Below are 46,029 nucleotides of genomic sequence, written 5' to 3' on the forward strand. Positions count from 1 at the left end.
TTACCGGAACTTTACCGATGCGGGCGCCGCGGAGCGGGAAACGGGGCGCGCTGCGCCCCGCAGCGCGGGGACGCGCTCCGCGCCTCCCTCCCGCGTCTGATGCGTCGTCAACTCCGCTTGCCGCGAAGCGGGTTCGGAGTTCTCGTCGGCGCGTTGCGCCGACGGAGGGGGCACGGGGGCGGGCTCGTGCGCCGTGCCGCGATCGAGGGCGACTCCCTCCCCGCGTCGCTTCGCGCCGCGACGTGATGAGGTTTGCAAACTAGGAATGCCAAGATGGGCGCATGGACAAGTTGGGGAAGGCGCCGGTGACCGCGAAGGTCTCGCTCGGTACACGGGAGCGGCTGACGGCAGAGCTTGAGGCGCAGCGTGCGCACCGGGCGACACTCGCGAGCGATCAGCGGTGGAGTGTGAAGGGGCTGACGCGTCAGGATGCGGCGCAGGTGCGGGCCGCCTGGCGGCGCGAGCTGGACCGGCTGAGGAAGGCCGGCGAGCTGCTCGACACCATCGACGTGCTCGCCATACACGGTATCGAACTGGAGTTGAGGGCCCGCGGCTGGTGGGATCGGCGGTGGCCGGCGGTGCCGGAAGAGGCGATGGATCCGGGCCGCTGGCCCGGGTCGCGGGACGGCGGGTATCCCAAGGCGGTGCCGCTGCGGCTCCCCCAGCCCTTGGCTCGGAAGACGTACGCGGCCTGCTGGCACACCTCGGTGAAGTCGATCGAGCTGTTGAGGAACTGGCGGGACCGGCACCCGGGGATGGTCCCGGCGCGGTACTTCGCGGACCCGAAGAAGCTGAACGGGCCGTTGCAGGAGTATGCCCTCCTTGCTCAGCAGGTGACCACAGTCGGTGATGTGTGGCGAGGTGGCCTGGAGCGGGGGATCGAAGCCGCAGCGGCCTTGCGTGCTGGTTTGCAAACTACAAAATAGCTGGTCAGAGCCCTGTCGTGGTTGCGCGGCACTCCTTGGGCGGCTACCTTCCCTACAGGAGACGGCGATGCCGGAGTCGCCGCTCAACCCTCGTGGAGGCGACGCATCGTGACGGAGCAGCAGCTGACGGAGGAGCAGAAGCCGATGGCCGAACCGGTCTGGTACGGCAGCTGGAGCGAGGTGCCGTGGTTGATGGCGTCGAAGACTCAGATGGCGAAGGCGGACCTTCCCAGGGAGCCGGCGGGCCCGGTGCGCGGCTACGTGCCGGGCCGGGACTTCCGGGACAAGGAGATCAGCATCCCGCTGTACTCCGTGGCTGAGTCGGTGCCGACGAAGGCGTCCGGCGGGCAGCTGACGTCCGCCGACAGCCGTCGTACGGCAACGGTGAGGGTGTGCACGGACTGCGGGGCGAACTGCCAGCAGCCGCTCCAGCCGCGGGAAGGCCGGCACCTGTGCGCGATGTGCTGGCGCATCGCCAAGTTGGTCGACTTCCAGCTCCGGCTGGGCGAGCGCCGGGCGGTGCTGGCGAGCTGGGCACGGGAGCGCCTGGCGGACGAGGCGCTGGCCGTGGTGTGGGTGGAGGTGCAGAACGGCGGCCGTACTGACTCCGGCCGGGTACGGCCGCCGCTGGCTGCCCGGGTCCACGTGGTCGACGCGAAGGGGAAGCGGCTGGTCGACGTCGTCGTGAAGCTGGCGGGGCCGCGGACCGAGGGTGCGCGGCCGGACGCCGTGCCCGCCGAGGAAGGCGTCAGGAAGCTGCGGAAGATGCTGGGAGGGCGCCGGGTGCTGGTGTGGGCAGTGGACTCGCTGAGGCTCGTCACGGACCGGCTCAAGGCTCTGGGGCATCCGCTGGAGCTTCAGCAGGTGCCGATGCTGGTGACGGGCGCGCCGTGGGACGGGTGGCAGGGGCAGATGAAGGACCTGGTGGCGCAGTGGCGCGGCGAACTCGATCCGGCGACCGGTGAACTGCTCAGCGGATGGGAGCCGGCCACGGCGGACCGGCTCCACCTGCTGCTGACGAGGATGGCGTCGACTGAGCACCCCGGCCGGGATGGGAGCAGCGAGCAGAGCCGCCGGGATGCGGGCCAAGAGCGGCTCTGGGGGGCGTACGACGTGAGGGTGGCGGTGACGGGCCCGGCGGCGGCCGGAGAGCTCCTGGCGGACGTTCTCGCGGACGAGGGTGTGGTCGACCGGAACTCGGTGATCGGACCGGTTCCTTCCCGCGAGGTGCCGGGCGCGGCGGTGACGTACATGGCCGGACGGGCCGACGCTCTCGTGCAGCCGGCCGCACCCTGACCCCTTCCCCGCGTCTTGCTGCGACGGTGCCCGCCCCTCCCGAAGGGGCGGGCACCGTCGTGTGGGAGGGGGTGAGGCGCCCGTCCCCCGCGTCGCGGAACGCACTGATGCCCGGCAGCCTCAACGGCTGCCGGGCATCAGTGGGCGGGAGCTACTGGGAGGCCTGGGCGGGGACGGCCGCCTTCCTCTTCCGCCGCCGGGGCTGGGCCGGCGGTTCTTCCGCAGGCTCCACAGCACCGTTCATCCGGGCGCTGGCCCCCAGGACCTGATCGATGATGCGGCGCCGCATCTCGCTCTCGGGGTCGTCCTTCAGGTTGAGGGCCAGACGCTCAGCGGTCAGGTAGTACCCGGTCAGCACCGGCTGCTCGAAGTACCGGTTGAGCTGACCGAGGGTCTGCCCGTACATCTGCAAGTAGGTGCGGTTCAAGAAAGCGGAGAGCGCCGCGGCGACCCCCGCGATCGACGCCACGAAAATCTTGGTCTGCATGCTGTCGAAGTAGAGCCCGGCGACGAAACAGCCCACGATCACCATCAGGCCGATGCCCATGGCCCGCTGGGAGGACCGGAAGGACCGGTCCGCCTGATCCGTCGCGATCCGGTGGTACTCGTCGATCTGCGTCTGGTTCAGCTCCAACAGCGTCGCCAGCGGAGTGACCGTCTTCAGGTCGGTGAGCTTCTGGGCATCCAGCTCCCGCTGTCTCTCCGCGGCTTCCTCAGCCGCCTTGAGATCGGTGCTCTCCCGACGGGCACGAGTCCAGAGGTAGAAGCACCCGACCGCGCCGACGACCACCATGACCACACCAACAACGACCCACAGCCACCAGGGCACGACGGCATCCACCCCGCGGTCCCCCTTGCCGTCCTGGCTGCCGAAGACGAGGAAGCCGACAGCCAGAACGGCTAACACCCCCGCCGAAGCACCCGGTGACCCCGGCGGCCTCCTCCCCGGCACGTAGCGGCCGGAGCGGGATACGTAGTGGCCCAAGCTCAAGACAACCCCCTGGAACGAAGTCAACGAACCGTCACTACGGTCCTACGGATCACTCTGGCAGCCGTCCGGCCTCTCCCGCAGAGCTACATCGCCATCCCCCTCCTCCACCGGCACCCCGGCGTCTTCCACCCCGCTGTCCACAGGCCGGGTGTGCCACCGTCTGCTCATGACTCAGGGCACTACCGGCTCGCCCACCCGAGCCCGCAGCACCAACAAGCCGCTCAATCCGGCAGACCTCCCGATCCGCGTCCCGCTCATCCCGGGCGAGACCACGCTCTCCTTCCTCACCCGGACCGCGACGGCGAACGGCCAGGACCTGGCCCCGCTCCTCAAAACACTGCACCGCGGCCGCCTCACCCTCCCGAAGGACGAACCGCGCCCGCAGCGGCACGAGGCGTTTCTGAGCACGGAGGCCGCCGACCGCCTGGCCGTCCTCACCGGCCGCCCGGCCGAGCAGATCCAACGTGCGCTGCCGAATACCCGCGCCCCGCACCTCCTGGGCACGCAGGCCGCCGCCGTACGCCTGGAGCCATGGCCGGACGAACTCGGTGCCGGTCCGCTCGCAGCATGCCCGCTGTGCATGGAGGACGGGGCGCGGCTGGTGGCAGGTGGCCACCGGTGGCGACCCTGCCCGTGCGGACGGCGCTGGATGGGCGGCGACGACGGCGGATACCTCCTGGACACCGGGCCGGCTCCCGAACTCAGCCGTGCTCTGCTGCGTCACCGGGCCTTCGACCACCGTCTGGGCGCAGTCGGCGACGCCCTGGTCGCCGACGCCCACCAGGTCGCCCTGTGGTGGTGGGTCAACCGTCAGGTCGCCCACGAAAGATGGCGTGAGCGGGAGGAAGCCGTCGGCTTCACACGGCACCGGCGCCGCGCAGCACCGGCGATCGTCTACCCCGAGACGATGCTCGTCGCCGAAGCGATGGACCAATGGGAACAGCGCCGCCACGCCCGCTCCGCCGTGCCCGGCGAATGGCTGGAGGACCTCGCGGCCCGGCTGGACACTCCCGGTCTCGTCGACGGCCGGGAGAACGAACCGCTGCGCTACTGGCTCGAGCTCCACCCCGCAGCCCCCGGCCTCACCACCACCGGCCGCACACCGGCCGAACGCCGCTGGGCGCAGCTGCCCACCCTCCACCACCGGCCCGCCGAACGCGGGCCGTTCCAGGCCCGCTCCTGTCTGCGCTGGACCTTCGGCCGCCCGCTGACCTCCACCCTGGAGATCTGCTCCTACTGCCAGGGCCGCGCCCCGAGCTGCTACTGGACACCCGCCGACGACTGCCCCAGCCGTCCTCAGCCGAACGCCGGATAACGAGCCGCAGCCACCCCTCCCCCGCGTCGCCGTGCCCCCGGTTCCCAGCCGGGGGCACAAACGCGTCCGGGCCTCAGCGCCAGAGAGTGCCGCGGCAGTCTTCGACCTCTCGGGAGCCCTCGCTCCTCGCGCATGTACGCGTACTTGAGTTCAGATGAGTGGGAACACCGGGAACACCTGGAACACCCCATCTGACCTGCATGTTTCTAGCGGAAATAGCACGCGAAACGTTCCGGGGGAACCAGGAACAGCAAGAAACGCACCCCGAAACCCGCGACACGCCCGACCGCGTTGTCAAGACACGCCCGACCGCGTTACAGGGAGAAACAGGGAAAACAGGGTCACGAAGCCGCTGGACAGCCCCGAAACCGGCCCACGAAAAATGAACCCCACTAGGAACACTTGACACGTCGGATAGGATCGCCCCTAGGCGCAGAGCGGCGTACAGCGATACCCCACAGAATCCCTCCTGCACCGGCGCTCCCCTCCGGGAGGCGTTTCTGAGCAGGCAGTAGGAACACTTGACACACCCGCTACGATCGCCCCAGGCGCAGAGCGACACCAAGCGATCCCCCAAAACTCCCCCAGTGGGAACGACCTCACCACGAGCCCCGGAAACCGCCGCAGCGGACCGGGGCTCACCGCTGTTCCCACCACCTCCGCAAAAACGCGGGTCGGCCCCAGCGGCAGCACCCCGGGGAAAGACACGCGCCGGGCGGGCGGTCACCCGACGAAGTGCTGGAGCAGCCAGGCCAGCCCCGAGACAGCGCAGCCGCCTGCCGCCATCGCCCCTCCACGGACAAACGCGAACAGCGCCGTCCGGACCACCGCGCGGGAACGGGACTGCTGCTTGTCGGTCTGCGCCACGAGAGCTCCTCCACAACCACCGGCCGGTTCCCCGGCACAGGAACCCCTCGGCTCCCGCCCTTCCAGCCTCAAGTCCCTCCCGTACCGGAGAGCGCAAGTCGACCCGAACTGAGAGCAGTTGAGGGAAACGGCCGTCATGCTGTGGGCTGTCAACAACTGTCAACCAGGGGGCCGTATGCCGATCGACATGCCCGACACCAACCGGGTCCCCGAGGGACCGCACCGCCAGCTGCTCCTCGCCCTCCACGAGCTCTACCGCGACGCAGGCCGGCCGGGCATCAAACGGACCAGCGACACGATCCAGGGCCGCAACGACTTACCCGGCACCATCAGCCACGAAGGGATCAGCAAGATCCTGCACGGCACCGTGCTCCCGCAGCACTGGCAGAAACTCGAATCCCTGGTGCGCCAGTACCTCACCTGGAGCGTCGACCAGCCCCGCCCCGAGCACGCAGCCGACACGGTCCGCAAGATCCTGGGCCTGTGGCATGACGCCACCGAACAGAGGACCCGCCAGGTGCCCACACCCGAAGATGTCGTCCGGCGGGCGCTGGAACTTCCCGAAGACGAAGCCGCCGCGTTCATCACCGCCGCGGCCGACGACCCCGACACCGAACTCGTTCCGCTGGTCGTCGCACTCATGCCGAGCTTCCCCAAGGAAGGCCTCGGCTTGCTGACGATGGCTGGCGGCACCCACGACGCCACGGACGACCCGCACCTCGCCGACCTCATTGCCGACCTCCAGGCCTACCCCACCGCGGCATGGCACGGCCACGACCCGTTCTTCGCGCTCCTGCGCCGGGCGGTCGGTCGCGGCGAGTCCGGCACCAGCCTGGTCAAACTGCTGCTCCAACAGGGCAACACCGTCGGCGCCCAGGCGTACCTGAAGACGATCGCCCTGCGCACCGACCCGTTCCATGCCGCGCACTTCGTCGCCGCCCTCAACAAGACCCGCGGCCTCGCAACCGCCATCGACGAGTTCCTCAAGGCCATCGCGCAGCACATGCCGCGCCCCCTCGCGGAGCAGGTCCCTGCGCACCTCAAGAAGCTCGGCCGCCGCCGGGAAGAACGGACCCTGTCCGCCCTTCTCGCCGGATAACCCCAGGCCGCTCCCCTTACCGTCACCCGGCGTGCGACCTTCCCGGTAACGCACGAGGTGCCCGGAGCAGCGAACTGCCCCGGGCACCGATCCCCACCATCAAGCTGTGGTCCTCACCGCTCCCGATGCTCGTGCTCGAACGACTTCTCCCGCGCGGCCCGGTAGGCCGCCAGCAGCCGGGGGTGGTCGGCACTCGACTCCGGGCCGCCCTCCAGGCTGTGCCCGCAGCAGATCCGCTCCCACCGGCCGTCGAACTCCGCACCGACCCGGCCACAGGACAGGCAGATGCACCACTGGAAGAACGGGTCGCCCGTCGAAGCCAGCATCGCCTCGCTGGCCGCCGGCCACACCCCGCCGGGACGTGCGTCCCCGGGGCGCGGAATGTCGCCGTACGCGAGCAACGCCCGCCCCCGCCACGCAGCGGGCAGCACAGACAACGCCGGCGCGACGCCCCCCGCAACGTCCGCATCGGACGGGGGATCCGCAGCCTGTGCGAACCGCTCCCACAGCCCGATGCCGTCCGATGCGCCGTGCCCCTTGACCTCCAACCAGATACGCAGGTCGGGAAGCCAGAAGTCCGGCAGATACCAGTGCCCCGAGCCGAGATCGAAGCCCTCCGGCTCGTACTGCCAGACCACCCCCAGGTGATCGAAGAACACCGCCCACCGGGCTTCGAGGCGCGAGCGGAAGCGGCACCCCCCATACCGGGTGGGAATCGCCTGAACCGTACGGTCGTCACTATTCACCGAAGGACTCCCCCTCCCGTCCAGGTCCTGGCCCCGTGGGGCTGGCGTCGCGACCTGAGATTCACCAGGTGTGCGTCCTCCCGTGCTTTCGGGCCAGCCGCAAGGCAGCCGCCCAAGCCCGCTTCACTTCAGGCTCGGTCTTCCAGTAGAACCGCACCGATGCTGGTCCCGTCGGAACAGGATCGTCCTCCGGAAGGAGGGAGGCCATCTGCTCCCCCTTCTCGAACATCAAATTCTCCACAACGTTCCGATAGGAGAACGACGCCCGATGCGGGGGATCCTGATCAACGCCGATCTCCACGCGTTCAAAGCCCATCAGAGCAGCCCGCGCTCCACGAGCTGTTCCCTTCGCCACCTCCGGATGCCCACCCCCGCGGCGGGCCCCAGCGGAGATGAAGAACGGGCAGACCGCCGCGGAGAACAGCATGCAGTCACGATGCCCGGGTCCGTCGAAACGCTGACATGCCCCGACCGCAAGGGTCTTCTCCACCTCGTCTTCGGCGAACAACCTGTACAGCACCTCTCCGGCAGCGAATCGCAAGCCGCAGATAGCACAGCGGGCATCGGCGTAGAGAGAACCGCACCTTCTGAAATCCTGCACCGCCAACTGAGGCTTCCCTCTGACCCAGGCGTTCTCCGCCGGCACAGGGTAGCCACGCTCGTCTCGGGGCAGACCGACAACTCTGCCCGGCACAGGAGGAAGAACAATCATTTGGCCATCATCTCGGAGACAGCCACGCTTGGACACGCGTTTCCAACGGAACGTCACACCGGGCTGACATCGCCCGGTACCAGGCCAGCGCTTGAAGTCCTTCGACTCCACTAGCCGGAGATTGGTCAGACGCCTGGAGGCGGCTGCGGACTTGCCTGATCTGCTGGCTGATCGAGCTGCTGCTCACGCCGTCGTTGTTCGTTACGCAGCGCTTCGACCCGCTGAGTGAACTTGGCCAGGGCCTCGTCCTCCTGCTGCTGAGTGAACTCGAGGTACTCACCGACACCCAAGCTGAGCGCGTTGGCCTCCTCCTCGATGGCATCCGCAGTCTGCCGCAACGAGTAGCTGCGCTCTCGGTACTTGTAGTACCCGCTGAACGCGGTAGCCAGCGTCACGCTGAACCCGAGGCAGACCACCAAAATGGTCCGCCAGTTCCATTCTCGGGAGTCCAACGCGGCCAGCGTGGTCATGGTCGTCGACCCGACCATCACCAGCGACTGGACACCGTTGTGGATCCGCCGGTACTTCCGACTCTCCCGCTGATACTGCGCAATGACATCAGCCACTTCCTCGCGATACAGGCCCCTACGCTCCCGCAACGGAGCCTGAACAAGAGCATTCAGCAGTCGCAGAGACTCCTGATCCGTCTCCAGATGCTCTTGGAACTCCGCCATGCGTCGCTTGTACCGGGGCGGGACACTCGCAGGCCCAGCGTCCAAAAAGTTGTGCGCCTTCACCAAGTGATCAATGAACGCCACCAGCAGGAACAGCACCGACGCGATCAGCATCGAAGCCAGAACAGCGTTTCCGGCAACGAGAAGACTGCGGTGATCGGCTAGCGCCGCCTGCCACGCCACGAGAGCCGGAACGGACACAATCATCAGCGCCAGTGCTGTCCCGCACAGTCGTACACGCCGCCTCTTCCATGCGAGGTCTCGCTCGATCTCACGAACAGAGGCCCTGAGACTTCTGATCCGCTCCCGCACCACAGCTAAAGGAGTGTCCTGGCCGCTGATAGTCAACTCTGCTCCTGATCGCTACCGCCGTGACATGCCTCGGCCCCGGCACACAGCAACCGTGTGCCGGGGCCGAAGCCCTGCTACTTTCCCCCGGACTCCCAGACGGCCGCAGCAACATCGAGAAGTACCCGTGCATCCTCGCCACTCGAAACGCGGCTGCACTCTTCGAAGGCCCGGTGACGTCCACGTACAGCGGGTAGCGACCGCCCCCGAGGACGGCCGCCGCAGCGACGGCGGCCAGCGCCGCCAGGCCAGGCCGGACGACCGGCTCCCGCACGGCGCTCACCCCTCCCCCGCGTCGCTGATGTGGACCCCGCCGGTGAAGCCTGCCGGGCGCGGCACGACCAGGAGGCGCAGCTGCCCGCTGTCGAGCGGAGTGAGCTCCACGGCGTGCAGGTGCCCGTCCTGGGTGCCCAGGGCGTCGGGGGAGAAGGCGTCGGCGGGCAGATCGTAGGAGCCGCCCAGCTGCATGAGCAGGGCGACCAGCATCCCCAGCGTCATGTCGTCCGGGGACGGCTGCGGAACACCGCTCACAGCGCCTCCCCCTCGCTGTCCGTACCGCGCCGCGGCTCGACCTGGGCACGGTCGCCCGCCTCGCGGTTCACCTGCTGCCAGGCCCAGTACTCGGACCTGGCGTACGCCCTGGTGCCCCCGGCGATGTCCCACTCCGGCGACCCGGGCCCGATGGGCCCTTCGACGTACACCCGCCCGTGATCGAGGTCGAACTTCAGCAGCTCGAATCCCGCTACCGCAGCCTTGGTGCTCGCGTCGTCGACGACGCCGTCCAGGTTCCTGCTGAGGAGCCACTCGGGGTACTCGCCACGGAGCCGGTCGGGATACGTACCGCAGAACCAGCCGAGCTCGATCTCCCGCGCCGCCCGGTCCAGGTACGCGGCCTTACGCAGGAGCACCAGCCGGTGGCAGCCGCTCTCGACCTTGGGCCCCCGCCCGGTGAGCGCGGCCGTCGCGCGGTCCTTGATGCCCTCGGTGAGCAGCACCAGGGCGAGCTCCTCGTCCACCAGGCTGGGCGCACCGGCGTAGGCGAGGGCGTAGCTCGGGGCGCTGAACTGCGGCGCCTCCCACGCCTCCCAGCAGCACCCGCACCTGTTGCAGGTGAGAGAGGAGACGTCCCGGCCGCCGTGCGCGTACGTGACAAAGCTGGCCGTCAGCTCGAACCCCGAACACTCAGGGCAGCGGATCGACGGATTGGTCAACATCAGATTCCTCCCCGGCCGGGGCCGGCCTTCCGTCCCCGGCTCAGTCTCCCCACCGGCACGCCCGCCGATGGGTCGCATCGTGTGATCAGGACTCGGCTGCGACCTGCTGCCGCCGGGCGTCGGCCAGGATCTCGTTGTGGTCGAACGCGAGGTCGCCGTGCAGCGTGTCCAGCGGTACCCACCGCACGGCAACCGCGTCATCCCCGGCCTGGGCCGTGGTGTTCGCAGGAACCGTGACCGCGTACGCCGCGGTGACGTACCGGCCGCGCGGGTCGCGGTCGGGGGCGTCGTAGACACCGACCAAGGTCAGGTCCTCGGCAGCGACACGGACGCCGGTTTCCTCCAGCAACTCACGCGCCGCAGCGACACGGGAGGTCTCGAAGGGGTCGACATGGCCACCCGGCAACGCGAGCTGCCCCTTGTGGGGCGGCCAGCCCCGCTCGATCAGCAGGACGTCACCGCCTCGGATGCACACCACGTCGGCGGTGAAGCGGATGGTCTCGATGGTCTCGGTGCCGGTCATGAAGTTCCTCTCTGGATGAGGCCGCTCGGTGGCAGCCCCGGAAGGGGGGGTGCGGGTCAGCCGCCGTCGGTGCTGTTCCTCCACCGGTGACCGTCGCCGCACACGAAGGTGTGGTTGCTGAGGAGCTGGAACGGGCCGCGGTCCTCCCACGCGTGCGTCCCCTCCACCGCCGGCTGTTCGCACCACGGGCACAGCCAGGACGCCAGCTCGTACGACTTCAGCGGGCGAGGCTCTGTCGACCGCGAGGCCGCGGCCACCCGGGGCGTCGCGGGCGTGACTGCCAGAAGCACCGCCAGGTGGTCCACCGGAGCAGGCGGCCGGGACACGGTGTCCGGCGCGTTCCACCTCCTGATCCACCCAGTCCAGCGCGAGAGTGACCGCTTCATGGCGATCACCTGACGATCATGTCGGCGGGGTGGCCGTTGACCATGTGGTCAACGCACGGCTTGCAGTCCTCGCGAGGACCGAGCTTCCGGTGCACCGAGGGGTCGTAGGCGTGACGCCAGCACTGCCGGCACTCGTTCCTGGGGGGATTGGCCGCGCGGTCCTTCGCCATAACGGCTCCCTCCTTTCTCTTCAGGTCGAATCAGGGAGGTCGGTCACGCCGACGTGGACAGCACGCGCAGCAGCTGCCGGGCGAGCGCGTCCTCGAGCCCGTACGCCTCCACCTCGTGGCGCTCGATCATCTGCTCGCAGGACGCCGCCATGGACGGGGCGAGCGGCTCCACCTCGAACTCGTGCCGCGCGTGGGCGATCAGCAGCTCGCGCACACCACGGCGGCCCAACTGGTCGCAGTGCACGAGCTCGTGCCCCAACACCGTCGCGATGCCCTCCGTGCTCTTCATCGCAGGGGACCGCACGTTGAGGAACATCAGCGTTCCCCGCCGGCCCCGCGGGTTGAGGACGACGTGCCCCGCCACGTCCTGGGCGTTCTTCCTCGACAGCCGTAACCCGTCGGCCTTCTCCCGCTCCGGCAGCTCCGGGGCGAACTGGAACTCAGCCCGGCACGCCAGCTCCGCGATGCCGTCCGGCGTCGTCAGCGTGATCCGCACCGGCTCCAGACGTCGCCCGAAGTGCTGCTCCACGACCTTCACGGCGACCGGGGCCTGGAGCCGCACGAGCTCCAGAACGTCGCGCTTGCCCCAGCCCATACGGTGCGAGGCGACCTGCACGCTCGATCCGAACAATCCCATCACGTTCTCCTTCGAAGTCGGTTGTGCCTGCGTCAGGTGGTGGTCGGGGTCAGGTGGATTCCGGCGCCGCTCCCGAGCAGCAGCGCCGCGACGATGCCCAGCACGCCACCCAGAATCAGGGCGAGCGACCGGACGACGACGGCGATGGCACTGCCGCCGAAGACCTTGGCGAGAAGGCCGGCCACCGCCCCGTACACGAGCGAGCCGATGGTGAGCGCGTCGTGCCCGCTCTGTGCGGCGGACCAGGCGGCCCATCCGCCGACCAGGACGGCGATGACGGTGATGAAGGCGAGGGTGGCGCGTTCGATGATCACGGGAATCCCCCAACAGGAAGCCGGTGCGGAAGGTCTGAGAGGTCAGCGGCGGATGTGCTTGGCCATGCGGACCACGTCGCAGTTGCAGGCGCCGCCGTGGGCCAGGGCGTGCAGCTCCTGGAGCGTCCAGCCGTGGACCTTCTCCGGGGCGCCGGTCGTGCGGAAGGTGTTCGTGGTGGCGCTGCTGGCACCGCGGTCGTTCGGGCCGGACGACAGGTCGAACTGCCAGCCGGAGACGTCGATGATGTCGCCGCGCGAGGTCGACCTGGTCGTGATCGTGCCGACCTGGAGCAGCCGGAGCCGGGCCGACTGCCGGGCGAGGTTCTCCGCCTGCGTGACGGCCTGCGCCGCTGCGTACTCCTTGCGGCGCTCCTCCTGGAACCGGCGGTCGGCGCGCTTCTGCTCTTCCGCCATGCGCTCGCTGTGCGGGCCGCGGCACATCTCGTAGGAGTGGCCGGTCACCTGGAACCCGGACGACCGCGCGCACCAGGAGCACGACAGCGTCGGCCGCATGATCTCCCGGAGCTTCACCCAGAGCGCACGCACGCCCATCAGGGCCATCGCACCGAGGACCATCCACCAGTACCAGGACATCGTCTCCCCCTCGTCGGATCGGAACTGCGGGCCGAACTGCCAGCGGCTCTCCGCCAACGCCCGGCCAGGCAGGCCGGGCGTTCGCGGGCAACCTCCGTCAGGTGTGGTCGCGGCGGGGGAAGGTGCGGTGGAAACGGGCCCCGTTTCCGTCGGCCTCGACGACCTTCCGCGCGTACTCGGAGACTTCCTCGCCCCGTGCATCGCGGCCCTTGTCGGTCAGCGCGGCGGCGAACGTCCCGGTCCGGAAGGTCGACATCGCCTCCCGGTCGCCGGACGCGATGGCCCGGTCCATGTCCCGGCTCATCTCGCTGTGGCCCTTGACCTCGGTGACCAGGTCCCGAATTCGGTTCAGCATGTCCTTCTCCTCTTCTCGTACGGCCGTCAGCGCTTGGCAGCGGGACGGGCGGGGCGACGGTTGGAGCGGCGGGTCTTCTTGCCGAGCAGGAGCAGCGCCAGGTACTGGCAGGCGCCGTAGACGAAGCCACCGGCGACCAGGAACACCACCAGCGGCATCAGGGAAAGGCCGGCCGCCCACAGGACGAGCAGACCGATCAGCGCCGCCGCCACCAGCGAGGCACGGTCGATGAACTTGCGAACCTGACGCGGGACTGCGGCCACGATGTGCTCCTTCGTGTAGTGCGGCTTGTAATGCCGGTTGTTGTCCCTGGTGGAAGGTGCTGAGACGCTAAGGGCGAGTAGCGGCCACCCGTGTTGTCTCATGACTACGCGTAGAAGAAGTTAAGCACAGATGTTGTCTAGAATGAAGGGTCTAGGTGTAGTGTGATGGCGAAGCAACCCGACAAGGAGGCCCAGATGTTGAATGAGGCGATCGAGGCGAAGTTCCGCGAGATGCAGCAGGCAGTGAAGGCGCCGGCCGACAACCTGCCTGCACCGGCGGAGAGGGGGCGTATCCGCAAGTCCGTCGGATGGAAGCAGTCGGACGTTGCGGAGCTGCTGGGCGTGCACCGCCTGACGGTCAGCGCGTGGGAACGCGGGGAGTACGACCCCAAGGCGGAGACCCGGAGGAAGTACATCCAGCTCCTGGAGAACCTCAAGGAGCGTGCTGAGGCCAAGGAGTAGCAGGTGGCCGGAGAGGACAGCGCTGCTTTATACCGACTCTTCGACGAGGATGAGCAGCTGCTCTATGTCGGGGTTGCATCAGACCCAACGAAGCGATGGCGATTCCACAAAAGGGACAAACCCTGGTGGCGGCACGTTCGCGTTCGGGAGATCGAGTGGTTTCCCAGCAGGGCCGAGGCGCTGCTTCAGGAGGCGACGGAGATTGCTACAAGGCGGCCCTTGTACAACAGGCACGGAGGCTGGCAGTACCTACGGGCACCCGAACCGCCCTCGGTCCTGCCAGGCTTCGTTCTTCCAAGTCGTGGCACATCGAAGCTTCCCGCGCCTAGCACCGATGACCTCCTGTGGTTGCAGCAGGCAGTCGCGAACGTGCGGAATCAAGAGAGGGAAGAGGACCCGTTCCAAGCACCAGCGGTGAGTCTCCCGGAGCGTGAAAGGCGGATTACTACCAGGCGCGCCTTCGGACTTGCTCAAGAGAAGATCTCATCAGTGTTCGGCGTCACGAAGCTGCGCTTCTCGCATTGGGAGCTTGGGCACAAAGAGCCTCTTGGATGGGATCGCCTGGCGTATCTCAGGGCGTTGGAAGCCATGGCCGAAGTGGTACAGCGTCGCCTTGATAAATAAGAACCCACGCGGAGGGGCGGCACCCGGTGAGGGTGCCGCCCCTCCGCGTTTCCCGCGGGAAACGTCAGGTGCGGTGGGTGAAGCCGAGGGCCGTGGCCACCTTCTTGTAGTCCTGAGCGGGTGTGCTGTTCGGAGCGATGATCGGTACTGGGCAGTCATCCCGAGTCATGCCCAGGCATCTGGCCTCATCGCTGGCGAGCCCGGTTCGTCGCTTTAGTTGACATGTCCTCTGCCTCGGCCAAGAGCCTGGCGGCTTCTTCGGGTGCCTCTTCCAGTGCAAGTTTGACCTTCGCTGGGGCGAGAGCGCGGTGCGCTGCCTCAAGCTGGCTGACCGCAGTGCGAAGGCCGGCCAACGCGGGGGAGGCGCTGGGACTCTCGTCCTTGCCGTTCGGGGCCCCTTCCGCGGACTGAGGCTTCCCGGCCTGGCTGGCTGCGAGTTCGCGTGCCAGTGCTGTCAGCTCCTCCTCGGTCAGTACCTTCTCTTCCTTGCGAGGAAGCTGCTGGACGATGCCAGTCAAGGCCTTGACCGGAACCTTCTTGCCGGTGGCGTCCTCGATGGTCTCGATCACCGCGACCGACATTTCCGCGCCGTAGTCCTTGGTGATGCCGTTCAAGGCGCTGGCGGCCTTCTTGCCAATGAAGGGGATGTCTGCACGTGCAGACACATCGTTCGAATTATCTTCGAACGCTTTGTCTGCACGTGCAGACACGAGCTCCCCGACCACGTACGCGGTCATCTCCTCGTACGCCGTCGCCCGCGACTTGCCCAAGGTGTCCCTGACCCACGCCTCGAAGGTCGGATGCGTCTTTCGGTAGAGGTGCCTGGAGTTCATGTTGGCCATCGACTTGCCCAGGACCCACCAGGCGGTCTTGAACTCTTCCACGCCTCGCATGCAGAGGCTGTAGAGGTCCTCTTCCTCAGCCGAGAGAGGGCCGCTGGCGTCAACCTCTTCCGGCTCCGGCAGATCCGCCAGGCGCAGGGCCGGCCGCGGTCGGCCCTGCGCGATGACGACCGGCTCGGGAACCGCGGGGACGTGTTGCGGGCCGACGGGAGCCCCGCCCTCGCCGCCTTCCTCTTCGAGAAGGTCGTCGTCATCGAGGTCGGCGATGCTGTTGCGGCGGCTCACGGGAGCAGGCCCCTGTCCTTCATCTCGGTGACCAGCTGGTCCAGATGTGTACCGGCGGCCTTCACCGGAAAGGGCATCGCCTGCGAGTACTGCTGGACGAAGGGGACCGTGGTGGTGAACACGTTCCACTTCCTCTTGGCGAACCACTTGCGGGCGTCGGGTACCGCATTGGCGTTCGGCTGAGTCGGCACACGGTTCAGCAGCACCCAGGTCTCAGGCGGCTTGGAGTCCACGCGCAGCGGCACGACGTCGTCGATCACCTTGCGCATCGGCAGGTCCCGGATGCGATGGAGATCGCCGGTCGACGGCGAGCTGTTGACGATCGCGATATCCGCGCATCGCAGCACGGACGACGTGACGTCCATGTGGTCTTCGGCGTGGCCGCAGTCGATCATGCCGAAGTGCCCCTCGGGAACCATGGCCGGCATCTTCGTGTGGAAGAGCGGTGTCGCCGCGCCGAGCACCGTGAACGGGAAGTTCGCCTTCTCGTCCCACTTCTGGAACTGGCGGGAGTGGTCGGCGTCGAAGCCGATGATCGGATAGCCGCGCTCGTGCATGGCATGGGCCAGGAACGCCGCGTTGGTGGTCTTGCCCATGGTCCTGGGACTTACGTGCGCGATGAGCATGCGGCGAGCGTACCGAGGACCGGCTCCCTTCCCGCGTTGCCCCTCGAATTTTGCGCGGAGGCTAAGGTCGGTCGGCGTGACCATCGCCCTCTTTGACCTCGACAACACCCTCATCAACCGCCAGTGGGCACTGGCCGCATGGGCGGCCGACTTCTCTCGGGACCACGACCTGGAAGAGGGAGCCGAGCAACGTCTCCTTGACGTGCTCTGCAAGCGCGCCTACCCGGCCACCTTCGAGCGGCTCCGCCAGGAGCTCGCGCTCGAAGCGCCGGCTGCACAGCTCTGGGACGAGTACGTCACCGGAATCGCTGCCGGTGTACCCCGGCGGCAGGACGTCATCGAGGGCCTGGAGCAGCTGCGCAGCGCCGGATGGAGCCTGTGCATCCTCACCAACGGCGCGGCCGACATCCAGCGGGCCAAAGTTGCCGCCGCAGGATTCACCGATGCGGTCGACGCCATCGTGATCTCGGAAGAGATCGGCGCCCGCAAGCCTGAACCGGACGCCTTCCACGTCGCTGTCGCTCGCTGCGGCGGCGCCCCATCGGCACGGGCCTGGATGGTCGGCGACAACCCGGCCGGAGACATCGGCGGCGCCCTCCAAGCCGGACTACGCACCATCTGGCTACGCGGACGCCCCTGGCCCGATGATCTGCCCACACCGCACCATGCCGTCGACGACGTCACTCAGGCCATCACGCTGCTGCTCGCGGGGAGGGACCAGTGACCACCATAGGCCTCCTGCACCCTGGGTCCATGGGCGCGGCCGTCGGCGGCCAGCTGGTCCGCAAGGGGCACCGAGTGCTGTGGTGCCCCACAGGCCGCTCGGAGTCGACTATCGACCGCGCCACCGCCGCAGGGCTGGACGCGATCGACGACCTCACAGCGCTTCTGGGTGAAGCTGAGCTCGTGCTGAGCATCTGCCCGCCGGCCTTCGCCGAACACGTCGCCCGCAGCGCGTCCGGGTACGGCGGAACCTGGGTCGAAGCCAACGCGATCACTCCGCAGAAGGCCCGCCGGATTGCTGCCTCCCTCCCCGCGTCCACGGTCATCGACGCCGGGATCGTCGGCTCCCCGCCCAGGGGAGGAAAGCAGCCGACGCTCTACCTCTCGGGTCCGGCCGGCACCGATGCCGTGCGCGAGGCGTTCGCCGCCACGGACGTACAGACCCGGGTGCTGGGAGATCAAGTCGGGCAGGCATCCGCGCTCAAGCTCTCGTACAGCGCCTACCAGAAGGCGAGCCGGGTCCTGGCTGCCGTCTCGTACGGACTTGCTGCTGAGCACGGCGTTGACCAGGAACTGCTCGACATCGCGGGCAAGCGGCCTGGCTCGTACCTCACCGAGACTGACTACATCCCGAAGACGGCCGCGAGAGCCTGGCGCTGGGGACCGGAGCTCATTGAGGCCGCGGACATGCTCAGCGACGCTGGACTACCTGACGAGATGCTGCGCGCCGCGGCCGCCGCCCTCGCCCGCTGGAAGCAGGTCAAGGACGACGGCCGCATGAACGTGGACCAGGCGCTGGAGCAACTGCGCCGATCGGCAGACTAAGCCGGGCTCGCGCCGGGGTCAGAGGCGCGCCGTACGCGGTCAGCGACGACTTCGGGGGAGTAGGAGCCGGTCGGCACCGTCAGGTCCCACACCTGATCTGGATGCGCGGTGACGTCATCCTGGGTCGCCTGCCATGCCTTGAGTCGGGCCTCGGTGTCCGAGTCGCCACGACCGGCCGACCGCGCCTTGGTCTCCTCCTGGCTGCACCACAGCAACACTGTTGTCCACCGCGCCGGGTACGCCTCGACCACTGCGCGCACTCCCTGGATCTGCCCCAGATGCAGCACAGGCACGAGGCCGGCCGCAACCATGTCGTCCAGGCCCGGCTTGTCGACTGCGTACGTGTTTCCGTACCGGGAGTTCGCGTAGATGACGTCACCCGCGTCCTCAAGCGCGGCCAGCTGCTCCGCGCTGCCCATCCGATAGCCCGACGTCTTCCCGGAGCCGACCTTGAGTCGCTGGAACAACGCGTACGAGGGATCGCACTCGGACAGTGCCCGGGTCACGGTGTCCTTCCCGGCCGCGGGCGGGCCGTACAGGATCACGGCGCGGGGGATCGGGGCGGTGATCATGCGTACATCCTTCCGAGGGCGAGCTTTGCCTGGTCGGTGAGGGAGACGGCGTTCCCGAGGCGGTTGTCGACGACGAAGTGATCGACCTTGGGGCGGAAGCTCTCGTCGATGCCCTTGGTGTACTCGTCCCAGTTGGCGAGCTTCCAGGCATCCCGGGCTGCGGACCGCAGGGTGATGTACTCCCGCATGCTGTCGTGGTCGCACCGCACCCAGATCACCGAGAGCTCAACTCCGAAAGAGCGGCACTTGTTGGCCAGCCGCTGCATCCAGGCCGGGTCGGAGAGCTCCTTGAGGAACGGGGCATCGAGCACCGTGGAGATGCCGGCCTTGATGTTGTCGTACGCCGACTCCATCAGGCACTGGTACTCCGCATCCCGGGCTTTCTCCAGGTAGAGCGGAGTGTGCCGGTCGTGCGGATCACCGCCGTGCGCAGTCAGTAGGGCTTCTACCAGTGGCCGGGTCAGTGAGTCTTTGTCGAGCCGAGGCCAGCCGGTGATATGGCTGATGAACTCCGCCAGCTCGCTCTTCCCGCTCCCCGCGTACCCGCCGACCAGCACCAGATGAGGCCGGTGGGGATCACCACCGGTATGCCGGCGGCGCCACGCATCCATGATCCGGTGCCGCAGTCCGTGATGGTCAACTGACCCGGCCGCATCGATCTGGAGCAGCGCGGACTCCACAGCTTGGACGTGCGCGCCGTTCACCAGGTCGTGCTGTGGAGTGATCTGCGGGAGCTGAGGACTCGTCTCCTCATGGGGGAGCTTGTGACGAAAGCCGAGCTCCCAGGGCGTCGCGTTGTAGAGCGCGCAGTACGCCCGCTGGTACCGCGGATCCGGGTAGCTCTTCCTCGTCTCGTGGGTGAACACCGTCTGGAAGTTCCCCTGGATCGGCGGCGAGAGCTTCAAGAGCTCCCCGATCTTCCGTACTTCCTCACCGGCCTGCTCCAGGGTGAGCCCATGAGCATCGCGTTGCTCACGCAGCCGCTTGTGATCCCATCCCGGCCGTTCCCTCGATGTCACGTCGTTTCCGCCGATCATTTCCATGGTCCGGAGGCTAGGTCTACCTCGCGGGACGTCGGTATCACTGGCTCGTTGAAGAAGAAGTTGAAAACACCGCCTGAGCTGCGCGAATGCACTCCTGTGAACTGCACCATAACGTTCAAGTACGTCAACTCGACAGACGATTCAGCAGGGAAGCCAAGAAGCCCGGGTCATCGACCCGGGCCTCTTAGCGGAGCGGAAGTTCAGGAGGAGATGCCGCGCAGGTGAGCGTTGGCCTCGCGAGCGCCGCTGGCAAGCAGTGGGATCTCCACCACGGTCAGGCCCGCAGCGCAGAGCATCTCGAAGCCCTGGCAGTCGTCAACGAACAGACTCGGCTCGCGCCAGGCGATCACCACGCGAGCGAGGCCAGACTCGAGGATGCGCTGCGTGCATGTGGGCACGGGCTGACGGCGCTGGCTGCACGGCTCCAGCGAGCTGTAGATCGTGCCACCTTGCAAACGCTCAGGGCTTTCGACCTTGGCCAAGGCTGCCGCTTCCGCGTGGACGTGAGGATCTCCACCCTCGCGGGAGTAGCCGCGGGCGACCTCGTTCCCGTCCGAGTCGACGATGACCGCGCCAACACTGAATGCGCCTTCGGCCGGCGGACAGTGATGAGACAGCTCGATCGCCATCCGCATCCACATTTCGTCGGCGTCCGTCCACGCCTGCTCGGTCACTGGCCGCTCTCCTGCTTCGGCAGGTAGCGCAGCAGCACCACGTCCCCGATGGTCTTCGCGTCCGCGAGCGTCATGCGCCGCGTCGACCCGCCAGGGTAAGCGGCCGGGCCAAGGAACCGCGGGGCCGCCGTGTCACCGACCACGAGCGGCGCGATGGCGAGGTGGACCTCATCGGCGAGGCCCTGAGAGAGGAAGGCGGTGTGGATGCTGCCGCCGCCTTCGACCATGAGCTGCTTGATGCCGCGCTCGCCCAGGTCGTCCAGGAGCGCGCCGAAGTCGATGGAGGTTCCGAGTGAGACGACAGAGGCCAGACCCTCAAGCCCGGCCCGGAGCTTCTCCTCTCCCGCGTCGGTGGTGTACGCGACCTTCTCGCCGCCGTGATGCCAGAACTTCGCATCGGGATCGAGGTTGCCGCTGCCGGAGATGGTGACCTTCAGCGGGTACTCAGGCAGGCCACGGGCGACGCGGTCGGCACGTCGCTGCTCGCTGTTCACCAGCAGCCGCGGGTTGTCGGCGCGGATGGTGCCGGCGCCGATGAGGATTGCATCGGACTCAGCGCGGACCTGGTCGACGCGGTCGAAGTCTTCGCTGTTGCTCAGCAGGAGTCGGTCGGGGCTCGCATCGTCGATGTAGCCGTCGACTGAGGTGGCAACGCTCAGTAGAACGTACGGGCGGGGCAAGGTCATCTCCCTGGTCAAAGCAACAGTGGGCAGCAGAGCGCGGCCATCAGGCCTCATGGAGCACCGACGCGTTGAGCGCATCCTGAAACTCGCGCACGGACGGGACCGTACGCCACTGCTGCAGGTCAGTGTCGAGCTGCGCCAGCTCGGTCATGATCCGGGCCGACCCCGTCTCGGTGCCGATGGAGAGCGCCTCGAGTCCGATGCTGGCTGCTTGATCGGCTTCCTGGCTCCCGGCGTACGCCAACGCTTCGCGGGCCAAGTACACGCCGCGGTCGCGGTGGTAGCCCGCGGGTAGAGCGTCGATCGCCGTGCGGAAGCCGTCAGCTGCCGCCTTGTGATCTCCGAGAGCCGACAAGCTGCGCGCTCGATGGACGTCGATGTACGCGTCGTCCAGCCAGACGCCCCAGCTTGTGGAGGGATCGGGGTCCACCTGGTGCAGCAGCTCCTGGGCGTGGTCGTACGCCCGGAGCGTCCCTGTCGCATCACCCCGGAGTGCATACCCGTGCGCGGAATAGGTCGCCGCGACCGCTGCGAGCCGAGTGCGTGGACGAGCCGTCTCCTCAGCAGCCTCCGCGACGTCGATGGCCTCAACCGGGTCCTTCATGTCCCCGGCCAGCTGACTCTTGCGCGCCAGGATGTACACGGTCAGATCCGGATCTCCAGCCCCGTGTGACCACTGAAGCGCGCGGTCCGTCCAGTACTGAGCCGCCCTGTGGTCGCCCGCGTCCTGGTGGAACCAGCCGCACAGCTCAGCGAACTGCGTCCGGACCTGGAGAAGCTGGCGCCGGTCCGCGCCGCCCACGTGCTCGCGCATCGCGGTGATGGCGTTGATCTGCTCCTGCACCTTGGGGATCAACTGGTGAGGGCCGAACAGGTTGTCCGAGTCGATGAGCACCCGGCGGATCGCCTGGAGGTGCTCGATCGGATTGCGGTCCGGCGCCACCAACCGCGGGAGCGTCGATGAACTGGCCTCTGCCAGCGGAGCACCCGCGATGCCCACAGCCGCGGCACCGAGGCCTCCCAAAAACGCCCTTCGAGGTACAGACACGAAGATGATCCTTCCGTCGGAAGTCCGGCAGGGGACAGAGATCCCCTCCGCATCCGACAGTGCCTGTACGTCCGGATTGTCAGCCAGAGCCACTTGCCCATTGGCCACATGAAGCCCCGCTTTAGCCACATGAGCCTGGGACAAAACGTCCACGCCGACGCCGCTCTGGATCATCTCCTGAAGCCGAACCAGCGCGCCGCCGGCTCCCAACGCATCGTCGTACGCCCGAACCAACGAGGCTGACGGTGCCTGCTCCCCGCGCTCAGCACGGCCCATGTAGCTGTAGTCGTACCTGATCCGAGCCTTCAACTTGGCCAGGGACAACTCGCGCTGGGTACGCCAGGCGCGCATCTCCGCACCCAGGTAGTGCTGCGGGCTCTTGTGCGGTGTCAATTCATTCGGCCGCTGCCCCACGCCGTCCTCCCCGATGTGGCCCACGTGGCCAACCAGCGGCGGCCACATGCTGCACCTGCCGATCGGCCTTGCCTCACAGCTACAACCGGATCACAGGCAGTACCAGCCTATCGACCGCAGCTGACAGGCGGTACGGACGAGCGGGAGGACCTCCGGATGCAGCGCCAACACCCGGCACCTACACGAGTTTTCAACTCGCCCCTTTACCCAGATGAAGTCCGGGTTGAAAGAGAACCGCAGAGCATCGTGATACTGCCCCGCCCCGCCGAACGGTTGGCTTGTCCTACCGATCACCGCAGCTCGGAGGGGGCACCGATGAACGTACTGCCGCTCGACACCGCAACCGAACTCGCCGTCCGCGTCGCCATGGTTCGCGACTCCGTCCCGATGGACGAACTGGCGGCCGCGGTCGACGAGATGGGGGAGTGCCGGCGCTTCGACTCCGAGCGCTGGCTCATGGACACGGTTGGTACCCGCTCCTTTGCCCGTGACCTCGTACGCACCGAGCAGGAGCGCAGCATCTGCCAGGCCTGCTCCGTCCGCGACCGCTGCCTCTCCCTCGCGATCCTCACTGGCGACACCCGGGACAGCATCCACGGCGGCCTGCTCCCCCTCCAGCAGCGCTACGTCGCCAGGGCGGCTCCGTTCGTGGACAGCTCCCCTGCTCCGACCCCCCTCCCGCGTCGACTGGAGAAGCATCTCGAAGCAGCTTCCACCTGCAAGGCCGCGTGAAGCGATTCTAAGTAGCGGAAGAAAGTAGCGGTGCCAGGTTGTGTGAAACGGTCGGCCCGCGTACCTTGTGTCAGGTAAGCAAGTAGCGCATGCGTGTTGTGTAGCGCTGATGGGTGACGCGTTCGACCGGGAGGAGAAGACATGACGAACTGGATCGGGGATCGCTTCCACGCGGACCCCTGGATCGTGATCGCGGCGGGGGGTGTCCTCGCGCTGATCCTGCTGCTCGTGGTGGTGAAGCAGGTGCAGAAGCTGCTCGCCGAGCGCCGCGCGCTGCTGGAGGAGATCGGGGAGCCGGAGCAGAAGCGCCCGCTGTCCGTCGTGATGCTGTCGGTGGCCGCGGTACTGGCGACCGGGGTGTCGGGTGACACGGCCTGGCGGTTCGTCGGCAGCGAGCTGGGGATCACCAACGAGTTCGAGCGGGCCTTTCTGTTCGGCGTCGGTGAGATCGCCCTGTTCTCCCTGGCGCTGGCGGCCCGCACCAACCTGCGGAACCCGGAGAAGAACCGCACGGGCGCCCCGGGCATCGCGGTGTGGATGGTGTCCGCGTTCCTCGCGGTCCCCGCGTTCACCGAGTCCGGCAGTCTCCCGGCCGCGCTGTTCCGCACGGTGATGGGCCCGATGGCCTCTGCGTTCCTGTGGCATCTGGCGATGGGCATCGAGCTCCGGCAGGCCAACCCGAAGGCCCGTGACAACGGCCTGTGGGCGTTGCTGGTCGGGCAGATGCGGGAGCGGACGCTGGCTCGTCTGGGCCTGGTGGAGCGCGACCGGGACGCCGACCAGATCGCCCGTGACCGGGCGACGGTCAAGGCCGCGGCGCTCACCGAGAAGTACGAGGCGCAGCTCAAGAACGGCAAGGACGGCAAGGAAGGGATGCGGTCGCGGCGCACGGCGCGGCGGATGCAGAAGCAGTTCCGCAAGGCCGGCGTCGCCACCATCCAGGCGCAGCGCGACCAGCTCCTGGCGCTGCGTGCGGTCTCCCAGCACACGCGGGGCCTGGTCGACGTCCAGCTGGACTCGCCGTGGATCACGACTGCGCCGGTCGTCACGGTCCAGGCGACGGAGGCGGACCCCCTCCCCGCGTCGAACGGTCCGAAGGTCTCGCTGATCAAGACGGTCGACCTGGACGAGGAGTGGAAGCGCATCGCCGAAGCGACCAAGGACGACGACGGCGACAACCCGGACGACGACCCCAAGGGCCCCGGCGGCGCTCCGCTCCCGGAGCAGGCGTCGGGCGATGCCGAGGCCGTCGCGAACGCGACCGTGTGGGCCCGCGAGGAGGAGCCGGAGGCCGCGCCGGAGCCGGAGCCGGTTCTCAGCGAGGCCGAGGTGCACGCCAAGGCGCTGGAGCCGCTGAACAACGCGGACGCCATCCGGTACGCGATTCGCGAGACCGGCAGCGCAGTGGCCGGGCAGCTCGTTCGGTGGCTCGCTGAGCACGGCAAGCAGGGCGTGAACGAGGGCCAGGCGTACCGCGTCGCCAAGAAGCACTACGACGAGCAGCGCCGGAGCAACATCCGTCCGCTGCGCCCTACGACAGGGGCCTGATGTGGAGGCCGGACGGCAGGGGATTGCAGGCGGCCGAGTTACCGCGCTGTCGCTCTCCTGGCCGGTTCCGGCGATACACCAGGGCTACAGCAGGCCCCCTCAGCAGGAATCAAACAGCAGAACACCAGTTCAACCCCGTAGTGAACGGGTGGTCCGGTCGGCGGGTTCATCGCCTGGCAGCAGTGCCCGCCGACCGGTACGGCCCTTCAACTCAGCAGAGGAGACGACCGTGAGCAGCAGTCTGGCAGGCGGAGAGCAGGGTCCGGAGCGGGACGGGACCGGCAACGAGGACACGTGGAGCAGCGGGAGCAGCGCCATCGAGCAGCGGGAGGGCCTGCCCCTGGTGGTCCTGGAGGACGAGGCGGCCTTGTTCTTCGGCACGACGGGCAGCGGCAAGTCCCGGATGAAGGACGTCCTGGCGGCGCAGATGCTCTTCGCGCAGGGCCGCACGAGCACCGTCCACGTGGTCGACGGGAAGTCCGCCGGCCTTGAGGCGGGTGAGTGACGATGCCCGTATGGATGATCGGAGCGGCGGTCCTGCTGCTCGTGCTGCTCTTCAGCCCCGGCCGGGGCGGGAGCCGTAGCGAGCGGCGGCTGCTGCGCACGATGGCCCGGCAGCAGATGCCGATGCAGCCGGCGGATGCGCCCGGCTGGATGCCCGGTGCCTGGGCGAACGGGCACAAGCGGCACTGGGTGAGCCTCATGCCCAGGTGGGCCGTGGCACTGTTCCTCCTGGTCTTCGCGGTGGTGCTGGTGGCCGTGATCTGGCTCTGGATGAACTACCGGACCTGGTTCGTCACCACGGTGCTGGTTCTCCTGGCGGCCCTGGTGTGGGTCTGGCGCCGGGGCCGGGCGGCCCGTCGCCACCGTGACCAGGTTGTTCGCCCGTTCTTCGCCGCCGCCAAGAAGATCCTGACGGACATCCCGGCCACCGACGACTCCCGCCGGTGGGTCACGATCCCCCAGCACCTCATGGGTCCCGAGGCGGAGCGCCGCCTGCTGCGGGAGCGTCTCCCGCAGCGCCTGGTGGAGCGCATCGACGCCTCCGCGACGGTGGCCCGCCTCTCCCTGGCCTGGGCGAAGCTGCTGCGTCGGCCCGTCGCCTGGCTCGACTGGTTCCGCGCGCTGAAGCTGGTGGCCTGGTGGCTGGAGCGCCGGGCCGCGGCTGAGGCCGACGCGGCCCTGTCGGTCAAGATTCCGCCGGAGGCCGAGCTGGGCGACGGCGAGCAGACGCGGCTGAAGAACCTGGTCAGCCGCCGGATTCCGGGGGAGTGGGACGCGTCCTGGGACCACCAGAACTTCGTGGTGACGTTCAAGCACCCGCCGCGCCCGCCGGCCAAGGTCCTGTTCAACGAGGTCCAGGACATCATCGACAGCCTGCCGGATTCGCAGGTCCTGCTGGGCCTGGGCACCCGCAACGAGAAGATCGTCCTGGACTTCGAGGACGAGACGCCGCACGTGGGACTGTCCGTCGGCACCGGTGGCGGCAAGTCCAGCACGCTGAGGAACATCATCGTCCAGCAGATCCGCAAGGGCGCTGAGAAGTTCATCATCATCGACCCGAAGCTGATCTCGCTGGACTGCCTCGACGGAATTCCCGAGGTCGAAATCCACACCGAGATCATGGAGCAGTGGGCCGCCATCGCGAAATTCGCGCTGGAAATGGAGCGCCGCTACCAGATCAAAAAGGCCGACAAGTCCGCGACTTTCCCGCGCTGGTTCCTCGTCATGGAGGAGCAGAACGACTTCGCGGAGGAGTCCTACCAGACCTGGATGGACGTCAAGGACAAGAAGGACCCGGCGCGCCCGCCGGTGTTCGGCCAGGTCGCGAAGAGTCTGTTCAAGGGCCGTCAGGCCAACATGAACATTATTTCGGTCTACCAGCGGCTTACCGCACGTGCCGCAGGCGGTACCGAATTGCGTGACCAGTACGGCGCGAAGATTCTCGCCCGTTTCTCCCCGCAGGCGTGGAATTCGCTCGTGGCGACGACGCCCCGGCCGAAGTCCAGCCGCCACAACGGCCGCGCGGTCGTGGTGATCGGGGGGTCGGAGCGGGTGTGCCAGCTGGTGTTCGTGGACGAGCGCGAGGCCCGCGAGTACGCGCTCAACGGCCGCGACCCGGTCGCGCCGGCGCCCTACGTTTCGATTGCGGAGCGTGAGGCCGAGGCCCTTCCGGAGCCGGTGTCCATGGTCAAGGCGGAAGTGTCCACGCCTAGCGATCACCAGGGAAGTGTCCATGGACAGTCCATGGATAAAACCGACAGTAACGGGGCAAGCCAGACCGTCACTGAAAGTGATGTCCATAGGAGCGAAGACGGAGTCGTCGTCCCCCTGATCAAGCCCAGCCCGGAGCCGGAGGCGATCGTCGGCAACGACGCCGCCGCCGCCTTCCTGGAGATGCCGAAGGACAACTTCGTCAAGGCCCGCCAGCGCTACAAGAAGCGCGAGGGCGAGGACATCCCGGGCACGTTCCAGGTCGGGAATTACCCCGCCTGGTGGCCCAAGGACCTCAAGCGCTGGCAGGCGAAACTCCCCCGCACGGGAGTCAAGGAAGTCGCCAACCGGTAGAAAAACCCTGCGGGTCGGCGGCCCGGATATCACAGGCCGGGCCGCCACTCCCGGTAATCCATAACCCATTCCCATCACGGCCCGGGATACCTCTATCCCAAAAACGAGCGAATAGCGGGGAATTAGAAATGGCTAACGTCTCGATCGTCATACTCCTGGCCCTGGTCTGCGCCGCCTGCGTCAAGTTCGGCGTCATGAAGGTCTGGCACATCCTCGTCGCCGGTTCATTCGGCTTCTACGTCGCCTCTTCCTCCATCGGTCCCACGGTCGGAGAAGGACTTACCAATTTCTTCACCTGGATCGGATCACTGAGTGTCTGACCGGCCGACGTCGCTGATCCCCGGCGCACCCGCCCCGGGCATCGGCGTCGACGACCGGCCGGCCCCCGGCCGCCAGGACGAAGGAGCTCCACCGAAAAAAGTTCGCGCCGACTGTCACACGCACCCCCCGAAAAACAACCCGTAGCAGATGGACACCCCTCTCGAAGGAGACCGACACCGTGACCACCGACCAGCCCGACGAGCAGGACCCGAAGACCAACATCCACGAGCTCCAGCCCTTCCCCGCCCCGCGCCCCGAGGGCGACACCGCCACCACGGACAAGACGCCGTCGACGTGGCTGGCCAACGGCGGCTACGGCCGGAGCGTCACCAACGTGCTGCTGCACCGCGCGAAGGACGCCTCGGGGGAGTGGCTGTCCGACCGGGGCGACGAGGTGCGCCAGGCCGTCACGGGCGGCTGGGACGAGACCGAGGACTGGATCAAGGCGACCCTCGGGGGCCTCGCGCTCCTGGTCGTCCTCGGGGTCGGCGGCACCCTGCTGACCGCCCTCATCAAGGGCATCCTCGCGCTGGCTTCGCTGATCACCAACGTGCACGTCGACACCGGGCCGCGCTCCCACACCGGCCTGCTGGCCACGATCACCGAACCGGTCCGCGCCTACCTCACCGGCCAGACCCGCGGCCTGGCCGTCAGCGCCGGCACCGCGTACGCGGCCTGGCAGCTCGCGGTCCTCGGCACCGGCTTCCTGTCCTGGGCGACGACCTCGTTCGGCGCGCGCTTCGCCTGGGGCGTCGTCGGGGCCGGCACCGCCTGGATGGTCTGGAGCGGAGCTCCGGCCACCGGCCGTGAAGTCGCCACCGGCCTGACCGTCCTGGCCTGGGGCCTGCTGTCGATCGTCGCGCTGCGCGGCTTCCGCATCCGCGGCCTGTGACCCGACCGTCCGGCGGGCGCACGGCCCGCCGGACGGAGCCCACCTCGCAGACACCGACGAAGGAGACCGAGATGAACCTCACCGAGACCCTCACGACCGCCACGCCCCACACCGACCGCGAGGACCTGATGCGGCACCTCGACGCGCAGACCGACACCGCGTACGGGCTGATGGAGGTCGCCGCGATCCAGGCCGTACGGCTGCTGCCCGACCCGCCCGCCTACCAGGCCGGGATCCTCGGGGCCCGCCGCCAGGCCGCCGACGTTGCCGTGCTCATCGAGGCGATGTCCACGGCCGCGACCGCCAACGGCCAGATCGAACTCGCCCAGCGCCTGGGCACCGCCGCCGAAGACGCGCACGACCTGCTGATCCTCCTGGCCCACGCCGCGCACGGCACGATCCCCGCCGACCCCGACGACGAGGACCCGCAGGACGGCGAGAAGGACCAGGCCGCCGAACACGTCGCGGCCTGACACGAGAAGAGAGAAGGAGAACCCCCGCCATGAAGTACCGAGTCGAGATCCCGACCCAGCACAAGGAGACCGGCGCCAAGGGCTGGCAGTGCGTGGTGGTCGACGCGACCGTCACCCGCGAGGCCCGCTCGCTCGCGCTCCTGGAGGCCGGCGACCTGACCGCCATCCGGCACCGCCGCGACGCGGTCCTGGTCCTCAACGACCCCGCCCGGCCGATCAACGTCATCGACGTGACGCTCGGCTGAATTCGCCCCGGGGCGGCCGTCCACCGGCAAAGGAAAGCCGGCCGCCCCGGGCCCCCGGAACCCCAACAGAGAACCGGAGACCCCCATCATGACCGCAACGCTCCAGCAGATCGAGTCCAGCGCCCAGATGCTGGCCGACGAGGTGGAGGGCTGGCTCAAGAACCTCACCGAGACCAGCCCCGCCAACCCCCTCCCCGCGTCGCCCGTCCCGGCCGCGAAGCTGACGTTCGACATCAAGGCACTCGCGGCGGCCGGCCTCGCCGAAGTCGAGCGCAGCCAGCGCGCCACCCTCGCCGCCCAGCAGCTCGCCCGGCCCGGCCTGCTCGCCCGCATCACCCGCCGGCACCTGCGCCCCGCCGACCGCGCCAGCGTCCACATCCGCCGCGCCGCCGCCGAACTCGCCACCGGCGGATGGTGCCGCGGCGTCCTGCGCGACAACCGCGGACAGCACTGCATCCTCGGTGCCCTCCAGGCCGTGCCCGCCGACCACGACACCGCGCTGCGCTCCCACATCCACATCCGCGCCGCGATGACCACCCCGGCCTACGCGCAGCCGTCCGACGCGTACATCGAGCGCCTGGAGCAGGACGCCCGCCGCCACGGCCAGGACGCCGCCGCCGTCCGCCGCGCCCACGAGATCGCCGTGCACAACAACGTCGCCGCCCCCACCGTCGGCGCGGTGCTGGAGCTCCTGGAGCGCGCCGCCGCCATCGCGGAGAGCTCCGGCGACTGAGGTGTCCGCTTTCCCGAAGAACATGACCGCCACCAGCACCAACCGACCCGAGAAGAGGAACCCCATGGCCGTCCCCTACACCCCCGACCCGCACAACAAGCAGCTGCTCCCGCTGGGCGTCGACCCGTCCAACAGCCGCCCGATCACCCTCGACCTCGACCTGTACCCGCACCTGCTCATCGAGGGCGGCACCGGTAGCGGCATCTCCTCCACGCTGCGCCTGATCACCGCCCACACCGTGGCGACCGGCGGCGTGGTCGACATCATCGACCCCCGGACCGCCAGCCTCAGCGAGTTCGACGGCGTTCCCGGCGTGCACATCAACACGGACCCCGCCACGTTCGCCGCGCAGATCGAGGCGTTCCACGCGGAGATGCAGCAGCGCTTCGAGCAGTCCGTGACCGGGCCGCGCCGCCTTCTGGCCGTCGACGACCTGGCGACCTCGATCGTGGCGGCCCGTCACTCCGAGGGCCCCGACCTGAAGAACGCGGTGCGGATGCTGGGTGAGGTCGCGTTCGCCGGCCGCGCGGTCCGTATGCACCTGGCCCTGGGCAGGGCGGACCGCGCCGCCTTGCGCCGCCTAGGCGACGCGGGCCAGCTGCGGGAGGCCGCCACCGTGCTGCTCCTGGGCAAGTCGTCCCGGATGACCGCGCAGCACCTGGGCGTCGACCCGCTGATGCGCCGCAGCTATCCCGGTGCCGCCGTGCTGAAGACCCCCGGCGCCAGCAGCCGGCAGATCGCGCTGGCCTACCTCACCGAAGAGCAGGCCCGCATCGTCGCGACCCGGGCCCCGGCCACCGGCTGAATCTCCGGCCACTGTCCACAGGCAAAACCTTTCACCATCTCCAGGCGGCCCGGAGTTTTCCCGGCTCCGGGCCGCCCGACCCGAGAGGTACGACCGATGAACCGCAGCACCGGAACGACCCGACTGCCCAACTGGATCCGTCGCTGTTCCCGCCCCCGGCCCTCCACCGGCGGCAGCCCGCTTCCGGGCTCCTCCCGGCAGGAGACCCGTCGGTGAGCGACCTCGACACCGCCCTCGACTCTCTCCAGTGCGCCGCCACCGGCCTGGTCACCGACTTCGCCGACGTCCTGGTCCGCGGCTGCCTCAAGGAACACCCGGACCTGGTCGCCTACCGGCTGGCCGTGCTGTCCGGAGCCATCGACAAGGTGCACGCCCTCGTCCTCGCGGAACGGGCCGGAAGCCAGTGGGCGCCGCTGCCCGCCGACCCGGCCGCCGCCCACGCGACCGACACCGCACAGGTCACCCACCACCGCTGCACGTGCCCGTTCTGCCTGCACGGCGACTGACCGCACCACCTGCACCCCGCCCATGCAAGAAGGGGCGTGCCCTCCCGCCTACGAAAGCGAGCGCACGCCCCAACGCCCCAACAAGGAGCAGACCGAGATGACCACACTCAACGCCCCGCCCGCAACCGAACTGCTGCCCGCACAGAACAGTGCCAGCTCCTGGTGCCCGGAGTGCGACGGCCGCGGCTGCACCCGCCTCACCGCGTTTCCCGCGGGAAACCCGCGCGCCGGCCTCACCGCCGACGAGGCCGCCCGCGCCCACGGCAACGGCGCCCACGTCCACTACGTGCCGCGCGGCGACCAGTTCGCCGTCGTCGTGCCCGCCGGGGAGGTGCGGTGATGTTCGAGACCGCCATCCTCACCGCCGCCGCGATACCGGCCGCAGGCTGGGCCGCCCACGCCGCGTTCCTCTACCGCCAGCTGCGCGCCGAACGCACGGATCCCCTCACCGGCCTCACCGACCGCCGCACCTGGACGCGCCGCACCGACCGGATGATCCGCAAGGGCACCGCGAACGCCGTTCTCCTTCTGGACCTCAACGGCTTCAAGCCGATCAACGACACCTTCGGCCACGACGCGGGCGACGCCGCACTCATCGCGACCGCCGCCCGGCTGACCGACTTCCTCGAGGACCGCAGCACCACCCGCCCGGCCCTGACCCGGCTCGGAGGAGACGAGTTCGCCGCCGCGTTCACCACCGGCGACCTCCCGGCCGTACGGGCCGGCCTCGCCGACGCGCTGGCCCAGCCCGTGCCGTGGCCCGGCGGACCACTCACCTTCACCGCCTCCATCGGCACGGTGCACACCACCGAGCTGCCGCAGCCGTCCGCGTCCACCGCCCTCAAGGCCGCCGACACCGCCATGTACGAGGCCAAGGGCCGCGGCCGTCGCGGGCGCCGCGCCCTTCGACCGCTGCCGCGCCGCCTGTCCGCACTCCTCAGCGGGAGGGCCGCCTGATGACGCCGCCGACCATCACCGAACCCGATGCCGTACGGGCCCTGACCGTGTGGCAGCCCTGGGCCGACGCCCTGGCCTACCTCGGCAAGGACATCGAGAACCGCGGGCGCCGCACCACCTACACGGGTGTCCTCTATCTCCACGCCGGACTGCGCACCGACCAGACCGCATACGCCCAGCTCCCCGGCCGGGAGGACCTGCCCGGCGTGCGCGGCGCGGTCATCGCCGTCGCCCGCCTGACGGGCGCGCACACCGACTGCGACGCCTCGTGCAGCGCCTGGGCCGACAAGAGCGCCGCCTGGCACTGGGAGATCTCCGACGCGGCGCCACTGGCGACCCCGGTGAAGGCGACCGGCCGCCAGGGTCTGTGGATCCCCGACCCGGAGCTTCGCGCGCGCGTCGGTGCCCTCACCCCTTCCCTGCGTCGCTCCGTGCTCGAAGGAAGGTCCCGCTGATGTTGGACATCTACGACGAGTTCGCCGGCGTCGGCGGCTCTTCCCAGGGAGCCACCCAGGTTCCTGGCACCCGCCTCATCTTCGCGGCCAACCACAACAAGCAGTCCGTGGCGAGCCACGCCGCGAACTTCCCCGACACCGACCACTTCGAGGGCGACGTCGCCCGCGCCCGGATCGAGACGTTCCCGCGGGCGGACATCTTCTGGGCCTCCCCCTCGTGCCCGCCCTGGTCGAACGCCCGGGGCAAGCGCCGCGACTTCGACTCCAGCACCCAGGGCGTCCTGTTCGGGGAGAGCGAGCCCGACCCGGAGACCAAGAGGTCCCGGGCCCTGATGGAGGAAGTCCCGCGCTACCTCCGGGCGATGAACCTGCGCGGCAAGCCGGTCCTGGCCGGAGTCGTGGAGAACGTCATCGAATGCCGCAAGTGGGACCAGTGGGGGCGCTGGCTGCGCGAGATCCGCGCGGAGGGGTACAACACCCGCGTCATCGCGATCAACTCGATGCACGTCGTCGCGCGGCGCTCGAAGCGGGCCCCGCAGTCCCGCAACCGGCTGTTCGTCGGCTACTGGCACAAGAGCCTGGGGCGCGCCCCCGACTGGGACAAGTGGCTGCGCCCGGTCGCGTACTGCGTCCCGTGCGACCGCCCGGTGAGGGCGCTGCAGGTGTTCAAGAAGCCGGGCGTCGACATGGGCGCCTACGGCCGCTACGGCCAGTACTACTACCGCTGCCCGCAGGTCGGGTGCCGCAACGCCATCGTGGAACCCGCCGTCGTCCCCGCGTCCGCCGCGATCGACTGGTCGATGCCGGGTCAGCGCATCGCGGACCGCAGCGAGCCGCTCGCCGACGCCACCATGGACCGGATCCGGGCGGGGATCGCCAAGTACGCCAGTCCCGTCACCGTCCCGGCCGGCGGCACCTGGCGCAGCGAGGCCGCCCCTCTTCACCGGCCGATGCCGACCCGTACGACCCGTGAGTGCGACGGGCTGGCCATCCCGCCGTTCCAGATCTCCCTGCGCGGGGGCGGCTGCCGCACCGCGGCCCGGTCCGTCGACGAGCCCGTCGGCGCGGTCACCGCGTCGGGCAACCACCACGGTCTGGTCACCGCACAGACCCTGCTCGTCCCGTACTACAGCAACGGCAACGCGCGCCCGGTGAGCGACCCGGTCGGCACGCTCACCACGAAGGACCGCTGGTCGGTCGTGGAAGCCGCCCGGGAGATGGACATGGGCGACGTCCGGTTCCGGATGCTCCAGCCCCACGAGATCGGCCGGGCCATGGCCTTCCCCGACGACTACATCGTGCTCGGGAACAAGACCGACAAGGTTCGCCAGTACGGCAACGCCGTCACCCCGCCGGTCGCCGAACTCCTTGTCTCTGCCCTCGTGGAGGCCATCACCGGCGAGGACCTGGAGGTGGTCGCGTGACGCGCCACGCCGGTGAGGGCCAGCTCGACCTGTTCGCCGCCGCCGTCACGCCGGCCGGACCCGCCGCCCCGGCGCGCCGCGCCCCGGCGACACCGCCACCGGCGGCCCCCTGCGCGTCGGAACCGATGAGCCCGGCCGCCGTCGCGTGGATCGAGCAGCACGTCATCGCCGACTTCCACCTGGCCAACGAGGACATCTGGTGGTGCGGCCCGGATCAGGACTGGTCGGCCAGCTGTGCCTGCCAGCTCCCGTGCCCGTGCACGCACGGGCAGCACGACCGGTGCCGCGCCCTCTACGCCCGACCCGACCGCCTCGTCCGGGCGACGCCGGAGACCCACCTGCGCCGCCCCGCCGCGTACCGGCTGGCGCAGCCGGGGCTGTTCACCCCGGTCTGGCTCGCCGACCGGGTGTGCCGGCCGCTGTGCCAGTGCCCGACGTGCGGGACGCACACCCCGGCGACGACCGTGGTGTGCCTCAAGGGCCGCCAGGGCGACCCGCTGCTGTCCACCGACCGGTTCGTCTACGTCGGCCGCCCAATGTTCCAAGGCGGCTGGCGGCTGCACGGCCACCTCCTCGCCAACCCGTTCAAGGTCGGCAAGGACGGGAGTGCCGACGAGGTCGTCGCCCGCTACGAAGACTGGCTCACCGGGCGGCCCGCCCTGCTGGAGCGGGAGCTGCCCGCGCTGCGCGGCAAGGTCCTCGGGTGCTGGTGCGCTGACGGCCAGCCGTGCCACGCCCGGGTCCTGGCCGCCCTCGCCGACCGGGAGGCGCAGCGATGAGCGGCCACGACGAATTCCGGAGCTGGCGCTGGGACCGCGAGGACAAGGCCGCCAACCGCCAGGCCCTGGTCATCCATCGGCACGGCCACCGCATCGTCTGCGACCACCACGGCCTCCTGATCGACGGCCAGCGCATCGACACCAAGCCCGTCTACGACCCCAGCCCGCTGGAGAACGGCGACAAGCCCGAGCCCGCCCTCGACCTGGCCGACAACGGCCGCCTCGTCTACCGCGGCCGGGCCGTCGCCCTCCTGCACCCGCGCGAGGACGGCACCGCCAACCCGGGCCGCCTCGAACTGCTCACCGCAGCCTCTTCCCCGCGTCACTCCACCCCACGAAGGAGCACCGCCGCATGAAGCTCATCCTCGACTCCGCCGAACTGACCACCGCTCTGCGCCTGGTCGCCCGCCGCGTTCCCACCCGCCCCGCCGTCCCGGTCCTGGCCGGGATGAAGCTCACCGCGAGCGGCGAGACGCTGACCCTGGCCGCGTACGACTTCTCCGTCAGCGCGCGGGCCGAAGTCCCCGCCGCCGTACGCGAAGCCGGCACGGTCGTCATCCCGGGCCGCGCGCTGCGGGACCTGGCGCGGACGCTGCCCAAGGACGGCACGGTCGACCTCACCGTCGAATTCGGCCGGGCCCACCTGTCCTTCGCGCAGACCCGGGTCAGCATCCCGGTCCTGCCGGCGGACGAATACCCCACCCTGCCGGACCCCGCCCCGGCGCCGGCCACGCTCACCGGCCGCGACTTCGCCGCCGCCGTCCACCAGGTCGCCATGGCGGCCGGGACGGACGAGACGCTGCCGATCCTCACCGGCCTGCGCCTGGAACTGTCCGGCCACCAGCTCCAGCTGGCCGCCACCGACCGCTACCGCGTCGCCTACCGCGAGCTGCCCTTCGAGGGGACCGGCCGCCGCACCCCGCAGTCCGTCGTCGTCCCGGCCAAGGCCTTCGCCGACACGGCCTGGGGGCTCCGCCGCGCGGACACGGTCACGCTCGCTCTGCCCCGCACCGAGGACCAGCCGCTCACCTTGGCGGCCGACGGAGTCTCCTTCACCCACAAACCGCTGGACGGCGGCAGCTACTTCCCGAAGCTGCGCCCCTTCCTCCCCACCGAGTTCGCCACCACGCTCACTGTCGCCACCCGCCCGCTCGTCGACGCGCTCAACCGCATCGAGCTGGTCGGCGAGCGCAACGTCCCGGTGCACCTGCACGCCGACCCGGCCGGCCAACTCCTCATCCGCAGCGGCTCCAGCGACATCACCCAGCTCACCGACCGCATCGACGGCTGCGCCATCGAGGGCGAGGAGATGCGGATCGCGTTCAACCCGCGCTTCCTCCTCCAGGGCCTGCGCGCCCTCAAGTGCCGCACCGTGCAGGTGAACCTGGTCAGCCCGTACAAGCCCGCGCTGCTCCACGACGCAGCCGCAGACCGAGCCGCGCTGCGCTACCTCCTGATGCCCATCCACATCAAGGAGGGCGACACCGCAGCCAACTGACCTGCTGGGCAGGCCCGGTCGCCGCTGAGGCGCCGGGCCTGCCGCTCGTAATTTGTGTGACGAATTTTGATGGGAGTGGCGAGTCTTGATCCACGGGGCGCTGGTGTCGTGTAGGTTGTTGGCTGATCAGTTTGCTAAAGAACGATGGGGAGACGTCAATGCGCTCTGGCGAGCCACCGACCTCAGCTCACCGTGGACCGGACCAACGGCAGGGGGTGACGTTCGCGGAGATCGCCCGCATGTCGGGCGCCGTGTCGAGACCGACCGCGCAGTCGATCGCCGCGACGGCCGGGGTGCCGGGGCACGGAGTACGGCGCGGCATCACGCCGGAGAACGGCCGGCGGATGGCCATGGCGCTGTCCGTGGGGCTGCTGAACGCCACCGCGGCCCGAGCCATCGCGAAGGACCCGAAATCCTTCCTCGCCTCACTGCACGAGTTGCAGGACCTGGTGGAGGAGATCGTCCGCGACCGGCGGGAAGGGCCTGGCGTGATAACGGCAGCCTGACCCCGGGCACGACAAAGGGCCGGTACCCCTGCGAAAGAGAATCCGGCCCCTCATCTGAAGATCGCCACCTGCACCCGATCGGGGTTATCAATCCCGAAGGACCTCGGCCTTATCAACCGGCGTCAAGGGAGCAGGTGACGACTCGCTCTCTTGGAAGGGTACCCATGGCTCCGGCCATCAGCCACATCCCCAGCTCATATGACCCCTATGTCACCAAGACGGATCTCACCCACGGCGGTGAGGCCCGATGACCACGCAGTCCCACACCCGCACCGCCAGCTCGCACGACCGCTCCAGCCTGGAGCGCTTCACCAGCGCACTCGAAGCCGCCGACTGCAACCCCCGCCCCCGCGGCGACGGCCTCGACGCCCTGTGCCCGGTCCACGACGTGAACAGCCCGTCGCTCTCCGCCGACTGGAAGCCTCCCACGCACGACAAGTCCGGCCGCGTCGTCTTCGACTGCAAGGCCGGCTGCGACCGCAAGGCCGTGATCGACGCCCTCGGACTGTCCTGGGCCGACCTGTACGACGGCCTGTCCGCCGACGCGCAGGCCAAGGCCGGACGGACCACCCCCCTCCCGCGTCGCCGTACGTCCACCGACGCCCCGGCAGCGCCGCGCCGCGCGCAGGCCACCGGAGCCAAGGACGTCGCCAAGGCCCGCAAGACCGCGCAGGCACAGATGAAGAAGGCGATGGCCGGGCACAGCCACGCCTACGCCGTCACCACCCACACCTACACCGACGCCCAGGGCACCGTCCTGGCCCGGATCCACCGGCACAAGTGCACCGATGCGGCCTGCCCCGACACCAAGAAGAAGGGCCGCAAGTTCGCCACCAGCTACCCGGATGGCACCAACCCCTACCCCGGCCGCAAGCTGGGCGACTGGCTCGGTCTCTACCAGCTCCCGCTGGTCGTCAAGGCGATCTCCGAGGGCGCCACCATCCACGTCACCGAAGGCGAGGGCGACGCCGACGCCATCACCGCGGCCGGAGGCATCGCCACCTCGCACTCCAACGGCGCCGGGTCCTGGTCCGGCCAGCACACCGAGCAGCTGCGCGGGGCACACGTCGTGATCGTCGCGGACAACGACCTGGTCGGCTACCGCCACGCCGCGCACGTCGCCCAGGAGCTCGAAGGCGTCGCCGCCTCGGTCCGCGTCGTGCGCACGCCCGTCGACACCGACGGCGCCGACGCCACCGACCACCTGAACGCCGGACATGGCCTGGACGACTTCGAAGACGTCGACCCGATCGTCCTCGAAGGTGCCCTGACCGAACCCGCCACACCCCTCCCAGACGCCCCGCAGGAACAGGACACGGAGCCCGCCGCCCCGGCCGCCAAGAAGACCGTCGCGCAGAAGACCGCCCCCAAGGGCACAGGAAAGAGCGGGCCCAAGCGCTCAGGGCCCAAGCCCGCGGAAACCGAGCCCGCCTACCCACTGGCCATGTCCACCGGCCAGTGGCGCTACTCCCTCGGCGACGGCTCGGACGAGTACGACCGCGGCGTCTACCGCCTCACCACCGTCCGCGACCCCCGCACCGGTGAGCGCATCGAGGTCTGGGACTTCTCCGCCGTCCTGCCCTACGTGCTGGAGCAGCTAGTGGTCCGCGACGGAGCCGCCCGCCGCGCCCGCCACGACCTGCGCCTGACCATGTCGCTGGACGAGGGCGCAGAGATCGCCAAGTGCACCCCCGACCAGGTCAAGACCGGCGAGTGGGCACAGATGCTCAACGTGCCGCTGTCCGCCGACGACAAGGTCCAGAAGGCCGTCCAGACCGCCATCAACGAGATCGCGGTCACCTACGCTCCCGAGCAGGAAGCCGTCCCCCGCTGGGTCAACGAGGACACCCTCGTGGTGCCCTCCGGCGACGTCGCCCCCGCCGGCTACTTCGTCGAACTCCTCAGCGAAGGCCGGGCCCGCACCAACTGGCGCAAGCTCCTCACCCTCGCGGCCGAAGAGGGCAACGAGCGCCTCGCCCTGATCATCGGCTGCGCCCTGGGAGGCGTCTACCTCAGCCCGCTGGAGCGCCAGGCGTTCTGGATGCTCGCAGTAGGCGGGGCCCGCCAGGGCAAGACCACCGGGATGTACGCGGCGGCCGGGCTCTTCGGCAACCCGAAGTTCGTCGTCACCGGCTGGAGCGTCAGCCCCATCGGCCTGCTGGAGAGCCTGTCCTCCCTGGCCGTCGTCCCCGCGTTCCGTGACGAGCTGGGAGCCTCCGGACTGAACGGCCCCAAGCTCGAACAGACCATCCTCACCATCACCCAGGGCGCCAAGCGCACCATCGGTCTGCGCGGCGGCGGCTCCCGCACCACCGCCGGATGGGAATCGGTCATGCTGGCGACCGGCAACGTCTCCGTGACCGGCCGGATCACCAACGAGGGCGTCGCCGCCCGAGTCGTAGAGATCCCCACCCCCATCGTCAAGGACGGCAAGACCGCCAAGCGCGTCGAAGTCCTCAGCCACCGCAGCTACGGCTGGCCCCTGCGCTGGCTGCTCGCCGACCTGCGGCTGAACGACTTCCGTGAGGCCGTCGACACCGCAGAGGACGAACTGGGCAGCGGCCAGGACGGCGTCACCTCCACCCTCGGCGAGCACCTGGCCCTCGCGGTCGCCGGGGCCGGACGCCTGGAGGAGATGCTGGACATCACCGGCCTGCGCGAAGCGGCACTGTCCGCCGCCAAGGAACGCCTGGGCACGCTGACCATGGAACTGGAAGAGCGCGGCGGCACCCCTGCCGATCGGCTCCTCGCAGCGGTCGCTCAGGCCGTCTCGTCCCGGCCCGGCGCGTTCCCCGACCTGGAGGTCTACAAGGCGTACCTCCGGGGCGGCACCGACGCGCCGATGCTCGCCGCCCGAGAGCTCGAAGGGCTCTACCTCGGCCCGCAGCAGGTCGCGGTGTTCAGCAACGCCCTCAAGCCCATCGCGGACGCGGCGAACATCGAAGACTCCCTGCTGGGCCTGCGCGGCCTGCGCGAAAACGACCTCCTCATCTCCAACAACGCGCTGCGCAATAAGATCCGCACCGGCCGCACGACCGTCGACACCTACACCTTCGTCCTGCCCTCCGGAGAAGAAGAGCCGGACGAGGACACCCCCGGAGACAGCGACGGCCCCGGAGGCGGCGACGGCAACCCCGACGCAGGCCCCCAGCCCGCCGCAGGCCCCACGCAGGGCGAGCTCCCCGACACAGCCGACCAGAACACCGCCAAGCCGCTCACCACCGACCAGAGCGCCTCCCACACCCCGGGCACCGAGACGACCGCACCCCCCGCAGAGCAGGAGGACCACATGGCCGCGATCATCAACGACGTTCCGCGCGGACAGTGCGTCCGCTGCGGAAACCTGACCCCTGCCATCAACGCGGACGGCCAGTGGCAGCACGCCGAACTCCCCGGCCTCTACCGGTGCGACCAGGGCTACACCGCTCCCGAGTTCGCCCACCTCAACCCGGTGGTCGCCCCGCACCTCAACCAGCGGCCGGCACCCGCCGCGGCCCCGGCCGCTTCGGTGCCCCCCGCCCCGGCCGCCGCACCGGAGCAGACCCCTTCCCCACGTCCCGCAGATGCCCCCGCCCCGGCGAGCCAGCAGCCGGCCCCGGCCGCCGACGCGAACTTCCCCAACGGGCCGCTCGCCGTTCTCGACGTCACCGACGACGGCAACGTCATCGCCCACCTCGTCGACGGCCGGACCGTGGACTGCACCGCCCGCAGTATCCCCACCCTCGTGAAGTGGGCACTGGACGCCGGACTCGGCGCGAAGCGGCTCCACAAGTGGGGCACCGACGGCGACCCGATGGTCATCCTCACCGCAGCCGCCACCAAAAAGTTCGGCCTGCCCGACACCCTCGAAGACGTCCGCAGCCAGCGCCTCCCCGACAACCACAAGGTCGTCAAGGCCATCGCCAAGAGCGGCTTCGAACTCACCAAGCGCGGCTTCAGCCCCTGGACCCGCATCTACAAGCCGATCGACAAGGAGAAGGGCGGAACCCGCGCCTGCGTCCAGATCGGCATCGTCCCCTGGGACGCCCTCGGCGCGAAGTCCGGCTGGTACCTCGGCGAGGACACCCCGGCCGCCGACATCGCCCGCACCCTCGGCATCTACACCCAGCGCGTCATCTCTCCGCGCGGCACGATGGGCAGCAGCGGTCTGGAGCTCATGCTCCAGCTGCGCCCCTCCACCCGCCCGGTCTGGAGCGAGGAAGAGCAGAAGTACGTCCCCGGCAAGATCGAGGAGCACCTGCACCGCACGGTGAAGGCAGTCCCCTGCGAGGCCAACGAGAACCACCCCGTCGTCTTCGAGACCTTCCCCAACGGGCAGCGCCCGGACGAAGAGTTCATGCGGGAAGAAGCCTGGAGCTGGCACCGCGACACCACTGCCGAAGAAGCCACCTTCGCGCACGTCATCGGCATCGACACCAACACCTCCTTCCTCTCGTCCTCCTCCCGCCTCCTGGTCGGCGGCAACGACGACCCGGTCCACCACATCAACCCGGCCTTCGACCCGAAGGTCCCCGGCGCGTGGAAGGTCGACTTCTCCCGCGCCCACCTCGACCTCCAGGTCGCCGACGGCAAGCCCAACCCGCTCGACCCGCGCCTGCCCAGCCCCTTCACCAACACCGGCGAACCGCCCGCCGGCCCCCGCTGGTACACCACCCAGACCTGCGACTACGCCCGCAAGATGGGCATCAAGGTGGAGCCCATCGAAGCGTGGCTGCGCACCCCGCTCCCGTCAGGCTGGCTCGACCCGTGGAACGAGCGCCTCGCCACCGCCTACAAGACGACCATGGCCAACCTCGGCCTCGGCATCACCGAGGACATGCCCATGGAGGACTTCCTCGCCGCCATGGAGCGCTACGCCGCAGGAGAAGGCGACCCGATCGAGCGCACCGTCCTCAAGGCGATCAAGCAGAGCGTCAAGTCCGGCATCGGCAAGCTCGCGCAGACCCCCAGCTACATCCCCGGCTACCGGCCCGGCACGGAATGGTCCGAGATGACGAAGTTCTGGTGGCGCCCCGACATCCGGGCCGCGGTCATCTCCACCGCGCGCGTCGTCCAGCACCGCAAGATCGTGAAGACGCTGGAGCTCACCGGCCGGGCCCCGCTCGCCACGTACTCCGACTGCGTCCTCTACCCGACGCACACCACCAACCCGCTCGAAGCCATCCGGCCGGACTCCGCACCCACCGTGATCAAGGGAGCCTTCAACTTCGGTGTCCGCCCCGGCTTCGCCAAGGTGGAGGGCATCCGCTCCCTCGAATGGTTCCAGCAGTTGCAGGCCGAAGGAATCAACGCCGCCAAGAAGGTCGCCCCCCGCGAGGGCGAACGCTTCGACGAAGGGGAGTGAGGTAGTCGATGACCACCGAGAACAACAACCGCCACCGGATCCTCGACGGCATGCGCAAAGCCGTCCACGACAAGCTCACCCCCAAGCAGCGCGACCTGCCCAAGACCACCAAGGGCAAGGCCGGCGCGCTGCTGCGGGACGAGATGAAGCGCAGCACCGAGACCGACCCCAAGAAGAGGGAGGCAGCCGCGAAGAAGAGCCTCGCCGCTCGCCTCGGGGTCAAGGTCGACTCCGTGTACCGCTACCTCTCCGGGAAGCGGAAGAACCCGCCGAAGGAGATCGCCGACAAGCTCGACAAGGAAGTCCGCGACAGCGCCAAGCCTGGACTCAAGAAGAAGGTCATCAACGAAGCCAAGGGAAAATCCGTCCGCATCCAGAGCCGCGCTAAGTTCGGATACGGAAACTCCGCCACGGGCACATCCACCCCGGACAGCCGCTGGCGCAACATCGCGCAGACGCTCCCCGCCTCCTACGCCACCCCTCTGTGGGACGCGTTGGAACACGGCGACGACGCACGCGCACAGGAGATCCTTCAGGCATTCATGCAGAACGAATACATCAACGAAGGCGGAAAACACGGCAACGTTGACGTCGAACTTGCTGACCTCGATTACATGGACTTCACCATCGAATAGGCAACTCAGCACTTCCCTAACGGCGGCCTCCGGATCCCATCCGGGGGCCGCCGCTCTGTTCGCGCGACCATGGGGAGAATGCCGATAGAGCCTGCGGCATCCGCCTAACCGAGGTTGCCCTACAACTTGCCCTCCAAGTTGCTCTACAACTTGCCTTTCAACTTGCCCCACGACTTGCCCTACAACTTGCCCCCAGCCATCTCCCAGACAGACCGAAACCGCAGATCAGCGAGCTGGGCAAGGGGCCACCGGCGCGCCGACTACTTCTCTACAGAGGGATCTGGAGAAGTCAGACCCGTACAAGAGGGGAACCGATGCGTTCTGCTGCGGTTCTCTTTGAAGTCCCTTTTCGAATCCTCTTCGGAGTACCGTTTCGAGTCCTCTTCCTGGTTCCGTTCCAGGTCCCCTTGCTCCTCACGCGACGAGGACGAAGGTGCAGCTCAGCGACTCGGACAAGGGGCCTGGCGCACGCCGACTACTTCCCCGCAGAAGTTGGACCCGTACCGACGTCCACCGCGGTCCCCACCCGGTACAGGTCATCGCCGACAGGACCTTGCAGAGGGCAGAGCCTGCGCCCTTCCCGGGCGCGGCTGGCCAGGGCGCCTCGGGGGGCGCTTTCCAGGGCGCCCTACAAGGCGCTTTCCAGGGCGCCTCGGGGGGCGCCCTGCAAGGCGCCTCAACCTTCCTCGGCGAAGGGCGGAACCTGCTGGTCACCCGCTTGAACAAGGGGTCTCCCTGGCGCCGACTACTTCTCTACGGCACCCTCTGGCGGCTCGGTGAAGTCGACCCGAGGTTCCCGTCGGCCTTCGTCCCCGGTCACGTCCTGGTGCTCGACGTCGTCCCGGAGCTGCACCTCGCTCGACTCCTCCGGCGGGCAGCGGATACGCCGATCTGCCCACCGGCAAGCAGGTCGCGCCCTGGGTCGCGTCCTAGGTCGCGCTCCAGGTCGCGCCCTAAGTCGGGCCCCGGGTCGCATCGGGCTGTGTCGTCGGAACGTATGAAACCCCAGGCCAGCGCCGCGATTTAGCGGAGTATCGAGCGCCGACTACTTCCCTGCAGAGGTGTCTGGCGAAGTCGGACCCGATGCCGGCGCCCGCTGCGGCATGACGAGCTGGGCCCCTCGGCCCTCCTGCCGGATGGCCAGATGCGCCGTACCGACGCGGTGGAGGGGCTGCGCCCGGCCCCGGCCCGCCGCTACCGTGGACACGACGTCACACACCGCCAGGAGCCCGCCATGAGCGACCACGAGCAGCAGCCGGCACTCGACCGCCAGCCGGTCACCGCGAAGGGCGCAGACGCGCTCCGGGCCTACGCCGCCCGTCAGCAGTCCAACGCGAACGAGCTCGCGGCCTTCCTCGAGGACGTTGCCGCCAACGGCCTGCCCGCGCCGGAGACCACCATCCCCTGGGAAGTCGTCCGCGACCGTCGCCTTGCCGAACTCGCCAGCCAGCGCGGCAACGTCGCCTGATGGCCAAGCAAGGAGGCCGACGCGCCAAAGTCGGCTTCACCGACGCCGCGATCACCCAGATCAACAAGCTCTCCGAAGCCGAAGTCCACGCTCTTGATCGCGCCCTGGCCGCGCTGTCCGTCGACCCGACGATGGGCCAGGAGATCCCCGGATCGGATCCGGAGCTGTGGCGGTACGACGACGACATGGAAGACGTCACCGTCATCTACTACGTGACTGCTCTGAGGTCCGTCATCGTGGTCGCGTACGTAGAGGCGTAACCCGCCCAGGAAGGCCCCCAGACGCCCTCACAGGGCCGCTGGGGGCCTTCCTGCTGCCACGGGCGGTCAGGGTCCGAACGGCCGCTCTGCGCGGCACCCAGGAGCTCCGTCGACGAACGAGCACGCCCCACCGACGAAAAGATCAGACAGACCTACTGGTCAAGGGTCAAAACGGGCCCCCTTGACCAGTGATGCGATCTGCCGACAGACCGCGGTCAAGGGGGGCTGTGATAGTGCAACGCGCGAGTGCAACAGGGCAGTGCCTTGCACCCCTGAACTCGGCAGACGGCCCGCGATGCAGAGCCCAGACCATGCGTTGCACGGCGGGCGAACGAGACTGCCGACCCACCGAGAGAGACGTCCGCCCCGAGCTCCCGCACGCCCTGGCGGCCGGCCACCGCGAAGAGGAGCCTGGAACCAGGCACCCCGACTGTCACGCCCCCTGTCACGCTCCCTGTCACGCTGCCCCTGTCACGCCCTCTGACCTGCACAGACAGCCCAAACCCCGCCTCTGGGCCCAACGTGACACCCCAGCGTGACAGCTGCGCCCCGGCACCCAGGAGGACCCGATGCGAGCCCGCGACATCCGGATCGGCGAGACCTACATGGTCTGCGTTCCCCAGCGGCTGCCGCGCAGCCTCCGCGACCGCCTGCCGCGCGACCGCGCGACCTTCGCCGCCGATATGCGCCTGCACCTCCACCGCGGCAAGCGCTTCGACCTGACCGTCACCGACGTCCACCTCGGACCGCCGGCCTCGCCCACCGTCGACGGAGTCGAGACACTCAAGACCAGCAACGTGGCGCTCCCCCTGACGAGCGAGCAGGCCAGCCTCCTCGGCCTCCCACTCGACACCACGTACGAGATCCAGGGGCTTCTCCGTGACGCAGACGGCGAACCTGTCGAGCTCCCCACGACCCTGGCCCACACCGGCCTCCCGGCCCGCTGGCTGCTCCCTCTCGGAACGCCGACAGTCCTCGACCCGCTCTCCGTCGCGTACTACCGGTTCCGGGTGCGTGAGCAAGCCACAGGAATGACGCCAGAAGGTGTCTCCGAGGCTGCCGACGAAGCACAGGAAAGCGAGAGGGAAACCGCTGGGCGAGCCCTCGACAACTACGAGGCAGAAGACTTCTTGCATACCCGGCGAGTTGAGCACAAAGAATGGCGTAGGATCGAAGCAGTAATAGCGCACACGGGAATGAAGGTATACGCCCCATCGAGCGATCCGGAAATTTCGGAAAACGAGTTGAGTAACCCGACTAGAAGGCACCTTGACGGGAAATAGATTCCCTGAGAGGATCGACGAAACAAGCGAATTCGACAAAAGGAAGGGGGATAGCGATAATGAGCGACCAGCGGTTTTCAATTACGCGGAGCGGGATTGAAAAAGGAATTCAGAAAACTGAAAGTCGGAGTCCGGGCGAGGCTGGCACCTCCTCCCCGCGTCGCTGCGTCTTTGTCTATGGCCTCGCTGACCACCGGGTTTCTAGTTTGCAACGTAGATCAGCCCAGCGGTGCGCGGAGCGCGCCGCCGTCCCTGGGTTGGCGCGGAGCGCCGTGACGGTGATGGAGTCGGCCGAGAAGCCCTTGCAGGCCACGCCGCCGTCCGTCTGGTAGCGGAAGCGGACATC

General features: G+C 68.9%; 54 protein-coding genes. 32 read left to right on the top strand and 22 right to left on the bottom strand.

Features of this window, described 5'->3' with window-relative positions; translation table 11 throughout:
• Positions 1 to 281: 281 nt before the first annotated feature.
• Complete coding sequence (locus tag AB0903_RS28000; RefSeq protein WP_366707461.1) at positions 282 to 926, top strand: hypothetical protein; 645 nt, start codon at positions 282 to 284, stop codon at positions 924 to 926.
• 108 nt (positions 927 to 1,034) lie between these two features.
• Positions 1,035 to 2,222: a hypothetical protein gene (locus tag AB0903_RS28005; RefSeq protein WP_366707463.1), complete on the top strand. Its 1,188-nt coding sequence runs from the start codon at positions 1,035 to 1,037 to the stop codon at positions 2,220 to 2,222.
• 151 nt (positions 2,223 to 2,373) lie between these two features.
• Here the strand turns inward: AB0903_RS28005 and AB0903_RS28010 are convergent, their stop codons facing one another.
• Positions 2,374 to 3,129, bottom strand: a complete 756-nt coding sequence (locus AB0903_RS28010; protein ID WP_366707464.1) for a hypothetical protein — start codon at positions 3,127 to 3,129, stop codon at positions 2,374 to 2,376.
• Positions 3,130 to 3,379: 250 nt separating this feature from the next.
• Between AB0903_RS28010 and AB0903_RS28015 the strand changes: the two genes are divergently transcribed.
• Positions 3,380 to 4,528 (top strand): TniQ family protein, encoded by a 1,149-nt coding sequence (locus AB0903_RS28015; protein ID WP_366707466.1) that lies wholly within the window; start codon positions 3,380 to 3,382, stop codon positions 4,526 to 4,528.
• Positions 4,529 to 5,251: 723 nt separating this feature from the next.
• Here AB0903_RS28015 and AB0903_RS28020 read toward each other — a convergent pair.
• On the bottom strand, positions 5,252 to 5,395 hold the full coding sequence (locus tag AB0903_RS28020) for a hypothetical protein (protein ID WP_366707468.1): 144 nt from the start codon (positions 5,393 to 5,395) through the stop codon (positions 5,252 to 5,254).
• A gap of 175 nt (positions 5,396 to 5,570) precedes the next feature.
• Between AB0903_RS28020 and AB0903_RS28025 the strand changes: the two genes are divergently transcribed.
• Positions 5,571 to 6,494 (top strand): hypothetical protein, encoded by a 924-nt coding sequence (locus AB0903_RS28025; protein ID WP_366707470.1) that lies wholly within the window; start codon positions 5,571 to 5,573, stop codon positions 6,492 to 6,494.
• Between the two features lie 113 nt (positions 6,495 to 6,607).
• Here AB0903_RS28025 and AB0903_RS28030 read toward each other — a convergent pair whose 3' ends face one another.
• The 13 genes from AB0903_RS28030 to AB0903_RS28090 form a co-directional block, all read right to left on the bottom strand.
• Entirely contained in the window at positions 6,608 to 7,153 is a 546-nt protein-coding gene (locus AB0903_RS28030) for a hypothetical protein (RefSeq protein WP_366707472.1), read from the bottom strand.
• A 148-nt stretch (positions 7,154 to 7,301) separates the two neighbouring features.
• Positions 7,302 to 7,952 (bottom strand): hypothetical protein, encoded by a 651-nt coding sequence (locus tag AB0903_RS28035; protein ID WP_366707474.1) that lies wholly within the window; start codon positions 7,950 to 7,952, stop codon positions 7,302 to 7,304.
• A gap of 125 nt (positions 7,953 to 8,077) precedes the next feature.
• Positions 8,078 to 8,974, bottom strand: a complete 897-nt coding sequence (locus AB0903_RS28040; protein WP_366707476.1) for a DUF4231 domain-containing protein — start codon at positions 8,972 to 8,974, stop codon at positions 8,078 to 8,080.
• A gap of 279 nt (positions 8,975 to 9,253) precedes the next feature.
• The gene (locus AB0903_RS28045) at positions 9,254 to 9,505 is read right to left on the bottom strand and encodes a pRL2-19 (RefSeq protein WP_366707478.1); all 252 of its coding nucleotides are present in this window, start codon (positions 9,503 to 9,505) and stop codon (positions 9,254 to 9,256) included.
• Entirely contained in the window at positions 9,502 to 10,188 is a 687-nt protein-coding gene (locus AB0903_RS28050; protein ID WP_366707480.1) for a hypothetical protein, read from the bottom strand. The genes AB0903_RS28045 and AB0903_RS28050 overlap by 4 nt, the downstream gene beginning before the upstream one ends.
• Positions 10,189 to 10,273: 85 nt before the next feature.
• Positions 10,274 to 10,711, bottom strand: a complete 438-nt coding sequence (locus tag AB0903_RS28055; protein WP_366707482.1) for an NUDIX hydrolase — start codon at positions 10,709 to 10,711, stop codon at positions 10,274 to 10,276.
• Between the two features lie 56 nt (positions 10,712 to 10,767).
• The gene (locus AB0903_RS28060; protein WP_366707484.1) at positions 10,768 to 11,097 is read right to left on the bottom strand and encodes a hypothetical protein; all 330 of its coding nucleotides are present in this window, start codon (positions 11,095 to 11,097) and stop codon (positions 10,768 to 10,770) included.
• Between the two features lie 5 nt (positions 11,098 to 11,102).
• The gene (locus AB0903_RS28065; protein ID WP_366707486.1) at positions 11,103 to 11,267 is read right to left on the bottom strand and encodes a pRL2-8; all 165 of its coding nucleotides are present in this window, start codon (positions 11,265 to 11,267) and stop codon (positions 11,103 to 11,105) included.
• Positions 11,268 to 11,310: 43 nt separating this feature from the next.
• Positions 11,311 to 11,904, bottom strand: coding sequence for a hypothetical protein (locus AB0903_RS28070; RefSeq protein WP_366707488.1), 594 nt, complete (start codon positions 11,902 to 11,904; stop codon positions 11,311 to 11,313).
• 32 nt (positions 11,905 to 11,936) lie between these two features.
• The gene (locus AB0903_RS28075; protein ID WP_366707490.1) at positions 11,937 to 12,218 is read right to left on the bottom strand and encodes a hypothetical protein; all 282 of its coding nucleotides are present in this window, start codon (positions 12,216 to 12,218) and stop codon (positions 11,937 to 11,939) included.
• Positions 12,219 to 12,260: 42 nt separating this feature from the next.
• Positions 12,261 to 12,812 carry a hypothetical protein gene (locus tag AB0903_RS28080; protein WP_366707492.1) on the bottom strand — a complete coding sequence of 184 codons (552 nt, stop codon included), beginning with the start codon at positions 12,810 to 12,812 and terminating at the stop codon, positions 12,261 to 12,263.
• Positions 12,813 to 12,909: 97 nt separating this feature from the next.
• The gene (locus AB0903_RS28085) at positions 12,910 to 13,167 is read right to left on the bottom strand and encodes a hypothetical protein (RefSeq protein WP_366707494.1); all 258 of its coding nucleotides are present in this window, start codon (positions 13,165 to 13,167) and stop codon (positions 12,910 to 12,912) included.
• A gap of 26 nt (positions 13,168 to 13,193) precedes the next feature.
• Complete coding sequence (locus AB0903_RS28090) at positions 13,194 to 13,430, bottom strand: hypothetical protein (RefSeq protein WP_366707496.1); 237 nt, start codon at positions 13,428 to 13,430, stop codon at positions 13,194 to 13,196.
• A gap of 165 nt (positions 13,431 to 13,595) precedes the next feature.
• Here AB0903_RS28090 and AB0903_RS28095 point away from each other — a divergent pair, with 165 nt between their 5' ends.
• Entirely contained in the window at positions 13,596 to 13,892 is a 297-nt protein-coding gene (locus tag AB0903_RS28095; RefSeq protein WP_366707498.1) for a helix-turn-helix domain-containing protein, read from the top strand.
• Between the two features lie 3 nt (positions 13,893 to 13,895).
• On the top strand, positions 13,896 to 14,516 hold the full coding sequence (locus tag AB0903_RS28100; protein WP_366707500.1) for a GIY-YIG nuclease family protein: 621 nt from the start codon (positions 13,896 to 13,898) through the stop codon (positions 14,514 to 14,516).
• Between the two features lie 185 nt (positions 14,517 to 14,701).
• On the opposite strand, the gene AB0903_RS28105 is transcribed toward AB0903_RS28100, so the two are convergent.
• A complete protein-coding gene (locus AB0903_RS28105; RefSeq protein WP_366707502.1) occupies positions 14,702 to 15,643 on the bottom strand; it encodes a hypothetical protein in 942 nt (313 codons plus the stop codon).
• Positions 15,640 to 16,269, bottom strand: a complete 630-nt coding sequence (locus AB0903_RS28110) for a plasmid partition protein (protein ID WP_366707504.1) — start codon at positions 16,267 to 16,269, stop codon at positions 15,640 to 15,642. The genes AB0903_RS28105 and AB0903_RS28110 overlap by 4 nt, the downstream gene beginning before the upstream one ends.
• A 76-nt stretch (positions 16,270 to 16,345) precedes the next feature.
• Between AB0903_RS28110 and AB0903_RS28115 the strand changes: the two genes are divergently transcribed.
• Together AB0903_RS28115 and AB0903_RS28120 are read left to right on the top strand one after the other, a co-directional pair.
• A complete protein-coding gene (locus AB0903_RS28115) occupies positions 16,346 to 16,993 on the top strand; it encodes an HAD family hydrolase (protein ID WP_366707506.1) in 648 nt (215 codons plus the stop codon).
• Positions 16,990 to 17,817, top strand: a complete 828-nt coding sequence (locus AB0903_RS28120; protein ID WP_366707508.1) for a DUF1932 domain-containing protein — start codon at positions 16,990 to 16,992, stop codon at positions 17,815 to 17,817. The genes AB0903_RS28115 and AB0903_RS28120 overlap by 4 nt, the downstream gene beginning before the upstream one ends.
• Here the strand turns inward: AB0903_RS28120 and AB0903_RS28125 are convergent.
• From AB0903_RS28125 to AB0903_RS28145, 5 genes are all read right to left on the bottom strand, one after another.
• Positions 17,814 to 18,389, bottom strand: a complete 576-nt coding sequence (locus AB0903_RS28125) for a guanylate kinase (RefSeq protein WP_366707510.1) — start codon at positions 18,387 to 18,389, stop codon at positions 17,814 to 17,816. The two genes, AB0903_RS28120 and AB0903_RS28125, sit on opposite strands and share 4 nt — an antisense overlap.
• A complete protein-coding gene (locus AB0903_RS28130; protein ID WP_366707512.1) occupies positions 18,386 to 19,432 on the bottom strand; it encodes an ATP-binding protein in 1,047 nt (348 codons plus the stop codon). Before AB0903_RS28130 ends, AB0903_RS28125 begins: the two co-directional genes overlap by 4 nt.
• A gap of 200 nt (positions 19,433 to 19,632) precedes the next feature.
• Positions 19,633 to 20,106 (bottom strand): deaminase, encoded by a 474-nt coding sequence (locus AB0903_RS28135; RefSeq protein WP_366707514.1) that lies wholly within the window; start codon positions 20,104 to 20,106, stop codon positions 19,633 to 19,635.
• Positions 20,103 to 20,792: a dihydrofolate reductase family protein gene (locus AB0903_RS28140; RefSeq protein WP_366707516.1), complete on the bottom strand. Its 690-nt coding sequence runs from the start codon at positions 20,790 to 20,792 to the stop codon at positions 20,103 to 20,105. Before AB0903_RS28140 ends, AB0903_RS28135 begins: the two co-directional genes overlap by 4 nt.
• Positions 20,793 to 20,832: 40 nt before the next feature.
• Entirely contained in the window at positions 20,833 to 22,299 is a 1,467-nt protein-coding gene (locus AB0903_RS28145) for a helix-turn-helix transcriptional regulator (protein WP_366707518.1), read from the bottom strand.
• Positions 22,300 to 22,566: 267 nt separating this feature from the next.
• On the opposite strand from AB0903_RS28145, the gene AB0903_RS28150 reads away from it, so the two are divergent.
• From AB0903_RS28150 to AB0903_RS28265, 24 genes are all read left to right on the top strand, one after another.
• A complete protein-coding gene (locus AB0903_RS28150; RefSeq protein WP_366707520.1) occupies positions 22,567 to 22,983 on the top strand; it encodes a WhiB family transcriptional regulator in 417 nt (138 codons plus the stop codon).
• A 141-nt stretch (positions 22,984 to 23,124) separates the two neighbouring features.
• Positions 23,125 to 24,531 (top strand): hypothetical protein, encoded by a 1,407-nt coding sequence (locus tag AB0903_RS28155; protein ID WP_366707522.1) that lies wholly within the window; start codon positions 23,125 to 23,127, stop codon positions 24,529 to 24,531.
• A gap of 229 nt (positions 24,532 to 24,760) precedes the next feature.
• On the top strand, positions 24,761 to 25,036 hold the full coding sequence (locus AB0903_RS28160) for a hypothetical protein (RefSeq protein WP_366707524.1): 276 nt from the start codon (positions 24,761 to 24,763) through the stop codon (positions 25,034 to 25,036).
• A 2-nt stretch (positions 25,037 to 25,038) separates the two neighbouring features.
• A complete protein-coding gene (locus tag AB0903_RS28165) occupies positions 25,039 to 27,099 on the top strand; it encodes an FtsK/SpoIIIE domain-containing protein (protein WP_366707555.1) in 2,061 nt (686 codons plus the stop codon).
• Positions 27,100 to 27,227: 128 nt separating this feature from the next.
• Complete coding sequence (locus AB0903_RS28170) at positions 27,228 to 27,419, top strand: hypothetical protein (protein WP_366707526.1); 192 nt, start codon at positions 27,228 to 27,230, stop codon at positions 27,417 to 27,419.
• Between the two features lie 179 nt (positions 27,420 to 27,598).
• Positions 27,599 to 28,312, top strand: a complete 714-nt coding sequence (locus tag AB0903_RS28175) for a hypothetical protein (protein WP_366707528.1) — start codon at positions 27,599 to 27,601, stop codon at positions 28,310 to 28,312.
• Positions 28,313 to 28,383: 71 nt separating this feature from the next.
• Positions 28,384 to 28,785 carry a hypothetical protein gene (locus tag AB0903_RS28180; protein WP_366707530.1) on the top strand — a complete coding sequence of 134 codons (402 nt, stop codon included), beginning with the start codon at positions 28,384 to 28,386 and terminating at the stop codon, positions 28,783 to 28,785.
• A 29-nt stretch (positions 28,786 to 28,814) separates the two neighbouring features.
• Positions 28,815 to 29,030 (top strand): hypothetical protein, encoded by a 216-nt coding sequence (locus AB0903_RS28185; protein WP_366707532.1) that lies wholly within the window; start codon positions 28,815 to 28,817, stop codon positions 29,028 to 29,030.
• Positions 29,031 to 29,118: 88 nt separating this feature from the next.
• The gene (locus tag AB0903_RS28190) at positions 29,119 to 29,763 is read left to right on the top strand and encodes a hypothetical protein (RefSeq protein ID WP_366707534.1); all 645 of its coding nucleotides are present in this window, start codon (positions 29,119 to 29,121) and stop codon (positions 29,761 to 29,763) included.
• 22 nt (positions 29,764 to 29,785) lie between these two features.
• Complete coding sequence (locus tag AB0903_RS28195; RefSeq protein ID WP_366707536.1) at positions 29,786 to 30,568, top strand: FtsK/SpoIIIE domain-containing protein; 783 nt, start codon at positions 29,786 to 29,788, stop codon at positions 30,566 to 30,568.
• A gap of 212 nt (positions 30,569 to 30,780) precedes the next feature.
• Entirely contained in the window at positions 30,781 to 31,074 is a 294-nt protein-coding gene (locus AB0903_RS28200) for a hypothetical protein (protein ID WP_366707538.1), read from the top strand.
• Between the two features lie 97 nt (positions 31,075 to 31,171).
• Complete coding sequence (locus tag AB0903_RS28205; RefSeq protein ID WP_366707540.1) at positions 31,172 to 31,414, top strand: hypothetical protein; 243 nt, start codon at positions 31,172 to 31,174, stop codon at positions 31,412 to 31,414.
• Positions 31,414 to 32,031, top strand: a complete 618-nt coding sequence (locus AB0903_RS28210) for a GGDEF domain-containing protein (protein WP_366707542.1) — start codon at positions 31,414 to 31,416, stop codon at positions 32,029 to 32,031. The genes AB0903_RS28205 and AB0903_RS28210 overlap by 1 nt, the downstream gene beginning before the upstream one ends.
• On the top strand, positions 32,031 to 32,486 hold the full coding sequence (locus AB0903_RS28215; RefSeq protein WP_366707544.1) for a hypothetical protein: 456 nt from the start codon (positions 32,031 to 32,033) through the stop codon (positions 32,484 to 32,486). The genes AB0903_RS28210 and AB0903_RS28215 overlap by 1 nt, the downstream gene beginning before the upstream one ends.
• Positions 32,486 to 33,910, top strand: a complete 1,425-nt coding sequence (locus AB0903_RS28220; protein ID WP_366707546.1) for a DNA cytosine methyltransferase — start codon at positions 32,486 to 32,488, stop codon at positions 33,908 to 33,910. Before AB0903_RS28215 ends, AB0903_RS28220 begins: the two co-directional genes overlap by 1 nt.
• Entirely contained in the window at positions 33,907 to 34,689 is a 783-nt protein-coding gene (locus tag AB0903_RS28225; protein WP_366707547.1) for a DUF4326 domain-containing protein, read from the top strand. The genes AB0903_RS28220 and AB0903_RS28225 overlap by 4 nt, the downstream gene beginning before the upstream one ends.
• Entirely contained in the window at positions 34,686 to 35,045 is a 360-nt protein-coding gene (locus AB0903_RS28230) for a hypothetical protein (protein ID WP_366707548.1), read from the top strand. Before AB0903_RS28225 ends, AB0903_RS28230 begins: the two co-directional genes overlap by 4 nt.
• Complete coding sequence (dnaN, locus tag AB0903_RS28235; RefSeq protein ID WP_366707549.1) at positions 35,042 to 36,187, top strand: DNA polymerase III subunit beta; 1,146 nt, start codon at positions 35,042 to 35,044, stop codon at positions 36,185 to 36,187. The genes AB0903_RS28230 and dnaN overlap by 4 nt, the downstream gene beginning before the upstream one ends.
• A 215-nt stretch (positions 36,188 to 36,402) precedes the next feature.
• Positions 36,403 to 36,693 (top strand): hypothetical protein, encoded by a 291-nt coding sequence (locus AB0903_RS28240; RefSeq protein ID WP_366707550.1) that lies wholly within the window; start codon positions 36,403 to 36,405, stop codon positions 36,691 to 36,693.
• 247 nt (positions 36,694 to 36,940) lie between these two features.
• Positions 36,941 to 42,037, top strand: a complete 5,097-nt coding sequence (locus tag AB0903_RS28245) for a DUF927 domain-containing protein (RefSeq protein ID WP_366707551.1) — start codon at positions 36,941 to 36,943, stop codon at positions 42,035 to 42,037.
• Positions 42,038 to 42,045: 8 nt separating this feature from the next.
• Positions 42,046 to 42,672 carry a hypothetical protein gene (locus tag AB0903_RS28250; protein WP_366707552.1) on the top strand — a complete coding sequence of 209 codons (627 nt, stop codon included), beginning with the start codon at positions 42,046 to 42,048 and terminating at the stop codon, positions 42,670 to 42,672.
• 1,234 nt (positions 42,673 to 43,906) lie between these two features.
• A complete protein-coding gene (locus tag AB0903_RS28255; protein ID WP_366707556.1) occupies positions 43,907 to 44,140 on the top strand; it encodes a hypothetical protein in 234 nt (77 codons plus the stop codon).
• Entirely contained in the window at positions 44,140 to 44,400 is a 261-nt protein-coding gene (locus AB0903_RS28260) for a hypothetical protein (RefSeq protein WP_366707553.1), read from the top strand. Before AB0903_RS28255 ends, AB0903_RS28260 begins: the two co-directional genes overlap by 1 nt.
• 569 nt (positions 44,401 to 44,969) lie before the next feature.
• Positions 44,970 to 45,683: a hypothetical protein gene (locus AB0903_RS28265; protein ID WP_366707554.1), complete on the top strand. Its 714-nt coding sequence runs from the start codon at positions 44,970 to 44,972 to the stop codon at positions 45,681 to 45,683.
• The last annotated feature ends 346 nt before the right edge of the window (positions 45,684 to 46,029 follow it).

This window comes from Streptomyces sp. NPDC048389, from assembly GCF_040706335.1.
Taxonomy (GTDB): Bacteria; Actinomycetota; Actinomycetes; order Streptomycetales; family Streptomycetaceae; genus Streptomyces.

What these genes read in the sequence shown, in the direction of transcription:
- AB0903_RS28000 (WP_366707461.1), top strand. Translation starts at nt 282, where the DNA reads ATGGACAAGTTGGGGAAGGCGCCGGTGACCGCGAAGGTCTCGCTCGGT.
- AB0903_RS28015 (WP_366707466.1), top strand. Translation starts at nt 3,380, where the DNA reads ATGACTCAGGGCACTACCGGCTCGCCCACCCGAGCCCGCAGCACCAAC.
- AB0903_RS28025 (WP_366707470.1), top strand. Translation starts at nt 5,571, where the DNA reads ATGCCGATCGACATGCCCGACACCAACCGGGTCCCCGAGGGACCGCAC.
- AB0903_RS28035 (WP_366707474.1), bottom strand. Translation starts at nt 7,952, where the DNA reads ATGATTGTTCTTCCTCCTGTGCCGGGCAGAGTTGTCGGTCTGCCCCGA.
- AB0903_RS28050 (WP_366707480.1), bottom strand. Translation starts at nt 10,188, where the DNA reads ATGTTGACCAATCCGTCGATCCGCTGCCCTGAGTGTTCGGGGTTCGAG.
- AB0903_RS28055 (WP_366707482.1), bottom strand. Translation starts at nt 10,711, where the DNA reads ATGACCGGCACCGAGACCATCGAGACCATCCGCTTCACCGCCGACGTG.
- AB0903_RS28060 (WP_366707484.1), bottom strand. Translation starts at nt 11,097, where the DNA reads ATGAAGCGGTCACTCTCGCGCTGGACTGGGTGGATCAGGAGGTGGAAC.
- AB0903_RS28065 (WP_366707486.1), bottom strand. Translation starts at nt 11,267, where the DNA reads ATGGCGAAGGACCGCGCGGCCAATCCCCCCAGGAACGAGTGCCGGCAG.
- AB0903_RS28070 (WP_366707488.1), bottom strand. Translation starts at nt 11,904, where the DNA reads ATGGGATTGTTCGGATCGAGCGTGCAGGTCGCCTCGCACCGTATGGGC.
- AB0903_RS28080 (WP_366707492.1), bottom strand. Translation starts at nt 12,812, where the DNA reads ATGTCCTGGTACTGGTGGATGGTCCTCGGTGCGATGGCCCTGATGGGC.
- AB0903_RS28085 (WP_366707494.1), bottom strand. Translation starts at nt 13,167, where the DNA reads ATGCTGAACCGAATTCGGGACCTGGTCACCGAGGTCAAGGGCCACAGC.
- AB0903_RS28095 (WP_366707498.1), top strand. Translation starts at nt 13,596, where the DNA reads ATGGCGAAGCAACCCGACAAGGAGGCCCAGATGTTGAATGAGGCGATC.
- AB0903_RS28110 (WP_366707504.1), bottom strand. Translation starts at nt 16,269, where the DNA reads ATGCTCATCGCGCACGTAAGTCCCAGGACCATGGGCAAGACCACCAAC.
- AB0903_RS28125 (WP_366707510.1), bottom strand. Translation starts at nt 18,389, where the DNA reads ATGATCACCGCCCCGATCCCCCGCGCCGTGATCCTGTACGGCCCGCCC.
- AB0903_RS28130 (WP_366707512.1), bottom strand. Translation starts at nt 19,432, where the DNA reads ATGGAAATGATCGGCGGAAACGACGTGACATCGAGGGAACGGCCGGGA.
- AB0903_RS28140 (WP_366707516.1), bottom strand. Translation starts at nt 20,792, where the DNA reads ATGACCTTGCCCCGCCCGTACGTTCTACTGAGCGTTGCCACCTCAGTC.
- AB0903_RS28145 (WP_366707518.1), bottom strand. Translation starts at nt 22,299, where the DNA reads ATGTGGCCGCCGCTGGTTGGCCACGTGGGCCACATCGGGGAGGACGGC.
- AB0903_RS28150 (WP_366707520.1), top strand. Translation starts at nt 22,567, where the DNA reads ATGAACGTACTGCCGCTCGACACCGCAACCGAACTCGCCGTCCGCGTC.
- AB0903_RS28155 (WP_366707522.1), top strand. Translation starts at nt 23,125, where the DNA reads ATGACGAACTGGATCGGGGATCGCTTCCACGCGGACCCCTGGATCGTG.
- AB0903_RS28165 (WP_366707555.1), top strand. Translation starts at nt 25,039, where the DNA reads ATGCCCGTATGGATGATCGGAGCGGCGGTCCTGCTGCTCGTGCTGCTC.
- AB0903_RS28170 (WP_366707526.1), top strand. Translation starts at nt 27,228, where the DNA reads ATGGCTAACGTCTCGATCGTCATACTCCTGGCCCTGGTCTGCGCCGCC.
- AB0903_RS28180 (WP_366707530.1), top strand. Translation starts at nt 28,384, where the DNA reads ATGAACCTCACCGAGACCCTCACGACCGCCACGCCCCACACCGACCGC.
- AB0903_RS28185 (WP_366707532.1), top strand. Translation starts at nt 28,815, where the DNA reads ATGAAGTACCGAGTCGAGATCCCGACCCAGCACAAGGAGACCGGCGCC.
- AB0903_RS28190 (WP_366707534.1), top strand. Translation starts at nt 29,119, where the DNA reads ATGACCGCAACGCTCCAGCAGATCGAGTCCAGCGCCCAGATGCTGGCC.
- AB0903_RS28195 (WP_366707536.1), top strand. Translation starts at nt 29,786, where the DNA reads ATGACCGCCACCAGCACCAACCGACCCGAGAAGAGGAACCCCATGGCC.
- AB0903_RS28205 (WP_366707540.1), top strand. Translation starts at nt 31,172, where the DNA reads ATGACCACACTCAACGCCCCGCCCGCAACCGAACTGCTGCCCGCACAG.
- AB0903_RS28210 (WP_366707542.1), top strand. Translation starts at nt 31,414, where the DNA reads ATGTTCGAGACCGCCATCCTCACCGCCGCCGCGATACCGGCCGCAGGC.
- AB0903_RS28215 (WP_366707544.1), top strand. Translation starts at nt 32,031, where the DNA reads ATGACGCCGCCGACCATCACCGAACCCGATGCCGTACGGGCCCTGACC.
- AB0903_RS28220 (WP_366707546.1), top strand. Translation starts at nt 32,486, where the DNA reads ATGTTGGACATCTACGACGAGTTCGCCGGCGTCGGCGGCTCTTCCCAG.
- AB0903_RS28230 (WP_366707548.1), top strand. Translation starts at nt 34,686, where the DNA reads ATGAGCGGCCACGACGAATTCCGGAGCTGGCGCTGGGACCGCGAGGAC.
- dnaN (WP_366707549.1), top strand. Translation starts at nt 35,042, where the DNA reads ATGAAGCTCATCCTCGACTCCGCCGAACTGACCACCGCTCTGCGCCTG.
- AB0903_RS28245 (WP_366707551.1), top strand. Translation starts at nt 36,941, where the DNA reads ATGACCACGCAGTCCCACACCCGCACCGCCAGCTCGCACGACCGCTCC.
- AB0903_RS28250 (WP_366707552.1), top strand. Translation starts at nt 42,046, where the DNA reads ATGACCACCGAGAACAACAACCGCCACCGGATCCTCGACGGCATGCGC.
- AB0903_RS28255 (WP_366707556.1), top strand. Translation starts at nt 43,907, where the DNA reads ATGAGCGACCACGAGCAGCAGCCGGCACTCGACCGCCAGCCGGTCACC.
- AB0903_RS28260 (WP_366707553.1), top strand. Translation starts at nt 44,140, where the DNA reads ATGGCCAAGCAAGGAGGCCGACGCGCCAAAGTCGGCTTCACCGACGCC.
- AB0903_RS28265 (WP_366707554.1), top strand. Translation starts at nt 44,970, where the DNA reads ATGCGAGCCCGCGACATCCGGATCGGCGAGACCTACATGGTCTGCGTT.